Source organism: Rhodococcus sp. NBC_00294 (assembly GCF_036163995.1).
In the GTDB taxonomy this organism is placed as follows: Bacteria; Actinomycetota; Actinomycetes; order Mycobacteriales; family Mycobacteriaceae; genus Rhodococcoides.
The window spans coordinates 4504947-4560988 of sequence record NZ_CP108043.1; the positions used below are offsets into that span (position 1 = coordinate 4504947).

Genomic DNA, 56042 nt, shown 5'->3' on the forward strand with positions numbered 1-56042 from the left:
CCTGAACTGGGACACCGACGAGCCGTCGACGCGAGGTATCGAGGGCATCGAGCGGATGCGCCTGGTGCGCGACGACATCGCCACGCGCGTCGACGAACTCGCGGCGCGACTGCGGATCTGACACGGGCCGCACCCGACGGCCGGCACTCCCGTCGGAGTGGCGGCCGTCGGCCGGAGGTCAACCGAGAAGTTGTTCCATCCTGGCGATCTCGGCGTTCTGCGTGTCGACGATCGTGCGAGCCATCGCGACCGCGTCGTCGTTCGAGCCCTCTTCGATCTCCGTCTCCGCCATGGCGACCGCACCTCGATGATGGTCGATCATCATCGTCAGCCACCGCTGGTCGAACTCGTCGCCGGACAAGGCCGTCAGGGAGGCCATGTCCTGCGAACTCATCATTCCGCTCCCCGACCCGTGATCCATGCCCTGCATGTCGTCGGGCGTTGCCGACGGAGACGGCTGACCCCACTCCGCCAGCCATGAGGCCAACTGGTCCATCTCGGGTCCCTGCGCGTCCGCGATCTCGTCGGCGAGCGTGACCACGTCCGGGTTCGTGGAACGCCCGTCGACCATGGAGGCCATCTCGACAGCCTGAGCATGGTGCGGGTACATCATCGATGCGAACGCGACGTCGGCGTCGGCGAAGTCCGCAGCGGGATCCTGAGACGGCGCGGACTCCATGGACGAGGAACCCATCGAGTGGCCCTCCATCGACGCGGACGACCCGTCGTCGCCACAACCGGCGACGAGGGCGACTCCGATCGCGGCAGCGGCGAGAGTGGTGACTGTCGTGTTCTTGACATGCATGGGCGTACTCCTGAGGTGTGTCGAACGGGATAGGGGTCTGAATCGACGTGCGATCCGTCGGGGCATCACTGCCCCGGGCTCCCCGTCACACCCGCAGAAGTACCGAGTCGTCCAGCGAGGACAGCGCCCATGGTGGAGCTCGACCTGCGCGGGCGACGATCATGACGACACGGTCGGATGCGTCATCGAGCGCCGGCAGGCACTCGACGGCCCCGATCGGGACCGACATCGGCGGGAACGAGGTGACCGTCCCGATGCACGGATGCATCATGTCGTGACCGCCGGGGCACGGCAGTCGCTCCGCCGCCGGACCGGGCTCCGCGGTGTGCGTGGCGGCGTCAGCGTGGACCTCCGCGTCCATCGACGCGTGGTGGTTCGGCATCGCTTCATGGGCCGCGGCGGTCTGGACGGGCACCACCATGTGCATCAGCACCACGCCCAGTGCGATCGAGACGGCCCACCAGGCCATCGGCACAGCGAGGGTCAGCGAACGTCGCTGCCGAAGACTGTGCAACACGGCCCCAGCGTACCGACGAGTACCCCCTGGGGGTAAGTCGGGCGGTCGTCGCACCGACACCCGGCAACCTCGGTCAGATACCCCAGGGGGTACTTGCATACCCCCCCTCGTATGTGACACGGTGTGCGCAGTACAGCGGATCGAACGCGGAAGGAGTGTCCTGTGGGCCCCCTTGCCGAATGCTCACAGTTCCACCGCTGAGCACACCCTCACACCACTTCTCGACGATGGCCGATCCAGGCCGCTCAGATACCCCCACCCGTATAGGAGTCCACCGTGTCCCAGTCCGACACCGTCGCCGAATCCCTGCCAGGCGACCACCACGACAGTGCCCCCGGCCGCCTCGGCCGGTGGGGCGCAGCCATGGTCACCCGCCGCCGCTGGGTCTTCGGCACCTGGCTGATTCTGCTGATCGCCCTCGGATCCGCTGCACCGTCGGTGTTCTCGTCCCTCGCCGGCGCCGGGTGGCAGGCGAACGGATCGGAATCGGTGCAGGTCCGCGAGCTCGCCGAGGAGCACTTCGGCGGCAACTCCTCCGCCGCGGTGCAGGTCGTCGTCCACAGCGACTCCGGTGCGCTGAGCGACCCGGCAGCGACCGCCGCGCTCACCGGCGCGACCGACATCCTGAACGCGGACCCGCGTTTCGGTGAGATCGTGCCCCCGCAGCCGGGGATGACGATCAGCCCGGACGGACACACCGGCATCCTCATCGCCGGCGCCGACGGCACCACCGACGAGATGGTCACCGCCGTCGACGACGTCAAGGACCAGCTCACCGCACTCTCCGGCGACGGTGTCGAGGTCTACCCCACCGGAGCGTCGGCGCTGTGGTCGGACTTCAACAAGGCCAACCACGACGCGATGATCCAGGCCGAACTCATCTCCTGGCCCGTCACCCTCGCCATCATGGTCCTCGCGTTCGGCTCGCTCGTCGCCGCCGGACTCCCGCTGCTCTTGACCATCGCCGGTCTCGTCGCCTCCGCCGGCGGGCTGGTCCTGCTGAACGAGATCACCCCGATCTCGGTGTGGGCCATGAACTTCGCCATGATGTTCGCCCTCGCACTCGGCATCGACTACGCACTGTTCCTCGTCGCCCGCTTCCGCGACGCCCTGCGCTCCCGCGATCCCCGCGCGGCCGTCGCCGAGACCATGGACACCGCCGGCAAAGCCGTGGTCCTGTCCGGACTCACCGTCCTCGTCAGCTTGTCCGCCGTGCTGATCGTCCCCGCCCCCGCGGTGCGGACCATGGCCGTCGGGATCATACTCGCCGTCACCTTCGTCCTGCTCGCCACCCTCACCCTGCTCCCCGCCGCCCTCGGCGCGCTCGGACCGAAGGTCGATGCCGCGTCCCTTCCCTACGCCAAGCGTCAGCAGCACCGCTCGTCGGTGTTCGCCGCGTGGGGCGCTCTCCTGCACAAGCACCCGTGGCCGTTCGCGCTCGCCTCGATCGGCGTCCTCGTCGCACTGGCGCTGCCTGTTCTCGGCCTGAAGGTCGCGATGCCGTCGATCTCCGTCGTCCCCGAGGACGCGCCCGTGCGGCAGGGCTACGCCCTCGTCCAGCAGCAGTTCGGCGACGGAGCCCCCGGCGCACTGCAGATCGTCGTCTCTGACACCGACTCCGCAGACACGGCCGCCGCCGCGGCGCAGGTGTCCGGCATCGCCATGGTCACCCCACCGCAACCCGCCGCCGACGGCTCCGGCTACGCACTCCTGCAAGCGATTCCGGCGGTCGACCCCTCCGACGAGTCGATGGGCACCATCCTCGCCGACCTGCGCGGCGAGCTCCCGGAGTCGGCGCTGGTCGGCGGCGCCCCCGCGGAGAACCTCGACCTTCAGCAGGCCCTGAACGGCTCCCTGCCGCTCGTCGTCACGATCATCCTGATCCTCGGGTTCGTGCTGCTCCTCGTCGCACTGCAAGCACCCTTGATCGCGTTCCTGGGCACCGCGGTCAGCCTGCTCTCCACCGCCGCCGCGTTCGGCGTCGCGAAGCTGATCTTCCAGGACGGGCACAGCGCCTCGCTGCTCGGCTTCACTCCGCAGGGCTTCCTGAACGGCTGGGGACCGGTGTTCTTCTTCGCGATGATCTTCGCCATCGCCATGGACTACACCGTGTTCCTCCTCGCCACCGCCAAGGAGCACTTCGAGCGCACCGGCGACGCGACGACGGCGATGATCGACGGTCTCGCCCACTCCGGGCGGGTCATCTTCGCCGCGGCCGCGGTGATGGTGGCGGTGTTCTTCACCTTCGCCCTCGCCGACCCGCTCCCGCCGAAGGAGATGGGCATCATCCTCGGCGTCGCCGTGCTTCTCGACGCCATCCTGATTCGGTTGATCCTGTTGCCCGTCCTGCTCCGACTGACCGGCTCCGCCGCCTGGTGGTCACCGGCCTGGCTCCGCAAGGCCCTCCCGTCCATCAGCTTCTCCCACTGACACCCCCGACCGAAGGACGACACTCGTGACCATCGCTCTGACCACCACCCTGACCGACACCGACTTCGACACCGCCGTCCAGCGCACCCGAGACGCCCTGGCAGAGCAGGGTTTCGGCGTGCTCACCGAGATCGACATGCAGGCCACCCTGAAAGCCAAGCTCGGTGAGGACATGGAGCGCTACCTGATTCTCGGCGCGTGCAACCCGCCCCTGGCCCACCGCGCCGTCGGCGTCATGCGACAGATCGGCCTGCTGCTCCCCTGCAACGTCGTCGTCCGCGAGGACCCGGACAACGCCGACGTGATCATCGTCGACGCCATGAACCCCGACATCATGGTCCAGTCGACCGGGGTGCCGGCGCTCGGCGACGTCGCCCACGACGCAGCGACCAAGCTCCGCGCTGCCATCGCCACGCTCGCCGACGAACCGGCACCCGGACACTGAGACTCTGATGCCCCCGGGGGTACCATCGGAAGCTCACGGCAGTTCTGACAGGAGTTCATCATGGTCGGCGACGACGACAGCATCGCACTGGTACTCAACCGACTCCGGCGCGCCAACGGCCAACTCACCGGGGTCATCTCGATGATCGAGAACGGCCGCGACTGCAAGGAGGTCGTCACCCAGCTCGCCGCCGTCTCGCGCGCGCTCGACAGGGCAGGGTTCAAGATCGTCGCCACCGGCCTGCGCGAATGTATGACCGGTGCCACCGCCGACAACAAAGAACCCATGACCGAGGCGGAACTCGAGAAGCTGTTCCTCGCACTCGCGTGACGAGACGAGCACTCCTGCACACGGCGGCCCGACCGCGCGTCGCGCTCGCTGTCGTCGCCCTGACCCTCACCGCGTGCGCTCCCTCGGGCGGTGTGCCCGTCTCGCCGGCTCCCACGTCGAGTCGAGCAGAGCGCGACGACGTCTCGACCGGACTGCAGGCTGTCGAGGAGCGCTACGACGTGACGGTGGGTGTCAGCCTCCTGAACACCGGGACCGGCGAGACGATCAGCTATCGCGGAGCCGAACGTTTCGGTTTCGCTTCGACAGTGAAGGTGTTCCTGGCAGCCGAATTCCTGCGACGAACCCCTGAGGACGCTCGGGACGACCTCGTGAGGTGGACCGCGGCCGACATCGAGCGCGCGGGATATTCACCGGTGACCACGGCACGTCTGGACACCGGACTCACGGCGGCCGAGTTGGCGGAAGCGGCCGTGCGGGAGAGCGACAACACGGCGACCAACCTCGTGTTCGACCAAATCGGCGGTCCCGCAGAGCTCGATGCGGCTCTGTCCCGACTCGGCGACGATGTCACGGACATCGTCGACGTGGAGCCGGGCCTCAACACGGTCGGACCCGACAGCACCGGAAACACCACCACCGCCGACGCGTTCACGACGAGTCTGGCCGCACTGCGGGGTGCCGGCTCGTCGACCGATGCCGACGCACCGACCCTGGCCGAGTGGATGAGCGGGAACGCCACGGGCGACGCACTCGTCCGCGCGGGGGCGCCGAGCGGATGGACGGTGGCCGACAAGTCGGGTGGCGCCGGGGCCGTGCGGAACGACATCGCCGTCGTCACACCACCCGGCCGTCCCCCGCTGGTACTGACGGTGCTGACACGGAAGAACGACGCCTCGGCACCATACGAGGACGCCGCGGTGAGCGAGAGCGCCGCGGTCGTCCTGAACACCGTTCGGTAGCCCCTGAACACCGTTAGGTAGTCTCGGAAAGTATGATCACCGCACCACTCAACGACGACATCGTCCTCGGTGCAGCCGAGCTCGAACGCGTGGATCGGGGCGTGCGCCCACACCGGCTCCCCCGTGCCGTCCGGCAACGCGATGCGGACCCGCAGCTCGCGATGATGGAGGCGCAACCGTCCGGAGTACGTATCGCCGCGCGCACGACCGCCGTCCAGATGGTCCTCGAGGTCCACACCACGCGCATGACCTACCGGGGTGTGATGCGCGACCGGGGCGCCGTCGACGTGGTGGTGAACGACTCGGTGCTTCAGTCGCACGTGCTGTCGGGCGGTGACACCGTCGAGATCGATCCGACCACCGGGACGAGCACGGTCCACCCGGGAACGACGGAACGCATCACCCTCACCGATCTGCCGGCCGGGGAGAAGACGGTCGAGATCTGGCTCCCCCACAACGAACAGGTGGATCTGGTCTCGCTGTCCGCTGATGCCGTTCTGCACCCGGCGCCGACGAGCGGACCGAGGTGGCTGCACCACGGCAGCTCGATCAGCCAGGGATCCAACGCCGCGAGCCCCACGCGCATCTGGCCTGTCGTCGCGGCCCGTCGTGCCGGCGTTCGGCTGCGCAACCTGGGTTTCGGGGGCAGCGCCTTCGTCGATCCGTTCATGGCTCGCGTCGTGCGGGACTCCCCCGCGGACGTCATCAGCGTCAAGCTGGGCATCAACGTCGTCAACCTCGATGCAATGCGCCTTCGTTCGTTCGTTCCCGCAGTTCACGGGTTCCTCGACACCGTCCGCGACGGGCACCCGACCACACCGCTGCTGCTGATCTCGCCGATCCACTGCGCGATCCACGAGAACACTCCGGGACCCGGGGCGATCGATCCCGACTCGTTCGCCGCCGGCTCCGCGAGATTTCGCGCGACGGGCACGGAGGGCGACATCGCGCTCGGACGCCTGACACTTCGCGTGATCCGTGACGCGCTCGCTCAGATCGTCGACAGTCGATCGGACGACCCGAACCTCCACCACCTCGACGGACTGATGCTCTTCGGCGAGGACGACGAACGGCGCCACCCACTTCCGGACAACCTGCATCCCGACACCGACGCCCACGCCGTCATGGGACAGCGTTTCGCGGACATCGCCTTCGGCCCGTCAGGGCCGTTCGCGCCGACGACGACAGACGACGTGCCCGACGACGCGTCGAGAGGGTGACGGTGGCTACGGCCGGATCCGCCGCCACCTCGGGCGTCGACGAGTTGCCGGACGCTGTGTGGAGGCGCGGCGGCCCGGGTATCACTCGTTCACCATGACCAGTGGGCGCGTTGCAGTCGTTCGCGCAACCAGAAGGGACGACCACCCTCGATGGTGAGCGCGGGGAACCACGACGGCGGGCTTCGCACGTCGATTATCACCGACATCGTGGATGTCTGTGTCGATCTGACGGGCGCCGACGGCGCCGCCCTGGTTCTGGCCCCGCCCGGCGACCGGTCGGCGCAGAATGTCGCGTACGTGACAGACGCGACGGCGGCCCGCGTCGCACGGGAACTCCAGGCGATCGGGCTCGGTCCGGTCGTCGACGCTCTCGCCGACGGTGCGGTCCACGATGCCGCGGTGGAGGATTCACTCGATCGCCTGCGGTGGCCGCAGGTGACCGGCGCCCTGAGCGTCCTGGGCGTCGGGTGGCTACGGGTGTTCCCTGTGGGCCCCCGCGCCCGACCGTCGGGAACCTTGCAACTTCACCGACGCACCTGGAGAGGTCGAGGGTGGTCGACGGAGCTCGACGGCCCTCTCGGCCGACTGGCGCACTCTCTCGGCACTCTGTGCGCCACCGACTTCGCCGCCGAGAACGGTGCACAGCCCGGCCCCGACACCGACGTGGTGCACACGGCGATCGGAATGATGGCCGCCAGGCACGAGCTTTCCGTATCCGCCGCATCCGCACTTCTGCGCGCGGTCGCTGATTCTCACGGGCGCTCGTCGGTGGCGCAGGCACGGGTCATCGTCGATTCAGTCGGGCGACGGGGAACCGGCACCTGACCTCGTTGATTGCGTTATGAGGGCAGCCTACCCTTAGCATCAAGGCATGATGCGTATTCCCGGCAGCGTTCCCCGATGGACGAGACGCTCGATCACAGTTCTCATCGCCGCCGTGGCGGTGACCGCGCACCTCGTCGGCTGCAGCTCGTCGGACCCCGCTGACCCCGGTTCGGCGACGACCGCCGATGCATCGTTCCCGAAGACGTTGCGGCACATGTACGGCGAGACTGTCCTCGACTCGACACCCGCCCGCGTGGCCACCTGGGGTGCCGGCGCCACGGATGCCGTGCTGGCTCTCGGGGTGATGCCGGTGGCCATGCCGTCGACCACGTACGGCGGCGGTGACGACCTGACGTACCCGTGGATCGCCGAGTCGATCGCCCGGAACGGCGGTGAGGCACCGGCTCTCCTGGACGACGTTTTGGGTCCCCTGTCGGTCGAGAAGCTCGTCGCAGCCGACCCCGACGTCCTGCTGGCACCACATTCCGGCCTCACTCGGAGCGAGTACGACGCGGTCACATCGGCCGGCATTCCCGTGGTCGCACCGCCGTCCGAGCTCTGGTCGACTCCGTGGCGAGACACGATCGGTGTCACCGGTGAGGTTCTCGGAAAGAGCGTCGAGGCAACGGAACTCGTGTCAGAACTGGACCAGCAGGTCGTCGATGCCGGCGCAGGACACCCCGAGTTCCGAGACCGAACCATCGCCTACGTGTCCGAGGCGCAGGACGTCTACTACCTCCTGCTTCCCTCGGACCCGCGCGTCGAGTTGCTCGAGAACCTGGGATTCACGTCCGATCCGTCCGTCACCGAACTGGCGACCGGTGATTCCACGTTCTCGACCGCGGTGTCGTCCGAGGAGATCTCCCGAATCGATGCCTCTGTCGTCTTCACACAGGTGGACACGGACGCGGCACTCCGGGAGTTCCTGTCATCCGACGTGTCGCGGCAGATCCCCGCTGTGGCGGCAGGTGCCGTCGCCGGATTCGTCGGCCAGGAAGCCGGGGCCGCCATCGGCCCGACGGCACTGACGATTCCCTACTTTCTCCCGACTCTCGTCGACGGCTTGGCGACGGCGGTCGACGCAACGGAGCGGTGACGAACCACGGGACTCACCGGAGCGAATCGACGTCGCGCACCGCACCCTTGTCTGCGGACAGTGCGAGCGCGGCGTACGCACGGAGAGCGACGCTCACCTCGCGCTGCCTGTGGCGGGGCCGGAAGCCGTCGAGGGCAGAACGTCGTTGCGCGAGCACGCTGTCGGCGACGTCCAGTGTGATCGAGCGGTGCGGGATGTCGATGGTGATGCTGTCCCCGTCCTCGACCAGAGCGATCACGCCACCCGCGGCCGCCTCCGGAGACACGTGCCCGATCGACAGACCCGATGTCCCGCCGGAGAAGCGGCCGTCGGTGATCAGCGCACACGATGCCCCGAGGCCGCGACCCTTGAGAAATGCTGTCGGATAGAGCATCTCCTGCATTCCGGGCCCACCGCGCGGACCCTCGTACCGCACGACCAGCACGTCGCCGGCCACGATCCGTCCGGACAGGATGGCGTCACATGCGTCCTCCTGCGACTCCACGACCACGGCCGGGCCGGTGAAGGTGAGGATGGAGTCGTCGACGCCCGCCGTCTTCACCACACACCCGTCGGCGGACAGGTTGCCGCGCAGAACCGCCAGGCCGCCGTCGGCCGAGTACGCGTGCTCCACATCGCGGATGCATCCGCCGGCGGAGTCGAGATCCAACGTCTCCCAACGCTCGGACTGCGAGAACGCAGCGGCGGAACGCACGCATCCCGGTGCGGCGTGGAACAACTCGATCGCGGCCTCGTCGGCACACCCGGACCGGACGTCCCACCGGTCGAGCCAGTCGGCGAGAGACTCCGAATGCACCGTGTGCACGTGATCGTGCAGATGCCCGCCCCTGCGGAGCTCACCGAGAATGGCGGGCACTCCACCGGCGCGGTGCACGTCCTCGACGAGGTAGTGCCCGTTGGGTGCCACCTTGCACAGACATGGGACCATCCGCGAACGCTTCTCGATGTCGTCGAGGCTGTAGTCGAGTTCAGCCTCGCGTGCCGCGGCCAGGAGATGCAGGATCGTGTTCGTCGATCCACCCATCGCGATGTCGAGGGCCATGGCGTTGTCGAACGCAGCGCGTGAGGCGATCTGCCGAGGAAGGACCGACTCGTCGTCGTGGTCGTACCACCGACGGCACAGATCGACCACGGTGCGCCCGGCATTCTCGTAGAGGTCCCGACGCGCCGTGTGCGTGGCGAGCGTGGTTCCGTTGCCCGGCAGAGCCAGCCCCAGCGCTTCGGTCAGGCAGTTCATCGAGTTTGCCGTGAACATGCCCGAGCAGCTCCCGCACGTGGGGCACGCTGACTCCTCCACGCGTGCCAGGTCCTCGTCCGAGACGTCACCGGCGGCGGCATCGGACATGGCGGACACCAGGGTGAGTCGGGTTCGCACGGTGCCGTCGACGAGCACTGCGGTGCCACCCTCCATCGGACCGCCCGAGACGAACACCACCGGGATGTTCAGTCGCAGTGCGGCCATGAGCATCCCGGGGGTGATCTTGTCGCAGTTCGAGATGCACACGAGAGCGTCCGCGCAGTGTGCGTTCACCATGTACTCGACGGAGTCGGCGATGAGATCGCGGGAGGGCAGCGAGTAGAGCATCCCGCCGTGTCCCATCGCGATGCCGTCGTCGACCGCGATCGTGTTGAACTCGCGCGGAATGCCGCCGGCTGCGGTGATCGCGTCCGAGACGATGCGGCCGACCGGCTGGAGATGGGTGTGGCCGGGAACGAACTCGGTGAAGCTGTTCGCGACGGCGATGATCGGCTTACCGAAATCGTCGCCGTTCACCCCCGCGGCGCGTAGTAGCGCGCGGGCCCCCGCCATGTTGCGTCCGTGCGTGACGGTTCTCGATCGAAGTGCAGGCATGGGGACGACGATGCCGGTCGAGTGCCGCGGCAGGAAGACAGCTCCGGTACTGGTATCACCACCACCACCTTCACGCGTGGACGATCGTAGAGTTGCCGTGTGACCACCGACCGGGACTTCGCCGCGCGCCGTGAGCTGGGAGCTTTCCTGCGCGCCCGCCGCTCGGCACTGCCACGGTCGCGGCTCGGGTTGCCGCCCGTTCCGCGGGGCCGGTCGACAGGCTTACGTAGAGAGGACGTCTCGTCGCTGTCCCATGTCAGCGTCACCTGGTACACCTGGCTCGAACAAGGGCGGGACATCCACCCGTCACGCCAAGTCCTCGATGCCGTCGCCGCGACGCTCCACCTCACGCCTGCCGAGCACGATTACGTTCTCGACCTCGCGGGACACCCGCCGACGCCGACCCCGTCGAGCGCGGAGACGACGCCTCCGGCCGTGCAACGTCTGCTCGATGCCCTCACCGATTTCCCCGCGTTCGCTCTCCGTCCGGAGTGGACGATCGCCGGATGGAATCGTGCGTACCGTGCGTTGTTCCCCCGCATCGAGACCGTGGAGGCAGCGGACCGAAACCTTCTGTGGCTGGTCTTCACCGACCCGTACGTGCGCGAGTTGCTCCCGCACTGGGAGTCCGACAGCAGACGCTTCCTCGCAGAGTTCCGGGCGGACGGAGGCGCCGCCCTCGGCACTCCCTCGTTCACGGACCTGGTCGATCGGCTCCGCTCGACGAGTGACACGTTCGCCGACGGGTGGGACAACCGCGACATCGAGGGATTCGCCTCGCGTGAGCGCGTCTTCCGGCACCCTGTCGTCGGAGAGTTGCGCTTCGAGCACCACCAGTTGGCGCCGACCGATCACAAGGACGTGAACATCGTCGTCTACCTTCCTGTCGCGGGCACCGACACTCGCGAGAAGGTGCAGCGCCTGATCGGCGAGTGACGGTCAGACGTCGGCACGGCCTGTCACACGTGGATCGGGTCCGTACAGCGCCGGGACGTCGAGGTGGTCGCGCAGGGTCGTCCCCTCGTACTCTCGGTGGAACAGGCCGCGGTCCTGCAGGACCGGGACGACTCCGTCGACGAGGGCGTCGATCCCTCCGTCGTAGACGTCCGGTGAGACCCAGAAGCCGTCGACTGCTCCCGCCTCGAACCATTCCTGCATGTGATCGGCGGCGTCCGCGGCCGGTCCGACGATGACGGGGTGGTAGTCGATGACGCTGTGCGCGAGCATGTCTCGGACGGTCCAGCCCTCGCGCGCGATCGCCAGAGCGTGACCCGATCGGGGGTCGCCCGGTGACGGGCGGGCCGCGGACAACTGCTGGGCCGACAGTGGTTCGTCGAGGTGCGTGTGGTCGAGGTGCAGTCCCAGCATGCGTCCGAGGTAGGCCGCGCGCTGCGGGAAAGTCCGCCCGCTGAGCAGGATTCGACGATCGAGGGCGTCCCTCCGCGTGTCGGCGATCGACGTCATCAGACCGGCGAAGAACCGGATCTCATCGGGGTCTCGCCCGGCCAGCTCGGCCGCGCGTCGGAACGCATCGCGTTGTGCGCGTGCGTCCTCGATGGTGAATGCGGCACCGATGACGGCGTCGGCGAAACGACCGGCGAGCTCGAGAGAATTCGCGCTTCCACCGGCATGGAAGATGACCGGTTGTCCTTGCTCCGACGGTGGGATGTACAGCGGACCGCGTGAGGCGACATGGGCACCACCGAGGTTGATCGGAGCGATCTGTTCGGCATCCGCGAAGCGGCCGGTCTCCTGGTCGTGCACCCAGGCGGATTCTCCCCAGCTGCCCCAGAGCGACTGCACCAGCTGCACTGTCTCGTGCGCCCGTGCATAGCGCTCGGGCCCCGAGGGCAATGACCTGCCGTAGTTGGCTGCGACATCCTCGCCGCTCGAGGTGACAGCGTTCCACCCCGTCCTACCGTGACTCAGAACGTCGAGCGCCTTGAACTGCCTCGCGAGGGTGAACGATTCGGTGAAGGTGGTCGAGCCGGTGGCCACCAGGCCGATCCGAGTCGTCTCGCGCGCGACAGCAGCCACAGTGATCATGACATCGAGGTTGAAATTCGGCGGCTCGTTCGCGATGTCGCCGACGTGGGTGGGCCCGTCGGGCAGGAACAGGAACTGCAGCTTTCCTCTCTCGGCCGCCTGCGCGTGCCGCACTTTCGCGTCGTAGCTCGCATAGCTGGTGGGATCGACTCCAGGTGCCCGCCAGGAGCCGGGCAGGTTGCCGTACCCGTTGCCCAGATGCATGCCGATGATCATCTGTTCGGACATCGTGTCCTCTTTCTGTGGCAGAGCATTGTGGTCGCGTCGGGAGACGACCGGCTGTCGACATCGACGCCAAGAGGAGGTAGTCTCCACTTAAGCAAGATATGGAGACACTCCCCGCTTTGTCAACAGAGAGGTGACCGACGTGGCCGACGACGCGATCAGCAAGGTTCGCGCCCCGCGAGCCGACGCACGCCGCAACAGGGACCACATCCTCGGCGTCGCCGAACAGTTCTTCTCCGAACACGGAGTCAGTGGTTCCCTGGATGCCATCGCAAAGCTGGCAGGTGTCGGCGCAGGAACGCTTTACCGCCACTTCCCCAGCAGGGAAGCACTTCTCGCCGCGCTGCTCTCAGCACGAGACGACGCACTGGTCTCCCGACGCGACGAGCTCCGCACCCGATCGACGACCGCGGCCGACGCCCTCGACGGGTGGCTCGAGGCACTGACCGACTGGGCGAGCGCGTTCGACGGGCTACCCGAACCTCTGCGGGCCGCGACGACGACGGACCAGTCCCCGCTCGCCACGACGTGTCAGGGATTCATCACGACGACCGAAGAATTCCTCGAGGCCGCACAGCGCGAAGGCAGTGCACGCTCCGACGTCCGAGCACGCGACCTGTTCCTCGCCGGCCTCGCCACGAGTTGGGTCCGAGGTGCGGCGATGGCCGACCGCGACTCCGCCGCAGCACTGGCCACCCTCACCCGCCGAGGGTGGGAGACCACCACACGCACCCGCGACACGACCGGCGCACCCGCCGAGACATGATCGACGACCTCTCGTTTCACGACCGTGAGACGACATCGACAGAAGGAGACAGCACCATGACACGCTTGGGAATCATCGGCAGCGGATCGATCGGATCCGCGGTGGCCCGACTCGCCGTCGCCGCCGGCCACGAGGTCCTGATCGCGAACTCGCGAGGACCGGAGTCCCTGACGGACCTGATCGCAGAGTTGGGACCCGGCGCTCGGGCGGGCACGGTCCGCGACGCCGCAGAGTTCGGGGACATCCCGCTGCTGTCCGTGCCGCTCGGAGCGTACGGGAACCTCCCGGTCGACGCCTTCGCCGGAAAGACCGTCCTCTCCACCGGCAACTACTACCCACATCGTGACGGACGCATCGCACAACTCGACTCCCTCGACAGCACCACCGCCGAGTACGAGCAGGCACTGCTACCCGACACCACAATCGTCAAGGCGTTCAACAACATCCTGTTCCACCACATCCCGAACCTGGCCAACTCCACACCCCGCACGGCACTGCCGATCGCCGGGGACGACGCCGATGCCAAGGCACGCGTGGCGGCCATCGTGAACGCCCTCGGCTTCGACACCGTCGACGCCGGAACCCTCGCCGAGTCCTGGAGCTTCGAACCCGAATCCGGTGCCTACACGCCGATCTACGCTGCCGATCAAGCCGCACTCGCCGCCGACTACCTCGCCGACCCCGGCGCGCCGGTCCCCGCCGACCGACTCCGTGAACTTCTCGACGCCTCCCACCGCCCCGACGTCGCCGCCCGGCAGTTCTGAGGCGAGCGGACCTTGCGCAGTGGGTGATCGGGCGCCGACTCGACTGCTCGGCCCGACCTGGCCTCAGCCCATGCAGCGGACGATCGCGTCGCCGAGGCTCCCAGTCGTGCCGGTACCACCCATATCGGGCGTGAGGGAGTCGCCTCCGCGTGCGAGGACCTCTTCGACGGCGGTGAGAATCGCTGCGGCAGCATCCTTCTCACCGAGGTGTTCGAGCATCATCGACGCACTCCAGATCTGACCGATCGGATTGGCGACGCCACGGCCGGCGATGTCGGGAGCGGAGCCGTGCACAGGCTCGAACAGACTGGGGAATCGCCGCTCCGGGTTGATGTTTCCGCTGGGCGCGATTCCGATGGTGCCGGTGCACGCCGGTCCGAGGTCGGAGAGGATGTCGCCGAACAGGTTGCTCCCGACCACGACGTCGAACCAGTCCGGGTGGAGCACGAAGTTCGCGGTGAGAATGTCGATGTGGTACTTGTCCACGCGCACATCGTCGTAGTGAGCGGCCATGGCCTCGACCCGCTTGTCCCAGTACGGCATCGAGATCGAGATCCCGTTGCTCTTGGTGGCGGAGGTCAGGTGCTTCTTCGGGCGGGTCCGGGCGAGGTCGAAGGCGTACTTCAGAATTCGGTCGACGCCCACACGGGTCATCACCGTCTCCTGGAGAACGGTCTCCCTGTCGGTGCCCTCGAAGATCGTGCCACCGACGCTCGAGTACTCGCCCTCCGTGTTCTCCCGTACGACGTAGAAGTCGATGTCACCGGGTTCGCGCCCGGCCAACGGACTGGTGACACCCGGAAGCAGCTTGACCGGGCGGAGACTGACGTACTGGTCGAAGTGCCGGCGGAACTGCAGCAGGCTGCCCCACAGGGAGACGTGATCGGGGACGGTGTCGGGCCATCCGACAGCACCGAAGAAGATCGAGTCGAATCCGACGAGTTCGTCGAACCAGCCGTCGGGCATCATTTTTCCGTGCCGTGTGTAGTAGTCGGCACTGGCGTAGTCGAACTGTTCGTGGTCGAGGGTGAAGTCGAATGCCTTCGCGGCTGCTTCGAGGACCTTGATGCCCTCGGGTACTACTTCCTTACCGATTCCGTCTCCGGGGATGACGGCGATGCGATGAGTGGAACCCATGGGGTGCCTACCTTTCGGTGTGTGGGAGTCGCTGACGGAGGCGTCAGGCAGAGTCCTGATGGTGGGTGAGCTCGTCACCTTCGAGCGCGTCGATCGCTGCGGCGGTGAGGCTGTTCAGAATGTGCTTGCGTGTCAGCTCTCCCGCCGCGTGGCTGTCACCCGAGACGACGAGTTCGAGGATCTGGAAGTGCTCGTCGAGATCGATGGTGCGGGGTTCCGCACCCGGTGGCAGTTCCAGGCCCACCCGCCGATACCTGTCGGACTTGTCCCACAGGTCTTCCAGCAGGTGGATGAGTACGTCGTTGTGGGACGCGAGGTACAGGGTGCGGTGGAACTCGCGGTGCGCGATCAGCCCCTCCTCCCCCCACTTCTGAGTCACCGGGACCAGTCGAGACGCCGTGGCCCGCATGTCGACGATGTCCCGTTCGGTGCGCCGCTGTGCAGCCAGTTCCACAGCGGTGGGGTCGAGCGACAGACGCACCTCGAAGAGCTGTCGCGCCTGAGTGGCCGACATCGGTGCGATGCGCACGTTCTTGTGACTGTCGAGTTCGATCAACCCCTCACTGCTCAGGCGCCGCACCGCCTCCCGTAGAGGGGTGATGCTCATCTGCAGGCGGTCGGCCAGTTCGTACTGCGCCAGACGCGAGCCCGCGGGCAGAGTTCCCAGCAGGATCCAGCTGCGGAGCTGGGCGTAGGCGACGTCTCCCTTGCTGGAGAAGACATTCTGCGCAACGGCCACGATGGTCCGCCTCTCGACAGGGGGTTGTGCTCTCGGTCACGGCGAGTATAGCTTGGAAACATCTTATAAGACTTACAAGATACAAGAGAGGTCCAGCATGAAGATCACCTCCGTCCACGAGGGCACCGTTCCGATCAGCTCCTCCATCCGCAATGCCTGGATCGATTTCAGCAAGATGGACTGCTCCATCGTCGCCATCGTGAGTGACGTGGTGCGCGACGGCGAGCCCGTCGTCGGGTACGGCTTCAATTCCAACGGCCGCTACAGCGCCGGCGAGATCCTGCGGCGCCGCATCATCCCGCGCCTGCTCGACGCGACGCCGGACTCGCTCCTCGACGCAGAGGGCGAACTCGATCCCACCATCGCGTGGGACGCCATGATGAGCAACGAGAAGCCGGGCGGACACGGCGAGCGATCGGTCGCCGTCGGTGTGGTGGACATGGCACTGTTCGACCTCGCATCGAAGATCGCCGAGAAGCCGCTCTACCGCTGGCTCTCCGACAAGCACGGTGACGGTGCACCCGACGACTCCGTGTTCGTCTACGCCGCCGGTGGCTACTACGCCCCCGGAAAGACACTCGCGGATCTACAGGACGAGATGCGCGGATTCCTCGACCAGGGTTACCACGTGGTCAAGATGAAGATCGGCGGCGCCGACCTCGCCGAGGACCTGCGCCGCATCGAGGCGGTCCTCGAGGTGCTCGACGGTGACGGTTCACGTCTCGCAGTCGACGTCAACGGTCGTTTCGACCTGGCGACCGCTCTCGAGTACGGCAAGGCCATCGAGCCCTACGGCCTCTTCTGGTACGAGGAGGTCGGCGACCCCCTCGACTACCGCCTGAATGCTGTTCTCTCCGAGAACTACTCGGGCCGTATCGCCACCGGCGAGAATCTGTTCTCCCTCCAGGACGCCCGCAATCTCGTGCGGTACGCCGGCATGCGTCCGGACCGCGACATCATCCAGGTCGACCCCGCGCTGAGCTACGGCCTGACCGAGTACCTGCGCATCCAGTCGATGCTGAAGGACCACGGCTGGTCCTCCCGCCAGTGCATCCCGCACGGCGGTCACCAGTTCTCCCTGCACATCGCCGCCGCACTCAAGCTGGGCGGCAACGAGTCCTACCCCGGCGAGTTCCAACCCACCGGCGGATTCGCCGACGGCGCCGTCGTCGAACGGAGCCAGGTGGGACTCACCGAGAGCCCCGGCATCGGGTTCGAGGAGAAGGCCGCCTTCTACAAGGTGCTGCGCGAGCTGCACTGACCACGTCGTGACAGCCCGAGGGCTCGACGCATGACGGAGGGGGAAGCGCTACCCGCGGGACCGATACTCAGCGGGTAGCGCAGTCCGTTCCTCGCGCCCGGTAACCACTCCACAGAACGACGAGCCCCGTCGCTGGGCCCTGTCCCGCACTGCCGGAGTTTCACCCTGCGCACCATCGAGTGCGTTCCGCACAGGTGTCTCCGCGCGCGACTCTCCCTTGCGGAGCAGATCGACAGTCACCGAACGTGACTCTGTGCGGCACGTGCTGTTCGGCGATCCGGGCACACAGCAACAGCACGATCGTCGACGCCGGGTCACGACCCCGGCGCGTCACACGTAGCTCACGAACCCTCGCAACCTCGAGAAAGGTACGTCATGTCAGCCTATTCGGTCCACCGGGTATGGGACGAGTTGTGGGAATCACACCGGCAGATCAAGAGATTCGTCCTCTACTCCGTCGGGAAAGGCTCGCCCAGATCCGAGTCGGTCGGCGTCCGTACGACCAGGAACTCGTCCACAACGACGTATCGACCGGACATGGCGCCGAACGAGGACGATCAGCCCCGTAGCGAGCCACCGGGTGGTTACACGACTCCCCGACTGGTCGGCCTTGCTCTCGGTCCTTTGTTGTTCGCAGTGACTCTGCTGTTCTTCCAGTCGGAAGGTCTGTCCCGCGACGGCGTGGCCGTGCTCGCGGCAACCCTGTGGATCGGTACCTGGTGGATCACCGAAGCCATCCCGATTCCCGTCACGTCCTTGCTCCCGGTCGTGCTGCTTCCTCTCACCGGCGCGGTGGACGGCGACCTCGTCGTCTCGTCGTACGGGAACGACATCATCTTTCTGTTCCTTGGTGGTTTCTCCTTGGCCATTGCCATGGAGAAATGGGACCTCCACAAGCGGATCGCGCTGACCATCGTGGCGATGATCGGAACCAGCCCGCGGCGCATCATTCTCGGGTTCATGATCGCCACCGCGTTCCTGTCGATGTGGGTCTCCAACACCGCGGCCACGATGATGATGATCCCAGTCGGTCTCGCTGTGGCCTATCAGGCTGCGCAGGCGCTCCGCGACGGCGAGCATGTTGACGAGATTCCGAAATTCGAGAAGTGCATCGTCTTCTGCATCGGGTACGCCGCGACGATCGGCGGGCTCGGCACGCTCATCGGAACTCCTCCGCTCGCCGTACTCGCCGCAGTGTCGGGCGAACTGTTCGGGCAGACCATCAGTTTCGGCTCGTGGATGCTGTTCGGAGTGCCGATCGTCGTTCTACTCCTGGCGTTCGCGTGGTTCTACCTGACGTTCGTCACCTATCGATTCGGGTTCACCGAGCTTCCCGGTGGGAAGAACGTGATCCTGGAAGAACGACGACAGCTCGGAGTTCTCAGCTACGAGGAGAAGATCGTCCTGGCGATCTTCGTCGGCACCGCGTTCATGTGGATCACCCGAGGCTTCATCTGGGACGACCTCCTGCCGGGTATCAGCGACGGAGTGATCGCCGTCGTCGCAGCGATCCTGTTGTTCATGGTGCCGACTCGGCGCGGTGACCAGAGCCGAATTCTGGAATGGGAGGACTCCAAGAAGATCCCGTGGGGAATTCTGGTTCTCTTCGGCGGCGGTCTGGCCATCGCCGCAGGGTTCGTGGAGTCAGGACTGTCGGAATGGGTCGGCGACCGCCTGCTGGTCCTCGATGGAGTTCACATCGTGCTGACTGTGCTCGTGGCTGCCGCGCTCGTCCTGTTCCTCACCGAGATCACGTCGAATGCCGCGACGGCGACCATGATCCTTCCGGTGATGGCAGCTTTCGGTGTGGCACTGGGAGTCCACCCCTACGCTCTGATGATTCCCACCGCGATGGCAGCGAACTGCGCTTTCATGTTGCCCGTGGGAACACCGCCGAACGCGGTGATGTTCGGAACCGGCAAGATCGCGATCATGGACATGGTGCGACTCGGTTTCTGGCTCAACATCGCCGCACTCGTCCTCCTCGTCGCTGCGACGTTCCTCTACCTCCCGCACATCTGGGGACTCGACCTGTCCGTCGTGCCCGCGGACTTCGACCAGTAGCCGCGAGTGCACGACAGCACGACCGTTCCCGAGGAAGGCAACACCGTGTCCACTGTCCTCATCACCACCGACTACCTCCACCCCGGCGACGACGTCGACACCCTGCTCCGTGCGCACGGTCACGAGACCGTCCACTCCCCCGCCGTCGGGCCCCGCCCCGACGGTGAGATGGCCGCGCTCCTCGCCGCGAGTGACGCTGCCATCATCGCCAGCGAACCCGTCACCGCCGCCATGCTCGCCGCGGCCCCGTCCCTCAGCGTGATCGCGCGCAGCGGAGTCGGATACGACTCGATCGACATCGAGGCCGCCACCGCTCACGGCGTCCTCGTCTGCAACACCCCCGGAGCCAACCGCCATGCGGTGGCCGAGATGACCCTCGCTCTGCTCCTGATGTGCGCGAGGCGGATCGGCGAGACCACCGACGGCGTGCGGCGCGGAGAGTGGCCACGCCACGACACTCGACAGCTACGGGGCGCGACTCTCGGCATCATCGGCCTCGGGCCGAGCGGACGGGCCGTCGTGGACCTCGCTCACGCGTTCGGCATGACCGTCCTGATCTCCACCGGCCATCCCGACCCCGCACTCGAGGTCACTTACGTCGACAGAACCACTCTGCTCCGCGAGTCCGATTTCGTCAGCCTCCACGCCCGTGCCGGCGGCGCACCCGTCATCGACGCCGCGGCACTGGCCGAGATGAAACCCTCTGCCTACCTGGTCAACACGGCCCGCGGATCGATGGTCGACGAGGATGCCCTCGTCGACGCGCTCCGCGACCACACCATCGCGGGAGCGGCGCTCGACGTCTTCGCCACCGAACCACCGGACCCGGACAACCCGCTCCTGGCCATGCCCACGGTCGTCGCCACCTCACACCTGGCCGGTCAGACCCGCGAGGCGCGCACCGATGCGGGTACTGCCGCCGCCGAGTCCGTCGTCGCAGCACTGGCCGGTCGGCCGGCTGCGGGTTCGATCAACGAGTCGGCGGTGGCGACGGGACGATCCTGAGCCGCCGCCGAACGGGGCCCCTGGACCATGCAGGAGTACCCCCCGGTCGGCGTCAGGTCGACGAGCTCGAGCGGTCGACGGCGTCCGCAAGGCGGTCGAGCCAGTCCGCGTACTCGGCATAGGTGGTGGGACGCTTGTCGTCCCAGTCCAGAACATCGCCCGAGGTGACCGCAGGAATGGAACCGTAGACGGGTGAGGCGTCCAGCACCTCACGGCTCGCGGGGTACTCGAGAACGATGTCGGCAGGGTACCGAGCAACGTTCTCCCAGCTCACCGTCGCCCACGGTCCGTCGAATCCCGGACCCGCGAGACTCACACCGAGGTCCGAGAGCAGTCCCAGCACCGACAACTGTTCCGTTCCGATGTACACGGCGTCGGCGGCCGCGTTGACGGGCAGCACCGTCACGCCGGGATTCGCGGCCACAGCATCGCGCACCCGCTGTTTCGCCGCGTCGTAGTCCGCACGGTCGGATGCGATCTCCGGGGAGTCCACGTCGGCGCCCAGTGATGCTGCGAGCGAACGGTATTGATCCAGCGTTCCGTCGAGCGACGAGGACGGGTCGATGCCCAGGAAGGGAGCGACGACGTTGATCTGCTCGGCCTGCGCTGCCTCCCACCAGATCCAGGACGTGGGATCGGTCTCGGCGGAATAGCCGACGACGAGGTCGGCGCCCATAGTCGCCGCCACCTCCGTCTCGAACACCGCATCCGTACCCACGACGGTCATGGAATCGAGGTCCGCGTCACCGAGACCCAGCCCGTTGGTGATGCCGTAGCCGTAGACCCCGGCAGGGCGAACACCGTAGTCCCACAGTGCGGCAGCCGAGTACGCGTCGACGACCACCGTGTCCGGCGGTGCGTCCAGCGACACGGTGTTGCCGAAGGCAGTGGTGTGAGACCACCCTTCCCCACCGGAACTGCTCCCGGACTCGGTGGAACACCCGGCGACAGCCAGAGCGAGGGCAGCGAGGAGAGCGCCGGCGCGCCCGGCGGAGATGGTCGACATGTCCGAATGTTAGCGCAGGCTTACCTCACTTCAGTGAGTCACCGTCTGCGTGAACAACGGGCCCCTCCGAGATTGACGACCAGCGCAACGAGCGCCAGCACTACCGCCACGACCCACGCATCCGGGTCCACCGCGTGTACGAGGATCACGGCACCGAGTACGACGAGCGCAGCAAGCGCGACCACCCCGAGCCCGGGGCCGCCGAGCGCTGTGCGGGTGCGACGGTCCAGAGCGCCGAGTCGTGTCCTCACACGTCGACCCTACGACGTCGAGTCCACCGCTCCGGATCGCGCCGATCCCGTTCGCGGAGGTTCCAGCGTTCGGATCTCAGGCCAGCGCGAACCGGGTGCGCAAATTCTGCGTCTGCCGGTGCAGCTCTCGCAGAGTCCGCTTGTGTGTCGCGGCCTGCTGCTCGTGCCACGTACCGGTGGGCGCGTTCCCCCTGGCCCGAGCTTCTGCGGCGAGCCGACGCGCGTCCTCGAGTTGAACCGATACGGTCGCGATCTCGTCGTCCAGCGCCGCGAGAAACACCCGCGCCTGCGCCACGTCCGAATCGTCCGCCACCCCGGTTCGCCTCCATCGTCATCGACCGTGCCGGTCCAGTCACTCACGATAGCGAGCCGAGCCTGGTTCGCCCCTGCTGCCACACCCCTCACCACTCCCATGTGTCGGACGATCCGGTGCAGTGAACCGTGTCCAGCACGGTCAGCTGCACCGGATCACGCACAGCGGTCGCGTGGTCGATGAGTTCCCGACCTCGCGCCGGTCCACATCAGTGACATCCGACGAGAGGACGAGCCCATGATCGACCACGTACTGACCGTCGTACCCGTGCGCGACATCGATGTCGCACGCGAGTGGTACACGCGCCTGCTGGGACGCGAACCCGACAACAACCCCATGCCGGGTCTGATCGAGTGGCAGATCGTGCCGGGGGCGTGGATGCAGGTGTTCCTCGATGCCGACCGGGCCGGCCGGACGCGGTCGAACCTCGCCGTCGACGACCTCGACGCTCACACCACCGAGCTCGCGGGCCGCGGACTCGCCGTCGGCGACACCACGGACGCCACCAACGGAGTTCGGCTCGCGCCGATCACCGATCCCGACGGCAACGTCATCACCCTGATAGGCGGTTTCCGGACGGTGTACTGACCGACCCGACGATCGGGACGAATGTGTGCAGCCGAGTCACACGATGCGATCGAAAGTCAGAGTCATCCACGGTGCCCACGCCCCGTCGTCCACACGTTCCCACTCGGCACGCATTCGTCCGGTACCGGCGCGGAGGTCCAGCCGGCTCCGCACGCCGTCGCCCTCGAGCAGAAGTGTGGCGTCGTCCTGCAAGGTCAACCGCATGAGCGTCGGTTGCGCGGCGCTGTCGAACGCGTACATGGCCCACCCACCCGAAGAGTGCTCTCCACCGATCAGCTCATGTGCGACGACGTGGTCGGTGCCCATGACGACGTCGACGTCGTGGGCGATCCAGGATTCGCCAGGCAGTCTTCGATAGGTGTCCGTGCCGACGACGGTGACACCGTCTCCGACAACTCGCCCGTTCGTGTTCCAGGTCCCCAGAATGGGGAGCAACGGTCCGAGTGCATTCACGATCGATCCTCTCGTTCCGACGAGCTGTTCTCACGTACGTACTGCCCCGGCGTCACCCCGGCAACGCCGCGAAAGTCCCGGATGAGGTGCGCCTGGTCTGCGTAGCCGAGGCATACCGCGATGTCGGAGACATCGACACCAGGAATGGACAGTTGTCGCACGACCTCCTGCAGCCGGATACGGCGAGCCACCGCTTTCGGTCCCATACCCAGCGTGGACTGCAGGGCCCGTTGCACGGCTCTCTCACTCGCACCCACTTCGGCTGCCAGCCGCGAGCCGGTTCGGGAACGCACCGTCCGCGACAGCGTGTCCACCACAGCGTTGGCCAGAAGATGCTCGTGCGAGGGCGGTGTGGTGGCCCGGGCCTCCGCGATCACCTCATCGGCGCGCGCCGCGGGATCCTCAGCTTGTGCGATCTCGGTCATCATGTCGAAGAGAGTCGCGTCCATACCGCGCTCGAGTGGCGTCTGTGCAGACAAGTTCGACGGCGTGAGGCTCGATATCGCGGCCAGACCCGCGGGCCGCAAACGAATCGCGAACACCGTTCCGGCGCCTCGGATCGTGCGCACCCACGCGGATCGCTGCACGCCGGTGACCATGAACGGAGCCGGGACATCACCCGACTCGATGCTCACCGTGATGGCCGGGAATTCCAGTACCCGTTGCGTGACTTGCTCGTTCGAAGCCAAGTTCCACTCGACAGCCCAGTATGTGTCCACCACGTCCGCGATCGACCCGGCCGGTGGCGACCACCGTGCTGCGAACCGTTCGAGATTCGACGGCACCAGAACGCCCGACCTTTCCGTCACGTCGATCGGCCGTTCGCCCATGTCGTAATTGTGCAATACGACCGCCTCGAACGACGGACATCATGTACTCATGACCACCAACTACCGCAACGTCTTCATCGGAGTGGCGCCCGACTGCCCTGCCACCTCGGGCGAGAAACCACCGACGAAGAACGACAAGCCGACCATTGCCGAACTGCAGTACAGAATGATCGCCGACGCCCCCTACACACTCACATCGGACGACGTGTTGTACGCCGTACACGTGGAGCGGTCCGGGCTCGAACAGACCCGCCCCACAACTGATCGTGTGAGCTTCTTCGCCGCCGATCGGGCATGCTTGCGCGCGTCTCCGTTGGGGAAACGGTACGGCTGGGGCATTCACCACGACGAGAACGAACGTGTCGCGCTCCTCGCCGTCGGCACCGCGGAATACGACGCGCTCAGCTCGGACCCCCGCATCACGCAGAAGAGCGCGATGCGGTCCCGGCGGTGACGCGATGAGTTTCGGCCACCCGCCGGGTCGATACGACTGACAGCCCACCTATTCGAGGATTGGCAGCGATGGCGACGATCACCGCGTTTCAGAGCATCAGCACCGATGGAGTCATACAGGGCCTCGGACGGCCCGACGAGGACGACCGAGGAGGGTTCGTCCACGGCGGTTGGGGCCAGGGATACCAGGACGAGATCTCCATGTCGTTCGCGGCGGATGGCATGAGCGACGAGGGTGCGCTTCTGTTCGGCCGGAGGACGTACGAGGATCTACTCGGCTTCTGGACAACGACGTCCGAGCCGAATCCCTTCACCGATGTGCTGGTCCGAACGACGAAATACGTCGTGTCGAGGTCCACCGACACCACTCTCGAGTTTCCCGACTCCCACCTCGTCGCCGGTGACGCGGTGGACGAGGTGCGCAGACTCAAAGAACGCACGAGCGTGCCGCTGACCATCATGGGAAGCGGCGAGCTGGTGCGTAGCCTGCACGCGGCGAACCTGATCGACGAGTACGTGCTGCAGATTCATCCGATCGTGTTGGGATCGGGCACGCAACTGTTCGGGACGGCCGACCGGGTCGATCTCGAGCTGGTCAGGTCCGTTCCCACGACCACGGGTGTGATCATCGCTCACTACGTGGCCCGTCGATGACGCGGCAGGGAGCGTGGGTCTGATGCCGCATGTCCGTTCCGCCGACGGCACACCGATCTCCTGTGACCGCCTGAGCACTCACGGGCCGGCGGTGGTGCTCGTCGGGGGCGGTCTGGACGACGGCGCCGAGAACCACCCGCTGGGCACGCACCTGGCCGATCACTTCGCGGTGGTGAACTACCAGCGCCGCGGCAGAGGTGACAGCGGTGACGCTCCGTCGTATTCCGTGGGGCGGGAGGTCGAGGATCTCGCGGCCGTGATCGACACTGCCGGAGGGCACGCGCATCTGTTCGGTGCGTCGTCCGGAGGTGCGTTGGCGCTGGAAGCCGCCGCAGCAGGGCTTCCCGTCGACCGCGTCGCCGTTCACGAGGTGCCGTACCAGGTGGAGGCCCCGATGATCTCCGCCTGGCATACGTACAGGCGTGAGCTCGAGTCAGCACTCGACGCCGACGACCGCGACCTCGTACTGCGCCTGTTCATGCGACTCGCCGGATCCTCGGAGGACGACATCGCGGGCGCCGAGGCCTCCCCTGTGTGGTCTGCATTGCGTGAGCTCGCGCCGACACTGCGATACGACGCGGAATGCCTCGGCGACGGACCTCCGCCAGTCCACCGTCTCGCCCTCGTTCGGCAACCGGTACTGCTGACGACGACTGTCGGCATCGACCCACAGATGGCCGGACTGCCCGTCGACTTCTTCGGAGGGGCGGCCGACGCCGCAGCCGACGCTCTGCCCGATGCCCGACGGGTCACCCTCGAGGTCGGTGGACATGTGGCAGATGCCGAAGCGCTTGCCCGAGTCCTCCGTCGGTTCTTCACGGAGTGAACCAACTCGCCACGCGGGCGAGACGTTCGGATCAGCTCGAGCACAACGGGTGACCGCGGGACAGCTCGTACGCCAGTGTCGGAGTGCATGACTGCCCTCACCGACTCGGCCTCGTTCGAACCCGATGCCGACCGGCGCAAGCGCCTTCGCACGGTCGTGGCGTCGAGCCTCCTCGGCACCACCGTCGAGTGGTACGACTTCTTCCTCTACGCCACGGCGGCGAGTGTGGTGTTCAATCGCCTGTTCTTCCCGGATCAGTCGTCCTTCGTCGGCACCATGCTGTCTTTCGCCACCTTCGCCGTCGGATTCGTGGTGCGCCCCATCGGTGGAGTCGTCTTCGGATACTTCGGAGACCGTATCGGCCGCAAGAAGACACTGGCGTTGTCGATGCTGGTCATGGGTGTGGCGACCACCCTGATGGGCGTCCTGCCGACGACCGAGGACGTCGGTCTGCTGGCTCCGCTTCTGTTGTTGCTGTTGCGCATCGCACAGGGTTTCGCTCTCGGCGGCGAGTGGGCCGGTGCCGTGCTTCTGGCCGTCGAGCACAGCCCGGCGCGTCGGCGTGGATTGTTCGGAAGCATCCCGCAGGTGGGTCTCGCGCTCGGCCTCGCGTTGGGCACCGGAATGTTCGCCCTGCTGCAGGTGATCTTCGACGAAGAGCAATTCCTCTCCTACGGCTGGCGCATCGCGTTCCTCGTCAGTCTCGTTCTGGTGATCGTCGGTCTGGTCGTGCGCCTGAAGGTGGAGGAGACGCCGGCGTTCCGCGAGGTGTCGGAACTCCAGCAGCGATCGAGCGCACCGATCAAGGAGGTGTTCGCACGGCGCCATGCGCGAAGCACCGTCCTCGGACTGCTGTCGCGATGGGGCGAGGGTGCCGCCTTCAACACGTGGGGTGTCTTCGCCATCACCTACGCGACGACACAACTGAAGTTCGACAAGGTCTCGGTCCTGCTCGTGGTCACCGTGGCGGCAGTGGTGATGGCGGTGCTCATCCCGGTGTCCGGGGTGCTCGTGGACAGGGTGGGCGCCAAGCGTGTGTACATCACCGGCATCGCGGCCTACGGGCTGGCCGTGTTTCCCGTGTTCGCCCTCTTCGACACGGGCAGCCTGTGGCTCTTCGGACTCGGACTGGTCCTGGTGTTCGGCATCGTCCACGCCACCTTCTACGGAGCACAGGGCACGCTGTACGCGAGCCTGTATCCGACCGAGATCCGCTACACCGGCCTGTCCGTGGTCTACCAGTTCTCCGGGATCTACGCCTCGGGCGTGACGCCTCTCGTTCTCACCGCACTGATCGCCGCGGCGAGCGGGTCACCCTGGCTCGCGTGCGGCTTCCTCGTCGGCACGTCGGTGATCAGCGTCATCGCCACGGCGCTCGTTCGCGAGGACGATCTGCATCTGTCGCGCCCTCGCTCCGACGCGGAGACAGAGCACGACTGAGGTGAACGGTTCACACCTCGTGAACCGTCTCCGCCCGTGGCGCACGGAGCTCCAGCACGGCGGTGGTGCGCTCGGCGTCGACGGGTCTGCCGAGCAGGAACCCCTGCGCCAGATCGCATCCCGTCTCGGCGACTGCATCGAGTTGCGCCCGGGTCTCGACGCCCTCCCCCACGACGGTCATCTCGTATGCCTTGGCCAACGCGACGATGGCGGTGACGACCGCGCGGCCCCGCCGGGTGTCGAGTGCGTCGATGTATCCCTTGTCGATCTTGAAGCACTCGAACACCGGAAACCGTTCGAGGTAGGCCAGGCTGCTGTGACCGGCGCCGACGTCGTCGAGGAGCAGCGCGACGCCCATCTCGGTCACCGCGGTGAGGTTCCGGGCGACGCGTCCGGTGTCGGCGAGCCACACCGTCTCGGTCACCTCGAGCCCCAGGGCCTGTGGCGGTAGGCCGGTCTCCCGGAGCACCGACGCGACCCGGCCGGGGAACGCCGGATCTCGCAACTGGAGCGCGCTGACGTTCACCCGCACGGTGATCGAGAAGTCCCTGCGCCATGTCGCCGCCTGGCGGCACGCAGTGCGTAGCGCCCAATCCCCCAGTACCGCAGCCAGACCGGTGCGCTCGGCCACCGCTACGAACTCGGACGGCTCGATCTGCCCGAGCGTCGGGTGATTCCAGCGTGCGAGTGCTTCGACGGACACCACCTCCCCTGTCGCGATGTGCACCAAGGGTTGGTACGCGAGGGTCAACTCGTCCTCGGCCAGGGCAGCCCGCAGGTCGACCGACAGGGAGCGGACGCGGTCGGCGTCGTAGTGATCGTCCTCGGCGTCGAAGACGGCATGCGCTCCGCCGCCGCCGTCCTTGGCGCGGTGCAGCGCCAGATCGACGCGCCGCAGCAACTCCCGCACCGTGACGCCGGGCTCGGACACCGCGATACCTATCGAGGCACTCATCGGAATGGGGGCATCGGCCGCGGACGGCGGCGCGGCCAGCGCAGCGGTGACACGGAACGCGAGATCCTCGGCGTTCCGGGCGTCGTCGAAGCCCCCGCAGACGACGAGAAACTCGTCACCTCCGAAGCGATACACCGCGTCCCGCGTTCGGACCGCAGCGACGAGACGCTCGGCGAACCGGACCAACGCGCGGTCCCCGGTGTCGTGTCCGAGGCTGTCGTTGATGATCGCGAAATCGTCGACGTCGAGGAGGAGCAACGCCACCTCGTCGCCCTGCGCACGCGCGCGAGTCAACGCATCGCCCACCGCCGAGTAGGCCCGCGTGCGGTCCGGAAGTCCCGTGAGTGGATCGTGATCGGTCTGTTCCCGGAGAAGCCGCGAGAGGTCGACGCGTTCGAGCGCTGCGGAGAACACTCCGGCCACCGCCGACAGGAACGCGATGTCCGTGTCGTCGAACAGATTCGGTTCCGCCCCGAACACGATCAGCGCGCCCCACACCCCGGCGCTCGTCGTGATCGGCACTGCGGCGCCGCTGCGAAAGCCGACCGACGACATGGTGGACGTGTCGAATCGTGTCTCTGTCTCGCCGTCCGAGCAGACGGTCAATCGACCGTGCGCCAGAGCGAATCCGGCCAGGGAGCCCGCGCCGGACCGCACCTCGACATCGGTGCGCAGCACATGGGTGACCGCGTCGACGCGCAGAAACGGATCCTCCGGACTCTCGTGCTGAGCGAGCGCCGCGGACGCCACCCCCACCAGGGTCGCCGCGGTGGAGGTCGCTGCGGCGGACACCTCGTCCAGGTCGGCGGAGACTGCGAGCCCACTGAGCCTGGCGAGCGCGGTCTGCGCCAGCGCGAAGCGTCGGGATGCACGAACGTCCGCGAGGACACGGGCGGGGATCGTCACCATCACTCCGTTCGGCGTCTGTGAGTCGATGGTCGGTTCGACCACGGGCACACGTCACGAGCGACAAACCCCGACATTCACGGCTTATGACCCGTCCAGCATCGCACGTCGATCGTTCCGTGGCCGTGCGAACGCCGACGGCGCCGAATGCACTCGTGTCAGGGGGCGGTCGGATAGTGACCGTCGGGTGCGTTGCTGACCACCAGGCTGCGACCCCGAAGGTCGTCGGGGAGCATGTCACGCCATCGCAGCGCCTCGTCGAGGTCGGTACTGGTCCACAGAGCCGACACCAGTTCGTCACGTCCCGTCGCGCGCGGCGATCGCAGTTCCACCGTGTACACGTACGGCAACGGATGGGGGCCGGTCATCGATGGTTCCCAGTCCGCGCGGTCGACTATCCGGCCGTCCGGACCCTCGATGTACTGCACCCGTGCTCCCCAGGCCGCGCAGTACGCGCGAGCCGTCCGCACCGCCGACGACACGTCGGCCGCTGCCCGCACCACCACGGTGTCGCGGTCGTCGATCAACCACACCAGGAACCGACTCGAGGGTTCGATGTCGGACGTGCCCATCACCTCGAGGAAGTCACACGAGCGCGGCGTCGGTTGAGTGCGATGAACCATGAAACACATTCGCACACGATCGCCGATCGGGATGCGTGCTCTTCCTCACCACGCGTGGTGAGGGTCCGGCGCCCGGTAGTCAGTCCGGGAACCCGACTCCGGCGAGCTCGGTCGACAGTTCCCAGACCCGTCGCGCCTCCGCACGATCGCGCAGCCGCGAGTACAGCTTCTGCGGTCCGGGACGCCCACCGAGGTGCCCGAGTCCCGCCGGCCCGTGGAAACTTCCGGACGTCACGTCGACGGCGGTCGCCGCGTACAGAGCCGGCAGCGCAGCGGTCTCGGTGGTGCCGACCAGTAATCCGCGACGGGACAGGGCCTCGATCACGCGACGGCTCGTCGTCTGCGAGGTCCGGTCGAGCTCGGGTCGCGCGGCGAGCAGACCTGTCGGCGCGATTCCGGGGTGCGACAGATGACTCGAGATACCCCAGCCACGCTGCGCGCTGAGCCGTCCCAGTTCGAGGCCGAACAGTCCGAAGGCGATCTTCGACTGGCTGTAGGCGCGCATTCCGTCGTACGACCGTTCCCAGTTCAGGTCGTCCCAGTTGATCGATCCGCTGTTCGCGGCAATGCTGATCTGTGAGACGACGCGGGCGCGCCCTGCTCGCAGCAGGGGAAGCAGACGGCCCACGAGCGCGACGTGGCCGAGGTGGTTCGTACCGAACTGCAGCTCGAATCCGTCCGACGTCGTCCGTCGCGACGGTGGAGTCATCACGCCGGCATTGTTCACGAGGATGCCGATCGGTCTGCCCTCCGACGACAGCGTGTCCGCGAGTGCGGACACGGAGTCGAGCGACGAGAGATCGAGGCGCCGGAGTGAGACGTCGGCGCTGGGATGAGCCTGCCTGATCGCGTCGATCGCCGCCTTCCCCTTGCTCTGCGAGCGAACGGGCAGGACCACCTCCGCCCCTGCTGCCGCGAGGCGACGGGAGAGGACGAGGCCGATGCCGTCACTGCCGCCGGTGACGACAGCTCGGATACCGGAGAGATCGGGGACGGCGATGTCGATGGTGTGTCTCATGGGTCGCTCCTGATGGGTGTGAGGTGTCGTGTCGACGACGTGTGACCTCACCGTGCCGGGGTCCTCCCCCGACAACCAGGACTCGTCGATCCCCCGATGGCGGGTCACCCCTTGCGCGTGAGAGGGGGATCGACAGACCCTGGTCGGCGCACGCGCCACGCGATAGGAAGAAGCAATGGAGATCGACAGAGCAGGGCTGGCCCAGTTTCTCCGGGGTCGCCGCAGCGCACTGCAACCCGAGGACGTGGGTCTTCCACGAGGGCTGCGACGTCGGACCGACGGGTTGAGGCGCGAAGAGGTCGCGGCACTGAGCCACATGTCGACCGACTACTACGCCCGTATCGAGCGGGAGCGAGGACCCCAACCGTCCGAACAGATGGTCGCCTCGATCGCACAGGGACTGCATCTCTCGCTACCCGAACGCGACCACTTGTTCCGGCTCGCCGGCCACACCCCACCGACACGCGGGGCCGTCGGCGATCACATCGGTCCGGGCCTGCTGCGCATATTCGACCGACTGCACGACACTCCCGCCGAGATCGTCACAGAGTTGGGAGAGACGCTGCGGCAGACGGCACTCGGTGTCGCGCTCACCGGTGATCAGTCCGGCCGGACCGGGCCCTCACGCAGCATCGGGTATCGGTGGTTCGCCGACCCGGCGAGCAGGAACCTGTACGCCCCCGAGGATCACGCGCACCTCACCCGAACATGGGTGTCCGGCCTACGCGAGGTCGCCACTCTTCGCGGACCCGACTCGCGCGCTGCGCGTCTCGCGGCGACGCTGCTTCAGGAGAGCGACGAGTTCCGCACCGTCTGGGAGCGGCACGAAGTGGGAGTGCGGCCGGCCGAGACGAAGCGATTCGTCCACCCGGATCTCGGCCGCCTCGAACTGTCCTGCCAGACGCTCGTCGATCCGCTGCAGTCCCATTTCCTTCTGGTCTACACCGCAGTTCCCGGCAGCCCGAGTCACGAGAAGCTTCAGCTGCTCCCCGCGCTGGGAACGCGATCGTCCACGACACCGGGCCCGTGACGAACACGGAATCACGTCGAGGAATCGATGCCATCAGCCGAACGACCGCCTGCTCACAACTCGATCCGCCCGGTGCTGTCGTGGAACTCCCCCGTGGGTCCGTCGCTGCCGAGCAGCGCCAGGCGAACGGTGGCGTCGGTTCCCTCCGCGACAGTCTGATGCCCGGTGTTCCCGTTGAGGTCGGTGGCCGTGTAGCCGGGGTCGGAGGCGTTGATTCGTATCTCGGGGAGGTTCTTGGCGTACTGCACGGTGAGAGTGATGACGGCCGCCTTCGAGGCGGCGTACGGGATGGCGGCGACAGGGAACTCGTCCCGGCCGGGATCCTGGAGGAAGCGGCCCATTCCCACACCCGAGGCCACGTTGACGATCACCGGATTCGACGACTGCCGCAGCAGCGGCAGCGCTGCTTGCGTCACCCGGACGATGCCGACGACGTTGGTGTCGAGGGTGTCTGCCATGGAGTCGGCGTCCAGGTCGTCGACACCGCCGCCGTGTCCGATGACGCCGGCGTTGTTGATCAGGACGCAAGTCGGGGAAGTGACGACACCGCCGCGGTGACCGAGTCGGTGTCCGTCACGTCCAGCCGTACCACGTGTGCACCGAGTGCGCGGACGTCGTCTGCCCTGCCGGGGTCGCGGACGCCGGCGTACACGTCGACACCGGAGTCGACGAGTCGTCGCGCCGTCTCGAGTCCGAGGCCCTTGTTCGCTCCCGTGATGAGTGCTGTTGTCATGTCTCGATCCTGTGGCCCGGTGGCGTGCAGGTCCAGGTACTGCCGGTACCACCCGCGCTCCGGCGACGCGGTGCACGATGGTGTGCATGAGTGAACTGTCGACGGTGCTCCGGGCTTGGCGGGACCGGACTCGACCGGAGGAGGTCGGCCTGCCCGCCGTCCCCGGCAGACGAGCACCCGGACTGCGCCGTGAGGAACTCGCCACGTTGGCGTCCATCAGCGTCGACTACATCGTCCGCCTCGAGCAGGGGCGGGCGCGGCACCCGTCGGCGCAGACCATCGCCGCGTTGGCGCGAGCGCTGCGACTGAACGACGAGGAAGTGGATCACCTGTATCGGGTGGCCGGACTGGCATCACCGAACGGGCGCCTCGTCCCGCACCACATCGGGCCCGGCGTGCGGCGCATGGTCGACCGCCTGGACGACGTGCCACTGGCGGTCTTCACGGCCGCGTGGGACATCGTCCATCACAACGGCCTCTGGGCAGCCATCAGCGGGGACCCCGCACTGCGACACGGTGTCGACCGCAATGTGGTGTGGCGCCATTTCACCGACGACTTCACCGGCGTCGGCTACGACGACCGCCATCACGAGGAATTCGGCGAGGACCTCGTCGCCGATCTCCGAGTGGCACACGCCCGCTATCCCGACGACCCGTATCTGACCACCCTCGTCACCCGACTCCGGGCGAGGAGCGCGGACTTCGACGCTCGCTGGGGTCGCGCCACCATGTCGGTGCACAAGGCAAGCCGCAAGGTGATGACGACGCCGGTGGGACCGATCGCTGTCGACTGCGATGTGCTCACGGCACCGGGCAGCGATCTGCGCATCGTGGTCTACACCACCGTTCCCGGCTCCGAGGACGAGCAACGTCTGGAGTTGCTGCGCGTCGTCGGCACGCAGACTCTGGTGTGAGCCGGTCGCGCGGAGCGGGTCAGGAGCGGCGAGTACCGACGCCCCGCGACACGAGATCGGCCACGAACCTCTGTGTCAGCGCGTCCGATTCCGCCCCGACCATCACGACGACCGACCTCGTCAGTGGAGGTGTCATCGACTTGACGATCCCGGCGGAGCGAGCGGGAACGGCGGTGGCCGGCACGAGCGCGACCCCCAACCCTGCGTGAGCGAGTTGTGCTGCCGTCGTGGCATGTCGAGTGTGCGTGACAGCGTCGAGCTGGACTCCGTGCGTCGCAGCCACGGTGTCGAACCATCCACGAAGGCCGTTCGACGGGTGATAGTGCACGATCGGCCTGCCGGCGAGGTTCGGCCAGGAGACGGCGTCCTCGTCGGCGAGATCGAGACCTTCCGGAATCACGACCAGGATCTCCTCGGTCCCGATCTCGGTCATCGCTGCGGACCCGCGCGACGGCGCCGGCCCCACTGCGATGTCGAGGTCGCCGTCCGTGATCGCCGTCGCCATCGCGTCGGCGCTGGTGTACTCGGTCAGATCCAGACCGATGTCCGGATGCTTCCGGGTCCAGGTGCTAAACGTCGGCGCCAGGATCGGGACGGTCATGCTCTCCGCGCACCCCAGGCGTAGCCGGCCCGCATCACCCTGTGCCGCAGCGTGTCCGGTTCGCAGAACTCGCTCGGCCGCTGCCAACGCGATCCGCGCATCGACGAGAACGGCACGGCCGATGGGCGTGGGACGCACGCCTCGCGGAAGCCGCTCCAGCAGAGGACTCCCGATCTCCGACTCCAACGACGCGAGGTGATGGGAGAGCGCGGGTTGCGACAGATGCAGCTGGGCTGCTCCCGCGGTGACAGAGCCGGCGTCGACGACGGCCACGAAGCATTCCAGGGCTCGCAGAGTCGGCACCGATGGAGCGTATGTCAGCGGCGCACGCTCACGTCGGGGCGATCGTGCGACTCGTCGTCGTCGGTATGCGACGGGAGGGGATGCGAGGGGAGAAAGACCAGCGTCAGCACACCCGCCACGGCGGTGACCATCCCGGCGACGAGACTGCCGGTGGTGAAGCCGTCGACGAAGCGTTCGCGTGCGAGATCGGACAGTTGCGACCCGAGCAGTGCCCCGGTGGCACCCAGCGAGTCCGCCGCCTGGCGTGCGGCTTCGAGCGCGGCGCCCACCGACTCCTGCGCGGGTTCCATCAGGACGGTGGGCAACTGCGTCGTGTCGAGCCCGTCCCGGTACACCGACAGTGCGACCGACCCGATCACGGCGACACCGAGTGTTCCGCCGAGTTCGCGGGTGGCATCGTTGACCGCTGATCCCATCCCGGCCTTGTCGGTCGGAACGACTCCCATGATCGCCTCCGTCGCAGGGGCACTCGTCAGACCCAGGCCTGCGCCCAGCAGCACCATCTGACCCGCGATCTGCAGGTAGGACGTGCCCGTGTCGATCTGCGAGATCCACAGGAACGCAGCCGTCAACGATGCCAGGCCGGCGGCCACCACGATCTTGGAACCGACCAGTACCGCCAGGCGGGGACCCACCAGCGAGAACACTGCCAGCGATCCCGCGACGGGCAGCATGCGCACGCCGGTCTCGAGGGCACCGAAGCCGCGCACGGACTGGAAGTACTGGGTGACGAGGAAGATGAACCCGAACAGCGCGAAGAACGCACTGGTGACCGCCCCACTGGCAGCCGTGAAGCGCATGTTCGTGAACAGCCGCACGTCCAGCATCGGGTGGCGAGCGCGCGACTCCCGGAGAACGAAGGTGACCAGCAATGCGGCGGCCACACCGAATCCGAGCGCCGTCGACGCCGAGGACCACCCGCGGTCGGGGCCTTCGATGATGGCGTGCACCAGTGACCCCAGGGCCAGCACGGACAGAAGCAAACCCGACTTGTCCAGCGGCGGGGTCGACGGATCACGGGAGTTCGGCACGAAACGCACTGCGAGAGCGATGGTTGCGACAGCAGCGAGGCCGTTGAAGACGAAGATCGATCCCCACCAGAAATGTTCGATCAACGCCCCACCCACCACGGGTCCGACCGCGACCGAGACGCCGGTCGCCGCGCCCCACAGTCCGATGGCCATGACGCGTTCGGACCGCTCCTGGAACACGTTGGTCAGAATCGACAGCGTCACCGGGTACACCACGGCAGCCGCGACACCGGCCAGCGCCCGCCACGCGATCAGCTGGGCGGGCTCACCACTCCACGCCCCACCCACGGATGCGACCGCGAAGAGCACGAGCCCGCCCACGAGGAAGGGACGGCGACCGAACCGGTCGCTGAGCGATCCCCCGGCCAGCACCAACGCAGCGAATGCCAGGTTGAAGGCATCGACCACCCACAGCAGATCGCGCGTGGACGCCCCCAGGTCCTCGACGAGGGTGGGCAGCGCGATGTTGACGATCGTGGTGGACACGTTGACCACGAACACCGCGCAGCACAGCGTCACCAGGGCGGCCATCTTGCGCGAGCGGAGGGCCGGCACCGCGGCGAGGAACGTCATAACAAAGTTATAGCAGGCGCGGCGGGCTCGTCGCATCCGGACGTCATCGTGGGACCATGACGTCATGGCCGCTCGACGAGACACCGACCGCACGGCGGACGACGGATCCACCCGCGAGCGCCTCGTCGACGCCGCCGTCGCTGTCCTGGCAGAGGAAGGCCCTGCCGAGATGAAGGTCCGTCGCATCAGCGACAGGGCAGGCTCCTCGACGATCACGGTCTACCACCACTTCGGGAACGTGGGCGGGCTGCTCGACGCTGTCGTGGTTCGGGGATACGCGACGCTGACAGGGACTCTCGAGGACGCGGCCGCGTCGAACGACGACCCCGGTGTGCAGCTCTTCGCCATGGCCCTGGGAGCCAGAGGTTTCGCGCAGCGCAATCCGCACCTCTACGACCTGATGTTCGGACTCTCGCCGCGCGGAACCTACCGCGCGTCCGCTCCCCTTGTGCCACAACAGCATTTCCGAGAGGCCTACGCCGTTCTGGTACGCAGCTGCCACCGACTGGTGACGGCCGGTCGCGTCGACATCGACGACCCGGAACAGATCGCCGCCCAGTTGTGGAGCCTGGTACACGGGTTCGTCTCACTCGAAGCGGCCGGCCACTTCGCCGATCACAGCGACCCAGTCGCGAGCGTCCTCGCGCCCATGGCTGTCGCCCAGCTCGTCGGTATCGGCGACGACCGCGCTCGGGCCACCCGCGGAGCGCTCGACGCCTACGCGACCTGGACCGCGACGGCAGTCGAGTAAGAGAACGCCCTCCCCGCTCGAGAGCTCGCCGATCGCGACTGCGACAACCTCGCAACCCCGGATCGCGGCGCGCGGAGATGGGCGCGGGCCCGGCGACCCCGTCGTGCCCGTCGTCGCACTGCCCTCACCTGCGTGATTGACATCACAAGGACGTCATACTACTTTCAAACTGACATCAGTTCAGGAAGTCCACTCGCACCGACAGCCGAGCGGCCCTGTGAGTCCGAGAGAGGTCTGACCATGCGGAGGATTCCCCGAGCCATCGCCACCGTTGCCGTGGCAGCGTCGGCGTTCGCGCTCACAGCGTGCGGCGGCAGCACCACCCCGTCCGGGCCCGTCGAGGGCAGCTGGGACGACGTCGTCGCCGCGGCGAAGACGGAGGGCAGCGTGATGCTCTACTCCAGCCAGAAGCCTGCGAACCTCGACGCGCTGAAGGCCGCGTTCACGCAGAAGTACCCGGAGATCTCCATGGACTTCGTGCGCGGAACGGATTCCGAGATCAATCCCCGTGTCGAGACCGAGAACCGCACGGGTACAGGCATTGCCGACGTCCACATGGTGACCGACGCGTCGTGGATCGCCAGCGCGTCCGAGTCCGGCACCTTCTCCACCGAGATCGTGGGTCCCGACTTCGACGCACCCGACTACGACCGCGCGGCCAGCGTGAAGAACGACCGCTTCTTCCTCTCGTCCGCCGCTGTCTTCGGCCTCGGGTGGAACACCGCCGCGGTGCCCGACGGTCTCGAGACCCCGCAGGACATTCTCGACCCGGCCTACCGCGGCCGCATCGGCATCGTCAATCCGACGGGCATCGCGTCGTACGTCGACCTGTATCGGCACTACGCCGAGAACTACGGCGAGGACTACTGGAACAAGCTGGCCGAACTGCAGCCGCGTGTCTACCCGAGCGCACTGGCGGTCGCGCAGGCCCTGACGTCGGGTGAAGTGGTGGTCTCGCCCAGCGTCCAGCCGCTCGTCACCGAGGTCGACGCGGGCGCTCCCGTCGACTGGGTGCTGCCGGAGAACCCCTGGGGCACACCGTGGTACACCGAGGTCCTGAGTGCGGCGCCGCATCCGAACGCGGCTCAGGTCCTGGCGGACTTCATGGTGACCGCCGAGGGACAGGCCGCGCTGAACGGTGGCTACGCCGCCGCGCTGCCGGATGTTCCGGGCGCCGTCGAGCGGGCACAGAACATCGCCTCACCCGATCCCGCCGATCTGACCCCCGAGAACGTCGACCGGTACTCGCAGGAATGGTCGCAGCTCTTCCAGTGACGGGGACGCGACCGCTCTCGACCATCCGAACTCGTCATCCAGGGAGGTGATCATGGACGCTCGGACAGCGCCTTCACACGGCCCACGTGTGCTCGTCACCGGCGCCGCGCGCGGCATCGGTGCGACATGTGCCGCGCGCTTCGCCTCTCTCGGAGCGACCGTGTACGTCACGGACGTGGACGACGAGGGTGGTCGCGCGGTCGCCGACACCCTCGGACCGTCGGTTCGCTACCTGCATCTGGACGTGGCGTCGGAAGCCGAGTGGGACGCGTGCGTGCAGAGAATCGAAGCGGACGGTGGAGGCCTCGACGTGCTGGTGGCCAACGCCGGGGCGGCGCACCGCGGCGACATCGCCGACACCTCACTGGCCGACTTCCGCCGCATGCTCGACATCAACCTGGTCGGCACCTTCCTCGCCCTCAGGACGGCGAGCACCGCCGTCAAGTCCGGCGGTTCCGTGATCACGGTGTCGTCCCTGCGCGGAATCCTCGCGACAGCGAAGCTCGGCGCCTACGGCGCCTCGAAGTTCGGTGTGCGGGCCCTCACCCGAGTGGCTGCGCTCGAGCTCGCCGAGCGGGGGATCCGAGTCAACTCGGTGTGCCCCGGAAGCATCGACACCGACATCACCGGTAGCGAGGACTTCGCCGACCACGATGTCGCCGGCTATGTGCGCACCATTCCGATGCAGCGGCGGGGCACCACCGGCGACGTCGCGGACGCCGTCGTGTTCCTCGCCGGATCCGAGAGCAGCTACATCACAGGAACCGACCTCGTCGTCGACGGTGGTCTGGCGGCCGGCGCGCGAACACCCACACACACCTCTGGACAGAAGGCATGAGATGACCGATCGCTTCACCATTTCCGGACTGACCAAGACGTACGGCAGCACGAAGGTCGTGGACGGTCTCGACATCGACATCGAGCAGGGCGAGTTCCTGGTTCTTCTCGGCCCGAGTGGCTGTGGAAAGACCACCACGCTGCGGTGCCTCGCGGGGCTCGAGACGCCCCAGGGCGGGCGTATCTCGTTCAAGGACAGGACGGTCTTCGACGCGGACCAGCGAGTCGACGTCCCCGCGCACAAGCGCAACATCGGCATGGTCTTCCAGTCCTACGCCCTGTGGCCGCACATGACGGTGCGCCGCAACATCAAGTACCCCCTCGACGTCCGCGGACTCACCAAGTCCTTCGGACCGGGAGCCGTCGAGGCAGCGGCCGACATGGTGGACTGCGGCGCACTGCTCGACCGGTATCCGTCGCAACTCAGTGGTGGCCAACAGCAGCGCGTGGCGGTCGCCCGCGGGCTGGTCGCGCGTCCGGACCTCATCCTCTTCGACGAGCCGCTCAGCAACCTCGATGCCCGGCTGCGCGATCAGGTCCGGTCCCAGATCCACCGCCTGCACCGCGAACTCGGGTTCACCGCCGTGTTCGTGACCCACGACCAGTCCGAGGCATTCGCACTGGGCGATCGTCTGGCCATCATGAAATCGGGTCGCATCGAGCAGCTCGACACGCCGTCGAGCGTGTTCGAGAACCCCGGCTCGGACTACGTCGCGGCATTCATCGGCATGGCCAACAAGCTCGAACTGCGCAGGGCGCACGACGGCTGGCAGACCTCCGCGGGTGACGCGATCGATCTCCGCGACTCGGTGGTCCGCGATCGTGCCGACGAGGGCGATTCCGCGGTCGCACGGCTGCGTCCGGACGACCTGCTCCTGCACCGCAGCATGGCCGAGGTTCCGCCCGGCCACGTCGGACTGCACGCCGCCCTCGTCGATCACGAGTACGGAGGTCGGCACTTCGATGTGACCGTGCGGTCCGGCGCCGAGACACTCACCCTGCGTGCGTCGGCCGCCGAGCACGGCCTCGCGCTGCGTTCGGCCGAGCCGGGTGACGCCGTGGTCGTCTCCTTCTCCCCCGCAGCGCTGCGGGTGTTCCCCTCGGCGCCCTCCACCGCGACCGCCGCGGACACCGCACCCGTCGCCGCAGCAGTGGGGAGCGCATCGTGACCGCCACCCTCACACCCCCCGACACCGACACGACGCCGCCGCCGGCGGGACGACGGTCACGGCTGACCGGCCCCTGGCGTGCCCGGCTCGGTTACGGCATTCTTCTCGCCGTTCTCGCCTATCTGGTCGTCCTCCCCATGGTGCGTCTGCAGATGCTCGCGTTCGAGGACGGAGCGCGGGGCTACCGCAGCCAGTACGGACGGTTCGACATCGCCCAGACACTGTGGACAACAGTGATTCTGGCGCTGGGATCGCTCGTCATCGCGCTCGTTCTCGGCACCCTGCTCGCCTACGCCGCGAGCCGCCTTCCGGCGCGACTCGGGTTCCTCAAGATGATTCCCATCCTGCCCATCGTGCTTCCCGCGGTCGCCAACATCGTCGGCTGGGCCTTCCTGCTGTCACCGGGACCCGGCTACCTCAATGTCGTACTGCGCGCGCTGCCCTGGTGGAGCGATCTCGAGAGCGGCCCCGTGGACGTCTACACGGTGCCGTGGATCGTCATCCTGACCGGATTCGGTCTGACGTCGTTCGTCTATCTCTTCGTGTCCTCGGGGATGGACAACATCAGTTCGGAGCACCTCGAGGCCGCTCGGATCAGCGGATCGTCCTCGATGGGTGTGTTCTTCCGTATCGTTCTCCCCCTGCTCCGTCCGTCGCTCATCTACGGCGGTGGTATCGCGTTCCTCCTCGGGCTCGGCCAGTTCACCGGACCACTCCTGTTGGGTCAGAACAGCGGAGTGAAGGTCCTCACCACCGAGATGTACCGGCGGGTGTCGGAATCACCGTCCGACTTCGCGGCCGCCGCAGCTGCCGGTTCACCCCTCGTCCTGTTCGGACTGGCGCTGGTTCTGGTGCAGAAGATGTTGCTGGGCAATCAGAGCCGGTTCGTCACTCACGGCGGCAAGGCGTTCTCCGCACCCTCGGGCCGCGGAACGTGGGCGGCCGTCACCATCAGTGTGTACGCCCTGTTCGCGCTGCTGATCCCCATCGTCGGACTCGTCATCGTGTCGCTGACCCCGTACTGGTCGGACACCCTGACCCTGGATCTGTTGACGCTGGACAACTTCCGGGCCCTCATCTCCGACGACGCGATCGTCTCGTCCGTACTCACCAGCATCCTCACGTCCCTCGCCGCGGTGGCCGTGTGCATCCCCATCGGGTACGTCATGGCCAACCTGTTGGTCCGCGGTCGTCGCTTCCGCGTCCTGGGCATGATCGGCGACTTCATCACCGCCCTGCCACTGGGTATCCCCGCGGTCATCTTCGGTGTGGGGTTCCTGCTCACGTACACCGAACCTCCGTTGATCCTCTACGGCACTCGCACGGTGATCGTGCTCGTCTACATCGTGCTGATGTTGCCGTTCTCGGTCCGACTGCAGATGACGGCGATGCTCGCGCTGGGCAACACCTACACCGAGGCCTCGGCCACCAGCGGCGCCTCGCCCGTGGTGACCAATCTTCGAATTCTGTTGCCACTCATGCGAGGAGCCATCTTCGGCGCCGTCGCCCTGATGTTCATCCTTCTGACTCACGAGTTCGCCGCCTCGCTGCTCGTCCGCGCCTCGACGACCCAGGTCATGGGCACCCTGCTCTACGACATGTGGCAGAACGGCTCGTACCCGCTCGTCGCGGCGATGGCGCTGCTCATGACCGCGGTGACCACCACGGGAGTCGCGATCGCCATGCTCGTCGGCGGTCGCAACGTCCTCAGCAAGCTCTGAAAGGCACACCATGCCCGAAGGCAGTACCCGTCTGACCGACAAGGTGATCCTCGTGACCGGCGCGACCGGCGGGATCGGTGTCGACATCGTGACGAGGCTGGCGTCCGAGGGAGCCAGCGTGATCGTCACCGATGTCGACCAGAGCGCCTGCGACGCAGCGGTGCACGCGCTGGAACGCCCCGACTCGCATCTGGCGTGCGCGCTGGACATCACCGACGAGGAGCAGTGGGCGGCGACCCTCGCCCTCGTGGAGGACCGTCACGGCACGCTCGACGCCGTCGTCAACAACGGTGCGATCGGATCGCTCGCCACCGTCGTCGACGAGACGGTGGAGCAGTATCGCCGCGTCGTCGAGGTGAGTCAGACCGGTACGTGGCTGGGGATGAAGCACGCCGGCGCCCTGATCGAGCGGACCGGCGGCGGATCGGTGGTCAACATCTGCTCCATCCTCGGCAGCGTCGGCGGACTGGGCAACAGCATCGCCTACGCCGCGGCGAAGGGTGCCGTGCGGACCATGACGAAGAACGCGGCGCTGCACTGGGCCCGCCTCGGGGTGCGGGTCAACTCGATCCACCCCGGTTTCATCGCGACCCCGCCACTGCTCGCGCGCTACGAGGGCACGCCGCGCCACGAGGCCATGCTGGCGGGCACGCCGATGGGACGACTGGGTTCCGGCGCGGAAGTCGCTGCCGCGGTGGCGTTCCTGGCCGGTGACGATGCACGCTTCGTGACCGGTACCGAGCTGTACGTCGACGGCGGGTGGACCGCCGCCTGAGTCTCAGGCGACGCTGAACACGTCGACGCCGTCCTGGTTCTCCACACGCAGCACGCCCCGGTGGACGTCCAGATCGAGGTGGGCCAGGGTCTCGCAGACCGCGACCATGCGATCGAACGTTCCGAGATCCGCGAACGGGCGATCACGACGGGTCCACGGAAGGCGCTCGGCCACATCGAGGCCGGTCGCCCGGGTCAGGTCGGCGACGACCGCACGGGTCGCCGCCAAGCGGCGGGCGTGGTGATCGAGGAGTTCGCGCACGCGCGCGTGCAGACCGACACCGGTGTCCCCGTGAGCGGGCAGCACCGTGCGATCCCGATCGTCGAGCATCATCTCCAACGACTGCAGGTAGTGCCCCAGGGGCAGGTCCCACTCACCGAGTTCGAATCCGATCGACGGGGTGATGGTCGGCAGAACGTGGTCGCCCGTGTAGCTGATGTCTCGGTCGAGATCGTGGAACACCATGTGGCCCTTGGTGTGGCCGGGCGTGTGCACCGCGGTCAACCGGTGTCCGGGGATGTCGAGGGCGCCCTCGGTGAGCCACGCGTCCGGCGGCTCCCAGTCGTCCGAGTCGAAGTCCTCGTCGCTGGTGTCCAGGCGAACCGCTCGCGCGATGTCGTCGGCGCCGGCCCGTTCCAGCTCACGCAGTGACGATGTCGGCATGTTGGAGGCCAGCTCCCCGATGGCGACGATCCCCGGCGCCTCGGCCGACCCGAGGTGGATGCGGCAGCCGTGTCGACGGCGGAGGTCGACGGCGAAGGTGTAGTGGTCACGGTGGACGTGAGTGACGAACACGTCGTGTACGTCGCCCGGTCGGCAACCGAATTCGGCCAGCGCGGTGGAGAACTCGTCGTACGTACCCGGCCGTCGCCATCCGCCGTCGATCAGCGCCAGGCCCCTGTCGGTCTCCAGGGCATAGACGTTGATGGCACGGAGTCCGTCGGACGGCATCTGCAGTGGCACCCGGTGGATGCCGTCCGCGATCCGAACGGATCCCGGATCGGACCACCGGGCGGTCACGAGGTGGTCGACGTGTCGGCGACCATGGTCCGCTCGTCGCCGTACCAGATCATCCGTCGCCCACGCATGGTTCCGACGTGCTCGACGGCGACCTTCCACTCCGGACTGGCGAGCGCGGTCTCGAGATCGTCGCGCGAGGCGAAGCTCAGAATGGACAGTCCGTCCCACCCGGCGCTGCGCTCGTCTATCGAGTGGACGATGTCGATGTGCTGCCACCGCAGCAGGCCCGGGAGCGGGTAGGTCACCTCCGCGTGCTCACCGCGCCACCACGTCATGAACTGCTCGTGCGTCCAGTCGTTCGGACGGGCGGCGAGAACCATCAGATCGAACATGATTTCCTCCAGGGTGTGGTCAACATGAATTCGGTTCGGTAGGGGTGGACGTGATCGACACGAATGGCCGAGCCGGGCTCAGCGCCCAGCGGTCAGGGGCGCACCATCTTGAGCACCGCGGTGGTGACGGTCTCGGCGATCTCGTCGAGGGTGGCGGGGCCGTTCGGCCGGTACCACCGCCACACGCTGATGACGAGGGCGAGGACCAGGCGTCCCACCGTCTTCGGATCTCCCTCGGCGAAGACCCCGTCGTCCATGCCACTGGCGATCAATCTCGTCCACCGACGCTCGATCTCCTGGACCAGCTCTCGGGACTGGAGACGCTCGGCCTCCTCCTTCCCCGACTGCCGCTCCGTCGCCAGAAGGTCCATGTGGTTCTGCAGGATCCGGCGCTGCAGAGCGTCCAGCGGCGAGGCCTGGAGAGCTCCCGCGACGGCGGCTCGCAGTGCCGCCTCCGGGTCGCTCCGGTCGGCCGTGGCCGCGTCGAAGCGCTCGACGGAATCCGCCAGTTCCAGACGCATGATGGTGAGCAGACAGTGCGCTTTGGATTCGAAGTAGTGGTAGAGCGCGGTCTGGCCTATTCCGACCTCGTCCGCCACCGACGCCCACTTGGTGTGGTCGTAGCCCACCCTGCCGAACTGCTCGATGGCGACGGTGAGAATACGAGACCGCTTGGAGCGCGGGCTCTCGCGGCGTGCCGTCGTTCCGACGCTCATCGCGGCACCCTCGAAGACTGGCCCGGCCGGCCTCCGGCCTCCCCGCAATGTGTCAGCATCGTGCTCATGTTACTCGTCCCGAGGTGAATTCGGATCGGGAACACCGGCGAGACGCGCTGCCATTCGCACGGCATCGGGTCGAGAGAGCTTCCCGACACGGTTCTGCGGCAGATCGTCCACAGCGAAGACGTACTCCGGCCAGTTGTGTCGTGGCACGCCGCGACGGGACAATCCGTCCGTCACCTCGGCCAGACCGAGAGCGCGTCCGTCGGTCACCACGAGGGCTCCGGCGCGCTCGGACAGCAGCTCGTCCGGGATCGGCACCACGCAGACCTGCACGATGCCGGGGACGCCGGCCACCGCCGCCTCGACCTCGTTGATGTCGATGTTGCGACCACCACGGATGATGATCTGCTTCTGCCTGCCCATCACGGTGATGGTGCCGTCGGTCGCCACCTCGACGAGGTCACCGGTCGGCAGGTATCCGTCGTCGGTCAGTGTCGGTGCCGCGACCTGTCCTCCCCGTGCGTACCCGACGAACATCGAGGGTCCGCGGACCTGCGCGTCACCGATCTCCCCGGTGCCCACGTCCTCCCCCGCACCGTTCACGGCCCGCACGATCGTGCCGGGGAACGGCCGTCCGTCCGTACCGAGGCGAAGTCGAGGATCGTCGTCCGGGGTCGCGGTCGTGTGACCGAGGCACTCCGACATGCCGAACACCCGGAGGAACGTCGTTCCCAGGAACTGCTCGGCCCGTTCGAGAGCCGACGCGTTCATGGGCCCGCCGCCGACCGTCATCGCCCGCATCCCCGCGAGTCGACCGGCCCCGTTCTCGACGAGGGACAGCTGCAGCGCCATCGTCGGCACCAGCATCGTCCAGCGGACGTCGTGGGCGGCCATCGCGTCGAGTGCGGCCGCCGGTGACCACTTGCCGATCGACACCATCGGTCCGCCCACGAACAGCGGCAGATACATCCCGAAACATGCTGCGGCGACGGAGGACAGGGGGACGAAGGCGCCCACCGCGTCGCCCGGCCGCAGACCCACGGCGTCCCTCGTGCACGAACAGGCGTAGCGCAGTGCGTCCTCGGACTGGACGACGCACTTCGGGCGACCGGTGGATCCGGAGGTCATCGCGATGACACTGCCTCCGTTCCAGCGCGACACACCTCGCGGATCACCACGGCGAGCACGCAGATGACGGTCACCGACCGCCGCGTCGCCCGACGGGAAGTCCTGGTCGGACACCCCCCACTGTTCGAGTGTGCGAAGGTCGGCCACCACCATGTCGGGGTCGACGTCCTCGACGGCGAGCACGAATTCCGATGCTGTGGCATGCGGGCTGAGCACGGCGACCACGCCTCCGCGCAGACCGACCGACAGTGCGGTGGCCACCGTCTGCCAGGTGTTGTCCGCCTGGATCAGCACAGTGGGAGGTGTGGGGTCGTGCTGTGCCATGTGCTCGGCTCCGCGTTCGGCGGCAGCCATCACGTCGGCCAGTCGATGGGTGCCGTGCAGGTCGATCACGGCGATCGCGTCGGGGTGTTCCCGGACGCGGTCTCGCAGTTCGAGCGCGAGAGTCTTCACTGACGGTGGTCCTTTCCGGCATCACGTTCTGGGGTGGGCTCGTCGGACGTGGTGGGCAGGAGCACGGTTCGGCCGGCGTCCTCCCCGGCACGCAGACGCGCATAGGCGTCGATCGCCTCGTCGAGAGGTCGCGTGGTCACCTCGGGCAGCAGCGCCCCGGACTCCGCGAGCGCCACCACCTCCACCAGATCCGCCCGACTGCCCCAGAAGGGGGCCGAGACCTGCCACCCGGCGGCGATCCCCCGGTTCTTGGCCACCGACACGGACCCTCCGGCGCCCCCCACCACGACGAGGCGTCCTCCGGGTACGAGCGTGGCCAGCCCCTCGGCCATCGTGTCGTCGCTGCCGACGAAGTCGAACACCACGTCGACGCCCCCGAGATCTCTCGTGGCAGAGGCCGCCTCGGCCAGTGACGAGTACACCGCGGCGGCGCCCATGGTCGTCGCGGATCTCCGAGCCGCGTCGCGCGGATCGACGGCCACCACGTGGCCGGCTCCCAGCAGCGACGCCATTCGGACCGCGAGGTGACCGAGACCGCCGACACCGACGATCGCGACCACGGCGTTCGAGTCGAGGAGGTCGGCCTGACCGCTGACGGCGTGATGCACGGTGGCGCCCGCATCGGCGAGGGGCGCTGCGAGTTCCGGTGCCAGGGAACCGGTGTCGACCAGCACCCCACCGTGCGGAACCACCATGTACTCGGCCAGTCCGCCCGGCGCGCCGAGGCCGTTGCCGATCACGGCGAGCCTGCCGTCGACCGGCCGCAGTGCCAGACAGTAGTTCTCCCGACCCCGGCGGCAGTTGCGGCAGGTTCTGCAGGACCACACGCCGTGGACGACCACGGACGATCCCACCGTGCTCCCGTCGGCATCGGGGCCGGCAGCGACGACGCGTCCGGCCACCTCGTGTCCCAGCGTGAGTGGCAACGGGTAGTCGAACCGTCCGGCCGGCGCATCGCAGACGGACAGATCGCTACGACACAGACCCGCCGCCGTGACTTCGAGCAGCAACTGCTCGCCCGTCGGTTCGGGAACGGGAATGTCCCGCAGCTCGGGAGCGGAGCCCCACTCGAGCAGTTGCACGGCCAGCATCAGCGCGCCGTCCAGCCGCCGTCGACCACCAGGGTGTGCCCGGTGACGTACGACGAGGCATCGGAGGCGAGAAACAGCACCGCGCCGTCCACCTCGCCCGCAGTACCCCCGCGACCGAGCATCGTGTTGCGCCGCACCCACCCGGCCGACTTCTCGTTCTCGAAGAGCCCGTCGGTCATCTCGGTGTCGAACCACCCGGGGACCACCGCGTTCACGCGGATCCGTCGTCGTCCCCACTGCCCGGCGAGTTCACGGGTCAGGCCGAGCACACCGGCCTTGGACGCCGCGTAACTCGCACCGCCGATGGGGGCGGTCGAGACGAGACCGACGACCGACGAGATGTTGACGATGGAGACCGGGGCGGAGTCCGGCGTCGTCGAGGCGACGTGCACCGCCAGGTGGAAGCCTGCGAGGAGGTTCACCTCCAGGATCGCCGAGAAGCCCTCCGCGGTCTCCTGTTCCGCGTCCGGCGGGCCGGGCATGCCGGCATTGTTGATCAGGATGTCCAGGCGCCCGGTCTCCTCGCGGCACCGATCCACCAACGCTCGACGGTCCTCGTCCGAGGTCACATCGCATCGCACGGGAACGAGGCCAGGGACCGTCTCCGCCACCGCGGCCAGACGATCCGCGCGGCGTGCCGCCGCGTACACCGTGGCTCCTGCGGCGGCGAGCGTACGGGCGAACCCGAGACCGAGACCGGACGACGCTCCGGTCACCACCGCAGTTCGACCGGTCAGATCGAACAGGGCACTGGGGGTCGGGGTGTCGTTCATGTCCGTCACGTCGTTGTCCTCCTCAGTAGACCGCGGTGCGGCCGCCGTCGACGGGAATGATGGCACCCGTCGTGTACGACGAGGCGTCACTCGCGAGATGTACGACGAGACCGGCGATCTCCTCGGGGCGACCCAGACGTCCCGACGGCAGCCGGTCGACGATCTTGCCGACGAACTCGTCGTCCCAGTGCTCGGCCATGTCCGTGGCAAATCCCCCGGGCATCACGCAGTTCACTCGCACGTGCGGCGCGTACTCCTGTGCGAACGCCATGGTCAGCGCATTGAGGCCGTTCTTGGCCGCGGCGTACATGGCTTCGGGCGGACTCGGTCGTACGGCGCCGATGCTCGAGATGTTGATGATCGACCCGCGCCCGGCGGCCGCCATCCGCGCTCCGGCCACTGCCATCAGCCTGAACGGACCCTTGAGGTTGACCTCGATGGTTTTGTCCCACAACCCTTCCGTCACTCCGACGAGGTTCTCGGACAGCGGTGCGATGCCGGCGTTGTTGACCACGACGTCGAGTGAGCCGAACTCGTCGACGATGGCGTCGACCGCGGGTTCGATCTCGTCCCAGCGACCGACGTGCAGAGCGTGGGCGTGAGCGCTGCCCACCGTCGACGGTCCGAGTGAGGCGACTGCTTCCTCGCACGCCTCGAGTTTGCGGCTGGACACCACGACGGTGGCTCCCGCGTCGCGCAGTCCACGAGCGATGGCGAGGCCGAGGCCGCGGCTCGCGCCGGTCACGAGAGCCACTCTGCCGGTGAGGGAATGCGTATCGGTCATCGGTACTTCTTCGTCTCGAGGCGGGCGATCGTGCGGAGATGCACCTCGCTGGGTCCGTCCGCGATCTGGAGGGCGCGGGTGATGGCGTGCAGGCGGGCCAGGACGAAATCGTCGCTGACCCCGGCCGCTCCGAACGTCTGGACAGCACGGTCGACCACCCTGTGCGCCACCTCCATCGCCGCGACCTTGATCGCGGCGACCTCGGAGCGCGCCGAGGCGTTGCCGCGGGTGTCCATCATCCAGGACGACTTCAGGACCAACAGTCGGATCTGGTCGATCTCGATACGACTGCGCGCGATCCACTCGCGGACGACGCCACGATCGGCGAGCGGGGCACCGAAGGCCACTCGGTCGAGGGAGCGTCGGCACATCATTTCCAGAGCGCGCTCGGCCATGCCGACTGCGCGCATGGCGTAGTGCATCCGGCCCGGGCCGAGACGACCCTGCGCGATGGCGAAACCGTCGCCCTCGGCTCCGAGCATGTTCGAGGCCGGCACCCGGACATCGGTGAACTGGACGTCGCCGTGCCCGAGACGGTCGTGGAAACCGAACATCGGGAGATCGCGCAGCACCTCGATGCCGGGACTGTCGGCCGGAACCAGGATCATGCTCTGCTGACGGTAGGTCGGACCGTCCGGATCCGACTTGCCCATGAAGATGATGAGCTTGCAGTCCGGGTCGAGAACGCCGGAGGTGTACCACTTTCGGCCGTTGAGCACGTACTCGTCACCGTCGCGCCGGATCGTCGAGGTGATGTTGGTGGCGTCGGAGCTGGCCACGGCCGGTTCGGTCATGGCGAACGCGGACCGGATCCGACAGTCGAGCAGGGGCTCGAGCCAGTCCTTCTTCTGCTCCTCGGTGCCGAACATGGCGAGGATCTCCATGTTGCCGGTGTCCGGGGCGGAGCAGTTGATGGCCTCGTTGCCGATGATCGAGCGCCCGACCACCTCGGCGAGAGGGGCGTACTCGAGGTTGGTGAGTCCGGCTCCGAGTCCGTCGTGCGTCATGAACAGGTTCCACAGTCCCTGCGAGCGCGCTGTCTCCTGCAGTTCGCGCATCACCGCCGGCTGCTCGTGCTTGTTCGTGTTCGCCGCGATCTGGGCGTCGTACACCTTCTCGGCGGGCAGAACATGGTCGGTCATGAATGTCTCGAGGGTCTCGAGCAGCGCGTCGGTACGAGCACTGTAGGAGAAGTCCACGGTTGGCCTCCTGGAGGGCGGATCGAGCGGGTGAATACGAGGACGAGGGAGCTCAGGCGAGCAGGGCGGTGCCGGTGTCGATGAGCCGAGAGATGGTGGCGGGCAGCTTCTCCTGGTCCGGATCGTGATGACGGCCCTCCCGGTGACGACGCAGATTGTGGCCCATGATGGCGGCCATCTTGAGTCGTCCCAGGGCGTCGAACCACGGCAGGTCGGGCAAGTCGCGTCCCGCACCGGCGTAGATCTCCACCAACTCGTCGGCGCTCGGCAGACCGGGGACGGACCGCCCGACACCGGGGAAGTTGTCGCCATCGGCGAAGACGAGGAACCACCCCAGCTCGACTCGGGGGTCGCCGACACTCCAGATCTCCCAGTCGATGAGCGCGACCGGCTCGGTGCCGTCCGCGATCAGGTTGCCCAGGCGGTAGTCACCGTGCACCAGCGTCGACGAGACCGCGTCCGGGACGCGGGCGCCGAGAAGGCTCAGGAGTCTGTCTCCGCCCTCCACCAGTTCCGGTGGAACGGCGCCCAGAGTGCGAGCCCACCGGGCGAGTTCGTCACCCGGTGTGAGTGTGGGACCGGCATCGGGCACAGCCCGGTGATCGACCGCGTGCAGCTCGGGCAGAACCGCCGCCGCACGCCGCATGCGCGCGGCCGCCAGCTCCGGGTCGACGGCCGGATCGTCCAGAACAGGCTCGAGCGACTCACCGCGGACGAATGTCATGGCGTACCAAGAGGGCTCGGTGTCGTCGACCATCACGATCGTGGGCACCGGCACCGACGTACCCGCGAGTTCCCGCATGATGGTCGCCTGCCGCAGCATGTCGTGGCGCCCGACGGGGCGCTGCCATGCGGGCACGGCCTTGACCACCAACTCGGCGTCGTCGGTCCGCACGCGGTAGGTCAGACCGGAGTGCCCGCCGAGGAGTGGATCGAAGCTGCGCAGCGATCCGAGGCCGCCGGCCTCGAGCTTCTCGGCGACGCGCTGCTGCAGTGCGGAGTGTGTCGTGTCGTCGGTGGTCACGGCCTCGGCTCTCGGGGAAGGCCGAGAACGCGCTCGGCGATGATGTTGTGTTGGATCTCGTCGGTGCCGCCGGCGATGCGGTATCCGGGTGCGCCCAGGACGTGTTCCGTCCAGGCGAACGTGCCCCATTCACCGGTGTCGGACACCAGATCGGAGCCCAGCATCCGGCGGACCGCCGCTGATGTTCGGGACATCGTGGTGGTCGCCAGCAGTTTGCCGACGGACGCCTCGGGGCCGGGATCGCGTCCGGAGACCACGACGCCGGCGACGCGCATGGCGGTGACGCGCTGAACATGGCTGTGCACAACGAGATCAGCAACCTGATCCAGCTCGATCTCGGTGAGGGGCCGACCCAGATTGCGCGCCAGTTCCACTGCCCGGTCGGCGTTCGCCAATCCGAGGTTGCCGCCATCGAGCCGTTCGGCCGCCAGCACGGTGAGAGCCACCTGCCATCCCTGTCCCTCCGGCCCGAGACGGTGCGCATCCGTCAGCCGCACGTTCTCGAGGTACACCTCGTTGAACGAGCTGCCGCCCGTCATCTGCCGAATGGGGCGGATGGTGACGCCCTCCGCGTCCATCGGGACCAGGAAGACGGTGAGGCCCTTGTGCTTCGGGACCGAGGAATCGGTGCGGCACACCGCCACTCCGATGTCCGAGACGGTGGCTCCCGACGTCCAGACCTTGTGGCCGTTCAGCACCCACCCGTCGTCGTCACGGACTGCGCGCGTACGGACTGAAGCGAGGTCGGAACCGGCCTCGGTCTCCGAGAAGAGTTGGCAGGCCATGAGGTCGGTGCGCAGCATCGCGCGCACGTACGTTGCGCGCTGATCCGGCGTGCCCCATTTCTCGATCGTGGGTGCCACCAATTGCTGTGTCACGGAGAACATCTCGGTGCGGCGCGGGACATCGAACCGGTCCTCCGCGCGGCGGAAGGCGAGTACGTGGGACAGCGGGAGATCTCGTCCACCGTATTCCGCGGGCCAGTCGAGCGGACCCCAGCCGGCGTCGAACTTCCGCCGTTCGTAGTCGCGGATGACGTCCGTGTGCCGGCGTTCCTCCTCGGGCGTCCAGTTCTCGAAGACGGCCACGGAGTCGGAGCCCTCGCCCCACGTCGTGCTGGTCCGCGGTGCGGCCACGCTGCTGAGCCACGCCGTCGCCTCGGCGGTGAATGCTCGGACGTCGGACGACACGGTGCTGGTACTCATGGACTGACCTCGCTGGTCGGATCGGACTGGTTCAGACGGACAGAACGGTGCAGGCGCTGATGCCCGGTGCCCCGTAGACATGGGTGAAGCCGATGGACGGCCCGCCCGGCACCTGACGATCGCCGGCCTCGCCGCGCAACTGGGTGACCACCTCGTGCACCTGGCGCAGACCGGAGGCGCCGATCGGTTCTCCGTTCGCGATACACCCACCGTCGGTGTTGACGGGTAGACGCCCGCCGATCTCGGTGGCCCCCTCGGCGATCCACTGCTCCTGCTCGCCGTGCTCGCAGAAGCCGCACTCGGCCATGTGCATGAGTTCGGCGCCGCTCTCGGTGTCCTGCAGCTGGGCCACGTCGACATCCGACGGGGAGATTCCGGCCTGTTCGAAGGCGGCCGCGGCAGCATCCGCGCTGACGCTGGTGGGCTCGCCGACGCCCTGGACGGACGGACTGAAGACCTCGAAAGAACCGAATCGCCGGGTTCGATGTGTGATGGCGCGCAACCGGATCGGCCGGCCTGTCAGACGCTCCGCCACCTCGGGTGAGGCCACGATCACCGCCGCACCGCCTTCGCCGGGCGAACAGAACATGTAGCGGGTGAGGGGATCGTTCACCATGTCCGCGGAGGCGATCGCCTCGGCCGACATGGGTTCGCGGCGCCACGCATTCGGATTGAGCGCGCCGTTGCGGTAGGACTTCTCGGCGACGCGTGCGAGCGTGTCCGGGGTGATGCCGTGCTGGCGCATGTACCGGGAGATCTTCGCCCCGAAGAACTGCGTGGTCACCATGAGACCCGCCTCGCCGTACCCCTCGGACAGACCCCACTCCGCGGGCGTGGGATCGAAGGCACCGCGCGGGTGCTTGTCGAAGCCCACGGCCAGGCCGATCGACGCCGATCCCGCCCGTACGGCATTGACTGCCGAGAACAGGGCGCTGCCGCCGGTGGCGCAGCCGTTCCGCACGTTGGTGAAGGGCAGTCCGGTGAAACCGAGCTCGCTGACGAGCGTGTCGGCGAGGCCGGCGGAGTCGCTGCCGCCGAACGCAACATCGACGTCCGGCCAGGCGATTCCCGCGTCGGCGAGCGCGGCGGTGATGGCCGAGACGGCCATCGCGCGGCCACTGACACCGGGTTGGCGTCCGAACTTCGACAGCCCGACTCCGACGATGACCACGGACTCGCTCATGCGATATCTCCCACTGTGCTCGGTGCAGACGACGGGCCGGCCTCGACGACCTCGAACCGGGGAACCGGGACGACGGCCGTGAGGTGGACGAGGGCTCCGTGCAGGTCGTCGACGTTCTCGGAGTCGAGAATCGCCTCGATCCGGATGCCCTCGCTCAACTCGACCCAGCCGACCGCGAACGGGGTGAACCCGCCCACGGGTGGCACGTACGGCGGCGACTTGGGCGGGAAGCGCTGCACCGTGTGGGCCCACACGGTGCCCGACGTACTCAGGTCGACGGGTTCTGCCGTGGGCGTGACGCACCGGGAGCAGAGAGTCGACGCGGGGAACGCGACCGTGCCGCACACGGTGCATCGGCTGCCCTGCAGCACGACCCGCTGCGCCTCGAGACCGTTCATCATCGTGTTCCTTCCGCTCCCCGCCGACCGTCGTTCGTCCTTCGTGTTTCGCCGAGGGTCAGCGACCGACCCACTTCGGCTCACGCTTCTCGAGGAACGCGGTGACGCCTTCTCGTCCGTCCTCGGACTGCAGGGCGTTGCCCACGGCGAGATGCTCCATGACCATGAGGGACTGGATGTCCGCGTCGAGGCCGCGGTCGATCGTCATCTTGGTCAGCTTCATCATGAACGGGCTCTTGTCGGTGAGCTGCGCGATGAACTCCTCGACGGTCTTGTCCAGCTCGGCGGCAGGCGCGGACGCGTTGATGAGATCGAAGTCGGCAGCCTCGACACCGGAGAGCAGCTTGCCGGTCAGCATCAGTTCCTTCGTCTTGCGGATACCGATCATGCGCGGCAGGCGGTAGATGGGGCCTGCGCCGCCGAACAGTGCACGGCGGATGTGGAAGTCGCCGATCTTGGCGTCGTCGTCGGCGATGGCGAAGTCGCAGGAGATCATGAGTTCGAATCCACCGGCGGTGACGTAGCCCTCGAGGACTGCGACCGACGGAGTGTTCATGGAGTACAGACGGTCACAGACCTTGGCCGAGAGCACGGCGACGTCCATCGCGTTGGTGCTGCCGACATAGTCGGACAGCAGGATGTCGAGGTCGAACCCCGAGCAGAAGGTGTTGTTCACACCGCGCAGGACCAGGACCTTGAGGTTCGGGTCGGCGTCGACCTCGGCGATGATCTCGTCGAGTCGGTACAGCAGCTCCGGAGTCACCGCGTTCTTCTTGTGCGGGCGGTTGAGCCAGACGCGAGCGACGTCGCCGTCCTTCTCGAGCAGGATGTGGTCGGTGTCGATCATGGGATCTCCTTGGGCTGCGTCACGATTTGAACTGGATTCACTTCAGTTTTACGGCATGGGGTCGAGCGCGTCAACCCTCGAATCGAACCGGGTTCAGCCCGATGAGGTCGGCGATGCGGCGGCGATGGTACACCGCATCGCCGAGCAGCGCCTCGTCACCGGTAGCTCGGCGAAAGTATCTGTGCGCCTGGTGCTCCCACGTGAAGCCGACGCCACCGTGCAGCTGCACCGCCTCGGCGACCGACTCGGACGCGACCTCCGTGCACACGGCGCCGGCGATCGCGACCGCGAGCGCGGCACGGTCCGGGGAGCTGTCGTGGAGCGCAGCAGCGAAGCGGGATGCCGATCGCGCTCGTTCGAGAGAGAGGAGCAGGTCGGCGAGTCGGTGCTTCACGGCCTGGAAGGAGCCGACGGGCCGACCGAACTGCTGCCTGGTGGTGACGTACTCGACGGTCATCTCCAGCATGCGATCGGCGATTCCCGTGTGCTCGCTCGCCAGCCCGATCGTCGCTCGCGCTGTCAGGTCGTCGAGAGCGGAGGCCGTGTCCGCCACCTCGGTGAGCACGGACGCCGTTGCCGAGTCGAGGTGCACGTCGGCGCGCGGCCGCGTCGGGTCGATGACCGTCCGCGGGACGGCGCGCACCGCGTCGGAGAGGGGTACGGCGAACACTCGGGCGCCGTCCGCCGTGTGCGCCCCGACCACGACGACATCGGCCGAGGCACCGTGAACGATGTCGGTCGCGACACCGCTCAGACGCCATCCGTCCGCCGCATGGTCGGCCGTGATCACCTGCGCGGCAGCCCGTCCCGCCGGCGTCACGGGCAGATGCACCGCGACGCGGAGCTCACCGGCCAGGGCACCGGACACCATCGCGTCCACGGTTCCGGCCGGCGCAAGCAGGAGCGCGTGCACGCCGACACCCGCCCCGAACAGCACCGGTTCCGACACGAGCGCGCGGCCGCACTCCTCCAGGACCACGGCCATGTCCGTCATCCCGTATCCGAGGCCGCCGCGGATCTCCGGAACGGACAGCATGGTCACGGCCATGTCGTCCACGAGAGCCCGCCACAGTGCCGTCGGGGTCCCTTCGTCTCGCCCACCGTGCCGTGCAAGTACTGCGCGCACCGCGGACCGGAGATCGGCCTGCTCCGGCCCGGGGATCAGGCCCGCGGGCTCCGCTTCCGGCCAGGGTGAGTACGTGACGTCGTCGATCGCTGCAGACATAACACTCCTGAGTCGAGTTCAGTTCTGTTTCGAGAGTATCGGCGAAATCGAGGACGTGCGGACTTTTCTTGAACTAAGTTCGGTTCATGCTTCGAATCGAGTCCTATTACGCCACCCTCGACAGCGGTGATCTCGAGCGGGCCACCGACATGCTGGCGGAGAACGTCGCCTTCGTGATGATC

General features: G+C 67.5%; 60 protein-coding genes (2 of these 60 cut by a window edge). 28 read left to right on the top strand and 32 right to left on the bottom strand.

Annotation, left to right across the window (positions count from 1 at the left end; genetic code table 11):
* Nucleotides 1-121 carry the end of an arsenate-mycothiol transferase ArsC gene (locus tag OHB23_RS21160; RefSeq protein ID WP_027504392.1) on the top strand. The gene continues 290 nt to the left of window position 1, outside the view, so the window shows 121 of its 411 coding nt (coding positions 291-411); its start codon lies off the left edge, out of view; the stop codon is at nucleotides 119-121.
* 57 nt (nucleotides 122-178) lie between these two features.
* Here the strand turns inward: OHB23_RS21160 and OHB23_RS21165 are convergent, their stop codons facing one another.
* Both OHB23_RS21165 and OHB23_RS21170 read right to left on the bottom strand, forming a co-directional pair.
* Nucleotides 179-805 (bottom strand): DUF305 domain-containing protein, encoded by a 627-nt coding sequence (locus OHB23_RS21165; protein ID WP_027504393.1) that lies wholly within the window; start codon nucleotides 803-805, stop codon nucleotides 179-181.
* Between the two features lie 85 nt (nucleotides 806-890).
* The gene (locus OHB23_RS21170) at nucleotides 891-1322 is read right to left on the bottom strand and encodes a DUF6153 family protein (protein WP_328810354.1); all 432 of its coding nucleotides are present in this window, start codon (nucleotides 1320-1322) and stop codon (nucleotides 891-893) included.
* Nucleotides 1323-1685: 363 nt separating this feature from the next.
* Between OHB23_RS21170 and OHB23_RS21175 the strand changes: the two genes are divergently transcribed.
* The 7 genes from OHB23_RS21175 (at nucleotide 1686) to OHB23_RS21205 (ending at nucleotide 8588) form a co-directional block, all read left to right on the top strand.
* A complete protein-coding gene (locus OHB23_RS21175) occupies nucleotides 1686-3752 on the top strand; it encodes an MMPL family transporter (RefSeq protein WP_328811684.1) in 2067 nt (688 codons plus the stop codon).
* Between the two features lie 25 nt (nucleotides 3753-3777).
* The gene (locus OHB23_RS21180; protein WP_027504396.1) at nucleotides 3778-4197 is read left to right on the top strand and encodes a DUF302 domain-containing protein; all 420 of its coding nucleotides are present in this window, start codon (nucleotides 3778-3780) and stop codon (nucleotides 4195-4197) included.
* A gap of 60 nt (nucleotides 4198-4257) precedes the next feature.
* A complete protein-coding gene (locus tag OHB23_RS21185; protein WP_027504397.1) occupies nucleotides 4258-4527 on the top strand; it encodes a metal-sensitive transcriptional regulator in 270 nt (89 codons plus the stop codon).
* The gene (bla, locus tag OHB23_RS21190) at nucleotides 4524-5447 is read left to right on the top strand and encodes a class A beta-lactamase (RefSeq protein ID WP_328810355.1); all 924 of its coding nucleotides are present in this window, start codon (nucleotides 4524-4526) and stop codon (nucleotides 5445-5447) included. The genes OHB23_RS21185 and bla overlap by 4 nt, the downstream gene beginning before the upstream one ends.
* 32 nt (nucleotides 5448-5479) lie before the next feature.
* Nucleotides 5480-6667 carry an SGNH/GDSL hydrolase family protein gene (locus OHB23_RS21195; protein ID WP_328810356.1) on the top strand — a complete coding sequence of 396 codons (1188 nt, stop codon included), beginning with the start codon at nucleotides 5480-5482 and terminating at the stop codon, nucleotides 6665-6667.
* Between the two features lie 150 nt (nucleotides 6668-6817).
* On the top strand, nucleotides 6818-7492 hold the full coding sequence (locus tag OHB23_RS21200; protein ID WP_328810357.1) for a hypothetical protein: 675 nt from the start codon (nucleotides 6818-6820) through the stop codon (nucleotides 7490-7492).
* Nucleotides 7493-7538: 46 nt separating this feature from the next.
* The gene (locus tag OHB23_RS21205) at nucleotides 7539-8588 is read left to right on the top strand and encodes an ABC transporter substrate-binding protein (RefSeq protein WP_235578788.1); all 1050 of its coding nucleotides are present in this window, start codon (nucleotides 7539-7541) and stop codon (nucleotides 8586-8588) included.
* Nucleotides 8589-8601: 13 nt separating this feature from the next.
* Here the strand turns inward: OHB23_RS21205 and ilvD are convergent, their stop codons facing one another.
* Complete coding sequence (gene ilvD, locus OHB23_RS21210) at nucleotides 8602-10440, bottom strand: dihydroxy-acid dehydratase (RefSeq protein WP_328810358.1); 1839 nt, start codon at nucleotides 10438-10440, stop codon at nucleotides 8602-8604.
* A 99-nt stretch (nucleotides 10441-10539) separates the two neighbouring features.
* Here ilvD and OHB23_RS21215 point away from each other — a divergent pair, with 99 nt between their 5' ends.
* On the top strand, nucleotides 10540-11376 hold the full coding sequence (locus OHB23_RS21215) for a helix-turn-helix transcriptional regulator (RefSeq protein ID WP_051613009.1): 837 nt from the start codon (nucleotides 10540-10542) through the stop codon (nucleotides 11374-11376).
* Between the two features lie 3 nt (nucleotides 11377-11379).
* On the opposite strand, the gene OHB23_RS21220 is transcribed toward OHB23_RS21215, so the two are convergent.
* Complete coding sequence (locus tag OHB23_RS21220; protein WP_328810359.1) at nucleotides 11380-12714, bottom strand: NtaA/DmoA family FMN-dependent monooxygenase; 1335 nt, start codon at nucleotides 12712-12714, stop codon at nucleotides 11380-11382.
* Between the two features lie 139 nt (nucleotides 12715-12853).
* Between OHB23_RS21220 and OHB23_RS21225 the strand changes: the two genes are divergently transcribed.
* Nucleotides 12854-13477 carry a TetR/AcrR family transcriptional regulator gene (locus OHB23_RS21225; protein WP_328810360.1) on the top strand — a complete coding sequence of 208 codons (624 nt, stop codon included), beginning with the start codon at nucleotides 12854-12856 and terminating at the stop codon, nucleotides 13475-13477.
* A gap of 56 nt (nucleotides 13478-13533) precedes the next feature.
* The gene (locus OHB23_RS21230) at nucleotides 13534-14241 is read left to right on the top strand and encodes an NADPH-dependent F420 reductase (RefSeq protein WP_328810361.1); all 708 of its coding nucleotides are present in this window, start codon (nucleotides 13534-13536) and stop codon (nucleotides 14239-14241) included.
* Between the two features lie 63 nt (nucleotides 14242-14304).
* On the opposite strand, the gene OHB23_RS21235 is transcribed toward OHB23_RS21230, so the two are convergent.
* The gene (locus tag OHB23_RS21235) at nucleotides 14305-15378 is read right to left on the bottom strand and encodes a tartrate dehydrogenase (RefSeq protein WP_328810362.1); all 1074 of its coding nucleotides are present in this window, start codon (nucleotides 15376-15378) and stop codon (nucleotides 14305-14307) included.
* Between the two features lie 43 nt (nucleotides 15379-15421).
* The gene (locus OHB23_RS21240) at nucleotides 15422-16117 is read right to left on the bottom strand and encodes a GntR family transcriptional regulator (protein ID WP_328810363.1); all 696 of its coding nucleotides are present in this window, start codon (nucleotides 16115-16117) and stop codon (nucleotides 15422-15424) included.
* Nucleotides 16118-16214: 97 nt separating this feature from the next.
* Here OHB23_RS21240 and OHB23_RS21245 point away from each other — a divergent pair, with 97 nt between their 5' ends.
* From OHB23_RS21245 to OHB23_RS21255, 3 genes are all read left to right on the top strand, one after another.
* The gene (locus OHB23_RS21245) at nucleotides 16215-17378 is read left to right on the top strand and encodes a mandelate racemase/muconate lactonizing enzyme family protein (protein ID WP_285189404.1); all 1164 of its coding nucleotides are present in this window, start codon (nucleotides 16215-16217) and stop codon (nucleotides 17376-17378) included.
* 537 nt (nucleotides 17379-17915) lie between these two features.
* Nucleotides 17916-19442, top strand: a complete 1527-nt coding sequence (locus OHB23_RS21250) for an SLC13 family permease (RefSeq protein ID WP_328810364.1) — start codon at nucleotides 17916-17918, stop codon at nucleotides 19440-19442.
* A gap of 6 nt (nucleotides 19443-19448) precedes the next feature.
* Complete coding sequence (locus tag OHB23_RS21255) at nucleotides 19449-20447, top strand: phosphoglycerate dehydrogenase (protein WP_328810365.1); 999 nt, start codon at nucleotides 19449-19451, stop codon at nucleotides 20445-20447.
* Nucleotides 20448-20499: 52 nt separating this feature from the next.
* On the opposite strand, the gene OHB23_RS21260 is transcribed toward OHB23_RS21255, so the two are convergent.
* From OHB23_RS21260 to OHB23_RS21270, 3 genes are all read right to left on the bottom strand, one after another.
* Complete coding sequence (locus tag OHB23_RS21260; protein ID WP_328810366.1) at nucleotides 20500-21453, bottom strand: ABC transporter substrate-binding protein; 954 nt, start codon at nucleotides 21451-21453, stop codon at nucleotides 20500-20502.
* Nucleotides 21454-21491: 38 nt separating this feature from the next.
* Nucleotides 21492-21704, bottom strand: coding sequence for a hypothetical protein (locus OHB23_RS21265; protein ID WP_328810367.1), 213 nt, complete (start codon nucleotides 21702-21704; stop codon nucleotides 21492-21494).
* A 76-nt stretch (nucleotides 21705-21780) separates the two neighbouring features.
* Nucleotides 21781-22017 (bottom strand): hypothetical protein, encoded by a 237-nt coding sequence (locus OHB23_RS21270; protein ID WP_037184052.1) that lies wholly within the window; start codon nucleotides 22015-22017, stop codon nucleotides 21781-21783.
* 237 nt (nucleotides 22018-22254) lie between these two features.
* Between OHB23_RS21270 and OHB23_RS21275 the strand changes: the two genes are divergently transcribed.
* Complete coding sequence (locus OHB23_RS21275; protein WP_222646528.1) at nucleotides 22255-22605, top strand: VOC family protein; 351 nt, start codon at nucleotides 22255-22257, stop codon at nucleotides 22603-22605.
* A 36-nt stretch (nucleotides 22606-22641) separates the two neighbouring features.
* On the opposite strand, the gene OHB23_RS21280 is transcribed toward OHB23_RS21275, so the two are convergent.
* Together OHB23_RS21280 and OHB23_RS21285 are read right to left on the bottom strand one after the other, a co-directional pair.
* Nucleotides 22642-23058 (bottom strand): hypothetical protein, encoded by a 417-nt coding sequence (locus tag OHB23_RS21280; RefSeq protein ID WP_328810368.1) that lies wholly within the window; start codon nucleotides 23056-23058, stop codon nucleotides 22642-22644.
* On the bottom strand, nucleotides 23055-23888 hold the full coding sequence (locus OHB23_RS21285) for a helix-turn-helix transcriptional regulator (protein WP_328810369.1): 834 nt from the start codon (nucleotides 23886-23888) through the stop codon (nucleotides 23055-23057). The genes OHB23_RS21280 and OHB23_RS21285 overlap by 4 nt, the downstream gene beginning before the upstream one ends.
* Nucleotides 23889-23937: 49 nt before the next feature.
* Here OHB23_RS21285 and OHB23_RS21290 point away from each other — a divergent pair, with 49 nt between their 5' ends.
* The 4 genes from OHB23_RS21290 to OHB23_RS21305 all read left to right on the top strand — a co-directional run bounded on the left by OHB23_RS21290 (nucleotide 23938) and on the right by OHB23_RS21305 (nucleotide 27261).
* On the top strand, nucleotides 23938-24342 hold the full coding sequence (locus OHB23_RS21290; RefSeq protein ID WP_261781853.1) for a DUF6157 family protein: 405 nt from the start codon (nucleotides 23938-23940) through the stop codon (nucleotides 24340-24342).
* A 68-nt stretch (nucleotides 24343-24410) separates the two neighbouring features.
* Nucleotides 24411-24995: a dihydrofolate reductase family protein gene (locus tag OHB23_RS21295; RefSeq protein ID WP_222646525.1), complete on the top strand. Its 585-nt coding sequence runs from the start codon at nucleotides 24411-24413 to the stop codon at nucleotides 24993-24995.
* Nucleotides 24996-25017: 22 nt separating this feature from the next.
* Nucleotides 25018-25821: an alpha/beta fold hydrolase gene (locus tag OHB23_RS21300; protein WP_222646524.1), complete on the top strand. Its 804-nt coding sequence runs from the start codon at nucleotides 25018-25020 to the stop codon at nucleotides 25819-25821.
* Between the two features lie 87 nt (nucleotides 25822-25908).
* Nucleotides 25909-27261, top strand: coding sequence for an MFS transporter (locus OHB23_RS21305; protein WP_328810370.1), 1353 nt, complete (start codon nucleotides 25909-25911; stop codon nucleotides 27259-27261).
* A 10-nt stretch (nucleotides 27262-27271) separates the two neighbouring features.
* Here OHB23_RS21305 and OHB23_RS21310 read toward each other — a convergent pair whose 3' ends face one another.
* The 3 genes from OHB23_RS21310 to OHB23_RS21320 all read right to left on the bottom strand — a co-directional run bounded on the left by OHB23_RS21310 (nucleotide 27272) and on the right by OHB23_RS21320 (nucleotide 30763).
* Nucleotides 27272-29167, bottom strand: coding sequence for a putative bifunctional diguanylate cyclase/phosphodiesterase (locus OHB23_RS21310; protein WP_328810371.1), 1896 nt, complete (start codon nucleotides 29165-29167; stop codon nucleotides 27272-27274).
* A gap of 113 nt (nucleotides 29168-29280) precedes the next feature.
* Nucleotides 29281-29745, bottom strand: a complete 465-nt coding sequence (locus OHB23_RS21315) for a hypothetical protein (protein WP_027504413.1) — start codon at nucleotides 29743-29745, stop codon at nucleotides 29281-29283.
* Between the two features lie 79 nt (nucleotides 29746-29824).
* Nucleotides 29825-30763, bottom strand: coding sequence for an SDR family oxidoreductase (locus tag OHB23_RS21320; protein WP_328810372.1), 939 nt, complete (start codon nucleotides 30761-30763; stop codon nucleotides 29825-29827).
* A 175-nt stretch (nucleotides 30764-30938) separates the two neighbouring features.
* Between OHB23_RS21320 and OHB23_RS21325 the strand changes: the two genes are divergently transcribed.
* Nucleotides 30939-31793 carry a helix-turn-helix transcriptional regulator gene (locus tag OHB23_RS21325; RefSeq protein ID WP_328810373.1) on the top strand — a complete coding sequence of 285 codons (855 nt, stop codon included), beginning with the start codon at nucleotides 30939-30941 and terminating at the stop codon, nucleotides 31791-31793.
* 53 nt (nucleotides 31794-31846) lie between these two features.
* Here the strand turns inward: OHB23_RS21325 and OHB23_RS21330 are convergent, their stop codons facing one another.
* Together OHB23_RS21330 and OHB23_RS21335 are read right to left on the bottom strand one after the other, a co-directional pair.
* The gene (locus OHB23_RS21330) at nucleotides 31847-32314 is read right to left on the bottom strand and encodes an SDR family NAD(P)-dependent oxidoreductase (RefSeq protein WP_328811685.1); all 468 of its coding nucleotides are present in this window, start codon (nucleotides 32312-32314) and stop codon (nucleotides 31847-31849) included.
* On the bottom strand, nucleotides 32311-32526 hold the full coding sequence (locus OHB23_RS21335; protein WP_328811686.1) for an SDR family NAD(P)-dependent oxidoreductase: 216 nt from the start codon (nucleotides 32524-32526) through the stop codon (nucleotides 32311-32313). Before OHB23_RS21335 ends, OHB23_RS21330 begins: the two co-directional genes overlap by 4 nt.
* Before the next feature lie 86 nt (nucleotides 32527-32612).
* Here OHB23_RS21335 and OHB23_RS21340 point away from each other — a divergent pair, with 86 nt between their 5' ends.
* On the top strand, nucleotides 32613-33440 hold the full coding sequence (locus OHB23_RS21340; RefSeq protein ID WP_328810375.1) for a helix-turn-helix transcriptional regulator: 828 nt from the start codon (nucleotides 32613-32615) through the stop codon (nucleotides 33438-33440).
* A gap of 19 nt (nucleotides 33441-33459) precedes the next feature.
* On the opposite strand, the gene OHB23_RS21345 is transcribed toward OHB23_RS21340, so the two are convergent.
* Entirely contained in the window at nucleotides 33460-34344 is an 885-nt protein-coding gene (locus OHB23_RS21345) for a LysR family transcriptional regulator (RefSeq protein WP_328810376.1), read from the bottom strand.
* 14 nt (nucleotides 34345-34358) lie between these two features.
* Complete coding sequence (locus OHB23_RS21350) at nucleotides 34359-35948, bottom strand: MFS transporter (RefSeq protein WP_328810377.1); 1590 nt, start codon at nucleotides 35946-35948, stop codon at nucleotides 34359-34361.
* A gap of 64 nt (nucleotides 35949-36012) precedes the next feature.
* On the opposite strand from OHB23_RS21350, the gene OHB23_RS21355 reads away from it, so the two are divergent.
* The 6 genes from OHB23_RS21355 to OHB23_RS21380 all read left to right on the top strand — a co-directional run bounded on the left by OHB23_RS21355 (nucleotide 36013) and on the right by OHB23_RS21380 (nucleotide 42476).
* On the top strand, nucleotides 36013-36699 hold the full coding sequence (locus OHB23_RS21355; protein ID WP_328810378.1) for a TetR/AcrR family transcriptional regulator: 687 nt from the start codon (nucleotides 36013-36015) through the stop codon (nucleotides 36697-36699).
* A gap of 240 nt (nucleotides 36700-36939) precedes the next feature.
* Complete coding sequence (locus OHB23_RS21360; protein ID WP_328810379.1) at nucleotides 36940-37974, top strand: ABC transporter substrate-binding protein; 1035 nt, start codon at nucleotides 36940-36942, stop codon at nucleotides 37972-37974.
* A 52-nt stretch (nucleotides 37975-38026) separates the two neighbouring features.
* Nucleotides 38027-38812: an SDR family NAD(P)-dependent oxidoreductase gene (locus OHB23_RS21365; protein WP_328810380.1), complete on the top strand. Its 786-nt coding sequence runs from the start codon at nucleotides 38027-38029 to the stop codon at nucleotides 38810-38812.
* 1 nt (nucleotide 38813) lies between these two features.
* A complete protein-coding gene (locus OHB23_RS21370; protein ID WP_222639902.1) occupies nucleotides 38814-39980 on the top strand; it encodes an ABC transporter ATP-binding protein in 1167 nt (388 codons plus the stop codon).
* Between the two features lie 62 nt (nucleotides 39981-40042).
* Nucleotides 40043-41701 carry an ABC transporter permease gene (locus tag OHB23_RS21375; protein WP_027504422.1) on the top strand — a complete coding sequence of 553 codons (1659 nt, stop codon included), beginning with the start codon at nucleotides 40043-40045 and terminating at the stop codon, nucleotides 41699-41701.
* 10 nt (nucleotides 41702-41711) lie between these two features.
* Complete coding sequence (locus OHB23_RS21380; RefSeq protein ID WP_328810381.1) at nucleotides 41712-42476, top strand: SDR family NAD(P)-dependent oxidoreductase; 765 nt, start codon at nucleotides 41712-41714, stop codon at nucleotides 42474-42476.
* Between the two features lie 3 nt (nucleotides 42477-42479).
* On the opposite strand, the gene OHB23_RS21385 is transcribed toward OHB23_RS21380, so the two are convergent.
* The 14 genes from OHB23_RS21385 to OHB23_RS21450 form a co-directional block, all read right to left on the bottom strand.
* Nucleotides 42480-43496: an MBL fold metallo-hydrolase gene (locus tag OHB23_RS21385; RefSeq protein WP_442973000.1), complete on the bottom strand. Its 1017-nt coding sequence runs from the start codon at nucleotides 43494-43496 to the stop codon at nucleotides 42480-42482.
* Nucleotides 43493-43828 carry an EthD family reductase gene (locus tag OHB23_RS21390; protein WP_027504425.1) on the bottom strand — a complete coding sequence of 112 codons (336 nt, stop codon included), beginning with the start codon at nucleotides 43826-43828 and terminating at the stop codon, nucleotides 43493-43495. Before OHB23_RS21390 ends, OHB23_RS21385 begins: the two co-directional genes overlap by 4 nt.
* Before the next feature lie 92 nt (nucleotides 43829-43920).
* Nucleotides 43921-44544, bottom strand: coding sequence for a TetR/AcrR family transcriptional regulator (locus OHB23_RS21395; protein ID WP_027504426.1), 624 nt, complete (start codon nucleotides 44542-44544; stop codon nucleotides 43921-43923).
* Between the two features lie 69 nt (nucleotides 44545-44613).
* The gene (locus tag OHB23_RS21400) at nucleotides 44614-46131 is read right to left on the bottom strand and encodes a class I adenylate-forming enzyme family protein (RefSeq protein WP_027504427.1); all 1518 of its coding nucleotides are present in this window, start codon (nucleotides 46129-46131) and stop codon (nucleotides 44614-44616) included.
* Nucleotides 46128-47222 carry an alcohol dehydrogenase catalytic domain-containing protein gene (locus OHB23_RS21405; protein WP_328810382.1) on the bottom strand — a complete coding sequence of 365 codons (1095 nt, stop codon included), beginning with the start codon at nucleotides 47220-47222 and terminating at the stop codon, nucleotides 46128-46130. Before OHB23_RS21405 ends, OHB23_RS21400 begins: the two co-directional genes overlap by 4 nt.
* A complete protein-coding gene (locus OHB23_RS21410) occupies nucleotides 47222-47995 on the bottom strand; it encodes an SDR family NAD(P)-dependent oxidoreductase (protein ID WP_328811687.1) in 774 nt (257 codons plus the stop codon). Before OHB23_RS21410 ends, OHB23_RS21405 begins: the two co-directional genes overlap by 1 nt.
* Before the next feature lie 22 nt (nucleotides 47996-48017).
* Nucleotides 48018-48779, bottom strand: a complete 762-nt coding sequence (locus OHB23_RS21415) for an SDR family NAD(P)-dependent oxidoreductase (RefSeq protein ID WP_328810383.1) — start codon at nucleotides 48777-48779, stop codon at nucleotides 48018-48020.
* Nucleotides 48776-49978 (bottom strand): acyl-CoA dehydrogenase family protein, encoded by a 1203-nt coding sequence (locus tag OHB23_RS21420; RefSeq protein WP_328810384.1) that lies wholly within the window; start codon nucleotides 49976-49978, stop codon nucleotides 48776-48778. The genes OHB23_RS21415 and OHB23_RS21420 overlap by 4 nt, the downstream gene beginning before the upstream one ends.
* Before the next feature lie 52 nt (nucleotides 49979-50030).
* Nucleotides 50031-51002, bottom strand: coding sequence for a phosphotransferase family protein (locus tag OHB23_RS21425; protein WP_328810385.1), 972 nt, complete (start codon nucleotides 51000-51002; stop codon nucleotides 50031-50033).
* Entirely contained in the window at nucleotides 50999-52207 is a 1209-nt protein-coding gene (locus OHB23_RS21430) for an acyl-CoA dehydrogenase family protein (RefSeq protein ID WP_328810386.1), read from the bottom strand. The genes OHB23_RS21425 and OHB23_RS21430 overlap by 4 nt, the downstream gene beginning before the upstream one ends.
* A 31-nt stretch (nucleotides 52208-52238) precedes the next feature.
* Nucleotides 52239-53390, bottom strand: coding sequence for a thiolase family protein (locus OHB23_RS21435; RefSeq protein WP_027504433.1), 1152 nt, complete (start codon nucleotides 53388-53390; stop codon nucleotides 52239-52241).
* Nucleotides 53387-53791 carry a Zn-ribbon domain-containing OB-fold protein gene (locus OHB23_RS21440; protein ID WP_328810387.1) on the bottom strand — a complete coding sequence of 135 codons (405 nt, stop codon included), beginning with the start codon at nucleotides 53789-53791 and terminating at the stop codon, nucleotides 53387-53389. Before OHB23_RS21440 ends, OHB23_RS21435 begins: the two co-directional genes overlap by 4 nt.
* 55 nt (nucleotides 53792-53846) lie before the next feature.
* Nucleotides 53847-54635, bottom strand: coding sequence for an enoyl-CoA hydratase/isomerase family protein (locus OHB23_RS21445; RefSeq protein WP_027504435.1), 789 nt, complete (start codon nucleotides 54633-54635; stop codon nucleotides 53847-53849).
* Nucleotides 54636-54705: 70 nt separating this feature from the next.
* Nucleotides 54706-55860, bottom strand: coding sequence for an acyl-CoA dehydrogenase family protein (locus OHB23_RS21450; RefSeq protein WP_328810388.1), 1155 nt, complete (start codon nucleotides 55858-55860; stop codon nucleotides 54706-54708).
* A gap of 86 nt (nucleotides 55861-55946) precedes the next feature.
* On the opposite strand from OHB23_RS21450, the gene OHB23_RS21455 reads away from it, so the two are divergent.
* Nucleotides 55947-56042, top strand: partial view of a nuclear transport factor 2 family protein gene (locus tag OHB23_RS21455; protein ID WP_328810389.1) — the 5' portion only. It continues 297 nt past the right edge of the window; the window shows 96 of its 393 coding nt (coding positions 1-96); the start codon lies at nucleotides 55947-55949; the stop codon falls past the right edge of the window.

Bases quoted from the DNA above. Each gene is read 5' to 3' on its own strand.
- ilvD (WP_328810358.1), bottom strand. From the start codon at position 10,440: ATGCCTGCACTTCGATCGAGAACCGTCACGCACGGACGCAACATGGCG.
- OHB23_RS21365 (WP_328810380.1), top strand. From the start codon at position 38,027: ATGGACGCTCGGACAGCGCCTTCACACGGCCCACGTGTGCTCGTCACC.
- OHB23_RS21340 (WP_328810375.1), top strand. From the start codon at position 32,613: ATGAGTGAACTGTCGACGGTGCTCCGGGCTTGGCGGGACCGGACTCGA.
- OHB23_RS21165 (WP_027504393.1), bottom strand. From the start codon at position 805: ATGCATGTCAAGAACACGACAGTCACCACTCTCGCCGCTGCCGCGATC.
- OHB23_RS21445 (WP_027504435.1), bottom strand. From the start codon at position 54,635: ATGATCGACACCGACCACATCCTGCTCGAGAAGGACGGCGACGTCGCT.
- OHB23_RS21290 (WP_261781853.1), top strand. From the start codon at position 23,938: ATGACCACCAACTACCGCAACGTCTTCATCGGAGTGGCGCCCGACTGC.
- OHB23_RS21355 (WP_328810378.1), top strand. From the start codon at position 36,013: ATGGCCGCTCGACGAGACACCGACCGCACGGCGGACGACGGATCCACC.
- OHB23_RS21305 (WP_328810370.1), top strand. From the start codon at position 25,909: ATGACTGCCCTCACCGACTCGGCCTCGTTCGAACCCGATGCCGACCGG.
- OHB23_RS21440 (WP_328810387.1), bottom strand. From the start codon at position 53,791: ATGATGAACGGTCTCGAGGCGCAGCGGGTCGTGCTGCAGGGCAGCCGA.
- OHB23_RS21250 (WP_328810364.1), top strand. From the start codon at position 17,916: ATGGCGCCGAACGAGGACGATCAGCCCCGTAGCGAGCCACCGGGTGGT.
- OHB23_RS21235 (WP_328810362.1), bottom strand. From the start codon at position 15,378: ATGGGTTCCACTCATCGCATCGCCGTCATCCCCGGAGACGGAATCGGT.
- OHB23_RS21200 (WP_328810357.1), top strand. From the start codon at position 6,818: ATGGTGAGCGCGGGGAACCACGACGGCGGGCTTCGCACGTCGATTATC.
- OHB23_RS21195 (WP_328810356.1), top strand. From the start codon at position 5,480: ATGATCACCGCACCACTCAACGACGACATCGTCCTCGGTGCAGCCGAG.
- OHB23_RS21405 (WP_328810382.1), bottom strand. From the start codon at position 47,222: ATGCTGGCCGTGCAACTGCTCGAGTGGGGCTCCGCTCCCGAGCTGCGG.
- OHB23_RS21205 (WP_235578788.1), top strand. From the start codon at position 7,539: ATGATGCGTATTCCCGGCAGCGTTCCCCGATGGACGAGACGCTCGATC.
- OHB23_RS21315 (WP_027504413.1), bottom strand. From the start codon at position 29,745: ATGGTTCATCGCACTCAACCGACGCCGCGCTCGTGTGACTTCCTCGAG.
- OHB23_RS21430 (WP_328810386.1), bottom strand. From the start codon at position 52,207: ATGAGTACCAGCACCGTGTCGTCCGACGTCCGAGCATTCACCGCCGAG.
- OHB23_RS21325 (WP_328810373.1), top strand. From the start codon at position 30,939: ATGGAGATCGACAGAGCAGGGCTGGCCCAGTTTCTCCGGGGTCGCCGC.
- OHB23_RS21380 (WP_328810381.1), top strand. From the start codon at position 41,712: ATGCCCGAAGGCAGTACCCGTCTGACCGACAAGGTGATCCTCGTGACC.
- OHB23_RS21260 (WP_328810366.1), bottom strand. From the start codon at position 21,453: ATGTCGACCATCTCCGCCGGGCGCGCCGGCGCTCTCCTCGCTGCCCTC.
- OHB23_RS21185 (WP_027504397.1), top strand. From the start codon at position 4,258: ATGGTCGGCGACGACGACAGCATCGCACTGGTACTCAACCGACTCCGG.
- OHB23_RS21175 (WP_328811684.1), top strand. From the start codon at position 1,686: ATGGTCACCCGCCGCCGCTGGGTCTTCGGCACCTGGCTGATTCTGCTG.
- OHB23_RS21435 (WP_027504433.1), bottom strand. From the start codon at position 53,390: ATGAGCGAGTCCGTGGTCATCGTCGGAGTCGGGCTGTCGAAGTTCGGA.
- OHB23_RS21245 (WP_285189404.1), top strand. From the start codon at position 16,215: ATGAAGATCACCTCCGTCCACGAGGGCACCGTTCCGATCAGCTCCTCC.
- OHB23_RS21300 (WP_222646524.1), top strand. From the start codon at position 25,018: ATGCCGCATGTCCGTTCCGCCGACGGCACACCGATCTCCTGTGACCGC.
- OHB23_RS21350 (WP_328810377.1), bottom strand. From the start codon at position 35,948: ATGACGTTCCTCGCCGCGGTGCCGGCCCTCCGCTCGCGCAAGATGGCC.
- OHB23_RS21275 (WP_222646528.1), top strand. From the start codon at position 22,255: ATGATCGACCACGTACTGACCGTCGTACCCGTGCGCGACATCGATGTC.
- OHB23_RS21390 (WP_027504425.1), bottom strand. From the start codon at position 43,828: ATGTTCGATCTGATGGTTCTCGCCGCCCGTCCGAACGACTGGACGCAC.
- OHB23_RS21360 (WP_328810379.1), top strand. From the start codon at position 36,940: ATGCGGAGGATTCCCCGAGCCATCGCCACCGTTGCCGTGGCAGCGTCG.
- OHB23_RS21450 (WP_328810388.1), bottom strand. From the start codon at position 55,860: ATGTCTGCAGCGATCGACGACGTCACGTACTCACCCTGGCCGGAAGCG.
- OHB23_RS21230 (WP_328810361.1), top strand. From the start codon at position 13,534: ATGACACGCTTGGGAATCATCGGCAGCGGATCGATCGGATCCGCGGTG.
- OHB23_RS21410 (WP_328811687.1), bottom strand. From the start codon at position 47,995: ATGAACGACACCCCGACCCCCAGTGCCCTGTTCGATCTGACCGGTCGA.
- OHB23_RS21415 (WP_328810383.1), bottom strand. From the start codon at position 48,779: ATGACCGATACGCATTCCCTCACCGGCAGAGTGGCTCTCGTGACCGGC.
- OHB23_RS21395 (WP_027504426.1), bottom strand. From the start codon at position 44,544: ATGAGCGTCGGAACGACGGCACGCCGCGAGAGCCCGCGCTCCAAGCGG.
- OHB23_RS21295 (WP_222646525.1), top strand. From the start codon at position 24,411: ATGGCGACGATCACCGCGTTTCAGAGCATCAGCACCGATGGAGTCATA.
- OHB23_RS21320 (WP_328810372.1), bottom strand. From the start codon at position 30,763: ATGAGACACACCATCGACATCGCCGTCCCCGATCTCTCCGGTATCCGA.
- OHB23_RS21335 (WP_328811686.1), bottom strand. From the start codon at position 32,526: ATGACAACAGCACTCATCACGGGAGCGAACAAGGGCCTCGGACTCGAG.
- OHB23_RS21285 (WP_328810369.1), bottom strand. From the start codon at position 23,888: ATGGGCGAACGGCCGATCGACGTGACGGAAAGGTCGGGCGTTCTGGTG.
- OHB23_RS21370 (WP_222639902.1), top strand. From the start codon at position 38,814: ATGACCGATCGCTTCACCATTTCCGGACTGACCAAGACGTACGGCAGC.
- OHB23_RS21220 (WP_328810359.1), bottom strand. From the start codon at position 12,714: ATGTCCGAACAGATGATCATCGGCATGCATCTGGGCAACGGGTACGGC.